The sequence below is a fragment of the Modicisalibacter sp. MOD 31.J genome (assembly GCF_020147985.1).
GTDB lineage: Bacteria > Pseudomonadota > Gammaproteobacteria > Pseudomonadales > Halomonadaceae > Modicisalibacter > Modicisalibacter coralii.
Window position 1 is genome coordinate 1 of sequence record NZ_JAGXFF010000004.1, and the last position, 55,895, is coordinate 55,895.

A 55,895-nucleotide genomic window follows, 5' to 3' on the forward strand; every position below is an offset into this window, starting at 1 on the left:
GGCGTGCTGGGCGATGCAGTCGAGGGTGTAGGCGAACGGCTCGCTGACGCGCTCCTCGCCGACCAGCCGGTGGGGCAGCAGGGCCACGCCGGGGATGTCCAGGCGCAGCAGGCGCTGTGCCGGGGCCAGCTCGATGCCGAAGGTGTCGAGCAATGTATCGCGTAGCATGTCGGTCATGAGCGGCGCGTCTCCCGGGCGGTGACGCGGTCGCGGGCCGCGTCATCGTCGACTGTCACGGATGGGTAAATGGGGAGACTTTACGCAAGCCTCTGCACCGCGCGCTATCGGGGATCTGTGATGGGGCGTGTGGGAAATATCCTACAAATAGCCAAGGTCGATGCGTCAGCGGCCCGACAGATCGCTTGGCAGCGGCTCCCGTGAAGAATACGCTCGTCTCATGACCACCTCCCCGCAAGGCGCCGCGGTGCCCACTTTCGAAGATGATGCCGGTTACGACGACCAGCGCGCGTGTTCGCTGCAGGCGTTCGACGGGCCGCGTGAACTGCCCATCACCCTGGCGCTCAACGACACGCCGATGGCCACGCTGCTGGCTACGCCGGAGGCGCTCGAGGCGCTGGCCTTGGGGCATGCCTTCACCGCCGGCTGGATTCGCCGCGCCGAGCAGGTCGAGGCGATCGCCGTCTCGAATCTGCGCCACGGGCTGCTGGTACGCCTGACGGTCGCCGAGCGACTGGCGCGGCAGGCCGCCCGGCATGCCCCGCGCGAGGCCTCGGTGTCGAGCTGCGGGGCCTGCGGCGCGGCGGAGGAGGCGCAACTGATGGCCGGCCTGGTGCGTCTCGGCGCGCATCCGGCGCTGGCGCCGGATGCGCTGCGGCGCGGCCTGGCGGCGCTGGAACGCCAGCCTCGGCGTGGCCAGCACTGCGCCCTGGGCCTCGACGCGACCGGGGACGTCATCGCATTGGGCATGGATATCGGCCGTCACAATGCCCTCGATCGGGTGATCGGCGTGAGCCTGCGAAGTGGCCGCCGCCCCGAGGCGGTGCTGGTCTCGAGTCGCTGCAGCCTGGAACTGGTGCAGAAGACCGTGCGCGCCGGCATTCCCACCCTGGCGACCCTCTCTCTGCCGTCCGCGCTGGCCGTGGAGATCGCTCGTGCCTGCGATCTCAATCTGGTCTGTTGCCATCGGGGGCGGCGGTTGGCGCTGCTTAGTGGCCAGCCCGCCTGAGAGGGTGCCTACAAAATGCCTGCACTTGACAATACGGCGTTGAAATTACCCTTAAAAATGCTCATTTACACATCGTAAACTGCGCTTTTACGGTTAATTTCGCCTTGTCTTGCCTTCGTTCGGCTATTTTGTAAGCACCCGCTGAGCCCTCAAGAAAAAATCGCAACCCCGCCGCTGAACTGCAAAAAAAACCGTCCTTTCACGATCGGTTAACAGAAACACGTCGCCGCCGCCCTCCCGTAACCTGTGCTGCATACGGGCCGCGTGCCCGTTCGTGTTTTTTCGTTCTTCGCGGAGGTGCCGCATGAAACTCGACGATCCCCGCCTGTTCCGTCAGTACGCCTACATCGACGGCAAGTGGACCCACGGCGACGCCGGTCGCGAGGAAGCCGTGATCGATCCGGCGACCAACGAGGTCCTGGGCCACATCCCGCTGCTCGAGGCCGACCAGATCCGCGCCGCCGTGGATGCCGCCGATGCCGCCTTCGTGCAGTGGCGGGCGTTGCGCGTCGACGAGCGCTGCGAGCGGCTGCTGGCCTGGTACGACCTGCTGCAGGCCCATCGCGAGGACCTGGCTCACCTGATGACCCGCGAGCAGGGCAAGCCGTTGCCCGACGCCCGGGGCGAGGTCGAGTATGGTGCCAGCTTCGTGCGCTGGTTCGCCGAGGAGGGCAAGCGCACCTTCGGCCAGACGATTCCCAGCCACATCCCCAACGCCGCGCTGGGCACCCTCAAGGAGCCGGTGGGCGTGGCGGCGCTGATCACGCCCTGGAACTTCCCGCTGGCGATGATCACCCGCAAGGCCGCCGCGGCCATGGCGGCGGGGTGCACGGTGGTGGTCAAGCCGGCCGGCGAGACGCCGTTCTCGGCACTGGCGCTGGCCGAGCTGGCCGAACGTGCGGGCATTCCCGCCGGGGTGTTCAACGTGGTGCTCGGCGATGCGCCGATGGTCTCCGAGGTGCTGTGCAAGGAGGATCGCGTCAAGGCGTTGTCCTTCACCGGCTCCACGCCGGTCGGTCGGCTGCTGCTCGAGCAGAGTGCCAGCACCGTCAAGCGGGTGTCGCTGGAACTGGGCGGCAATGCGCCGTTCATCGTCGGTCCCGATGTCGACCCCAAGGAGGCGGCGCTGGCCGCGGTGGCGGCGAAGTTCCAGACCGCCGGTCAGGACTGCCTGGCGGCCAATCGTATCCTGGTCCACGAGTCGATCCACGACGAGTTCGTCGCCCACTTCGCCGAGCGCATGCTGGCCTTCAACGTCGGCAACGGCCTGGACAGCGAGATCGACATCGGCCCGCTGATCCATCGTCGCGCGGTGGACAAGGCCGCGGCGATCGTCGACGACGCGCTGTCCAAGGGCGCCACCCTGGTCCAGGGCGACCAGAACCGGGCGCCGGGCGAGAACTTCTTCATGCCCACGCTGCTCACCGAGGTGACCGCGGAGATGAAGGTCTGGCGCGAGGAGAACTTCGCGCCGGTGGCGGGCATCACCCGCTACAGCACCGACGAGGAAGTGATCGAGATGGCCAACGACACCGAATACGGGTTGTCGGCCTATATCTTCACCCACGACATCCGGCGCATCTGGAAGATCATGCGCGCGCTGAAGAACGGTATGGTCGCCGTCAACACGGTGAAGATGACCGGGCCGCCGATTCCCTTCGGCGGGGTCAAGCAGTCCGGGCTGGGCCGCGAGGGCGGTACCGCGGGGATCGAGGAGTACCTCGAGACGAAGTATTACTGCCTCGGCGGGCTGGGCTCGGTGTCCGGGAGCTGAAACCGGCTGCGCTCGGTTGCGTCTTGCCGGCGGGGACGAGCCGGCAAGACGTATCGAGCGATCGAGTATTTCGCGTTTTTTAACGACGCAAGACGTTGTCTTTGATTCTTACAGGAGAGTGCCATGACCACCCATCAGGACCTGATCGATCGCGACCGCAAGGTTACCTTCCATGCATCCACCCATCTGCGCGACTTCGCCCATGGCGACGCGCCGGGTCGCGTGATCACCGGTGGCAAGGGCATTTCCATCGTCGACAAGGACGGCTGCGAGTTCATCGACGGTTTCGCCGGGCTGTACTGCGTGAACATCGGCTACGGCCGCACCGAGATCGCCGAGGCGATCTACAAGCAGGCGCTCGAGCTGTCCTACTATCACACCTACGTGGGTCACTCCAACGAACCGCAGATCGCGCTCTCCGAGAAGATTCTCGAGCTGGCCGGCCCGGGCATGTCCAAGGTCTACTACGGCATGTCGGGGTCCGACGCCAACGAGACCCAGCTCAAGATCGTGCGCTACTACAACAACGTGCTGGGACGGCCGCAGAAGAAGAAGGTGATCTCGCGCCAGCGCGGCTATCACGGCTCCGGCATCGCCTCCGGCTCGCTGACCGGGCTCAAGGCGTTCCACGATCACTTCGACCTGCCGATCGACACCATCCGGCATACCGAGGCCCCGTACTACTACCATCGTGCCGCCGAGCAGGAGGGCATGAGCGAGCGCGAGTTCTCCAAGCATTGCGCACAGAAGCTCGAGGAACTGATTCTGGCCGAAGGGCCGGACACCGTGGCGGCCTTCATCGGCGAGCCGGTGCTGGGTACCGGCGGCATCGTGCCGCCGCCGGAAGGCTACTGGGACGAGATCCAGACCGTGCTGGCCAAGTACGACGTGCTGCTGATCGCCGACGAGGTGGTCTGCGGGTTCGGCCGCATCGGCACCGATTTCGGCAGCCACTTCTACGGCATCAAGCCGGACCTGATCACCGTCGCCAAGGGGCTGACCAGCGCCTACCAGCCGCTTTCCGGGGTGATCGTCGGTGACAAGGTCTGGCAGGTACTCGAGCACGGCACCGGCGAGTTCGGCCCGATCGGCCACGGCTGGACCTATTCCGGCCATGCCCTGGGCTGTGCCGCGGGCCTGGCCAACCTGGAGATCATCCAGCGCGAGGGGCTGACGCAGAATGCCGCCGAGACCGGTGCCTACCTGCAGCGCCAGATGCAGGAAACCTTCGGCGACCATCCGATCGTCGGCAGCGTGCGCGGGGTGGGCATGCTGGCCTCGCTGGAGTTCGCCGCCGATCCGGGCCGCCGCCGCCACTTCGATCCGGCGCTCAAGGTCGGCCCGCGCATTTCCGCCGCGGCCCTCGACGAGAACCTGATCGCCCGGGCCATGCCCCAGGGCGACATCCTCGGCTTCGCGCCGCCGCTGGTCACCACCCGCGAGGAGGTCGACGAGATCGTCGCCCGTGCCAAGCGGGCCGTGGACAAGGTCGCCGACGAGCTGAGCAAATCCGGCGACCTGGGTGACGGTGCCTGATTCACACCAGGATCGTGTAGCGACGAGTTGCTACCCTGAATGCAGGACACCGGCCGAGACGCCGGTGACGACGCCGCAAGCCGCTTGCGGCGTCGTCGTTTGCGGACGAATAAGGAGTCGACGATGTCGCAACCCGCTCACGGCGTCACCCTGGCGTCGATCTATCAGGCCCGGGCGCGAATCGCCGGTCAGGTGACGCGTACCCCGCTGATCCGTTCCCAGGCGCTGTCGCGGCGGTTCGAGGCCGAGGTCTTCCTCAAGCTGGAGAACCACCAGCCGAGCGGCGCCTTCAAGCTGCGTGGCGCGACCAACATGATCCGTGCGCTGCTCGACCAGCACGGTGACGAATCGCTGGCGCGCGGGGTCACCACCGCGTCCACCGGCAATCACGGCCGTGCCGTGGCGCTGGCGGCTTCCCGGCTCGGCGTGCCGGCGGTGATCTGCCTGTCCAACCTGGTGCCCGACAACAAGGCGCGTGCCATCGAGGCGCTGGGCGCCGAGGTCCGGCGTGTCGGCAGGAGCCAGGACGAGGCCTTCGAGGAGGTCGCGCGGCTGGTCGACGAGGAGGGCATGACGCTGATCCCGCCCTTCGACGATCCGCTGATCGCCGCCGGACAGGGCACCATCGGCGTCGAACTCATCGAGGATCAGCCCGATCTGGACCGGGTACTGGTGGGGCTCTCCGGCGGCGGCCTGCTGGGCGGTATCGGCGCGGCCATCAAGGGCCTCCGCCCGGCGACCCGCCTCACCGGCATCAGCCTCGGCCAGGGCGCGGCGATGTGGGAGAGCCTCCAGGCCGGGCATCCGGTCGATGTCGAGGAGGTCGAGAGCCTGGGCGATTCGCTGGGCGGCGGCATCGGCCTGGGCAATCGCTGCACCTTCGCGCTGGTGCGCGAGGTGATGGACGATCACTACCAGGTTTCCGAGGCGGCCATCGCCCGGGCGATGGTCGACCTGCTCGCCGACGAGAAGATGCTGGTGGAGGGCGCGGCCGCGGTCGGTCTCGCCGCGCTCGACGAGCATGGCATCGATATCCGTGGCGAGCGGGTGGCGTTGATCGTCTCCGGCAACGGCGTGGCGCTGGAGACCTTCGACCGCGCCCGAGCGCTTGCCAAATCCCGCTGACGCTGCTGGCCTTGTTCCGGCGAGACGCTACCGCTGTGCAATCGAACACTGGAGGATGACTGCCATGGAGCTTTATCAACGCGACGACATCGAGGCCGCGGTCAGGCTCGATCGCGAGGCGCTGGAGGCCGTCGAGCAGGCCTTCGCCGCCCTGGGGCGCGGCGAGGTGGTGCAGCCGCCGATCCTGTCGATGGCCATCGAGGAATCCAACGGCGAGGTGGACGTCAAGACCGCGCACATTCGCGGTGCCGAACGCTTCGCGATCAAGGTCAGCCCCGGTTTCTTCGACAATCCCAAGAAGGGGCTGCCCAGTCTCAACGGGCTGATGATGGTGTTCTCCGCCGAGACCGGACTGGTCGACGCGGTGCTCTTCGACGAGGGTTACCTGACCGCCATTCGCACCGCGCTGGCCGGCGCGCTGGCCGCCAAGTACCTGTCCCGCGAGGCGAGCCGGCGGGTCGCCGTGCTGGGCGCCGGCGAGCAGGCCGAGCTGCAGATTCGCGCCCTGCAACTGGTGCGCGACATCGACACCGTCGACGTCTGGGCGCGCAACCGCGAGTCGGCCGAGGCCTACGCCGAGCGCGTGCGCGGCCTGGGGCTGACCGTCAACGTCCACGACGACGTCCGCGGCGCCTGCGCGTCGGCCGATATCATCGTCACCGCGACGCCGGCCCGCGAGCCGATCCTCTCCGCACAGGATCTGCCCGAGGGCGTGCACGTCACGGCGATGGGCTCGGACAGCCCCGAGAAGCGCGAGCTCGACGACCAGGTGATGGTCCGCGCCGACGCCTTCGTCTGCGATACCCGGCCCCAGAGCGAGAGCAACGGCGAACTCAAGGCCTTCGTCAAGGCCGACGGGCGTGAGGCCAGCGTGCCGTTCAAGGTCTACGAGCTGGGCAGGGTGATCGCCGATGAGCAGCGTCTGCGGGTCTCGGACGCCAGCATCACCGTCTGCGACCTGACCGGCACCGGCGTGCAGGACACCGCCATCGCCAACTTCGCCCTGCAGCGTCTGGTCAAGTAGGTCGGCTCGACGTCATCGGCTCTGGTCACTGCGCGGGGGGCACTGCCGACGCCCCCTGCGCAGCGAGGCGCATACCCGGAAGTGGCAGATAGGGGGCTGACGACCCGCTTCAGCGTGTGCTCAGCCCGGTGGCCTCGTCGATGCCCAGATGCACGTTCATGCACTGCACCGCGGCCCCGGCCGCGCCCTTGCCCAGGTTGTCGAGCCGCGCGACCAGGGCCAGGCGTTCCTCGCCGCCATAGACGAACAGGTCGACGCGGTTGGTGTCGTTGGCGCCCTGGACGTCGAAGAAGCCGTGATCGAGGCTCGCTTCGTCACTCAGCGGCATGACGTTGACGAAGGGTTCGTCGGCGTAATGGCGCGCGAAGGCCTCGCGAATCGCCTCGCCGCTGGTGCCCGGGGCGAGATGGTCGACGTGCAGCGGCACGGTCACCGCCAGGCCCTTGAGGAAGGGGCCGACCACCGGGCTGAAGACCGGCGCGCTGGTGAGGCCGCCGTGCACGCGCATCTCGGGGAGGTGCTTGTGCGCCAGGGCCATGGCGTAGGGGCGCGGGGCGCTCAGGCGGCCTTCCTCGGCGGCCTGGTATTCGCCGATGAGCTTCTTGCCGCCGCCACTGTAACCGGTCAACGAGAACGCCGAGACCGGGTAACCCGCCGGCAGCAGGCCGGCCTCGACCAGTGGACGTACCAGCAGGATGAAGGCGCTGGCGTGGCAGCCGGGGTTGGCGATGCGCTTGCTGCGCCGGAGCGCCTCGCGCTGGCCGGGGACGAGCTCGGGCAGGCCGTAGGTCCAGTCCGGATCGGTGCGGAAGGCGGTGCTGGCATCGATCAGGCAGGTCTCCGGATTGTCGAGCAGCGCCGCGGCCTCCCGGGACGCGTCGTCGGGCAGACACAGAAAGGCGACGTCGGCGGCGTTGAGCAGTCGGCCGCGCTCGGTGGCGTCCTTGCGCCGCGCGGAATCGATGCGCAGCAGCTCGATATCGTCGCGGGCCTCGAGATAATCGAGCAGGCGCAGGCCGGTCGTGCCCTCCTGCCCGTCAACGTACACTTTGAACGCCATCGGGAACTCTCACTCAACATCGTCGATCGATAGGCCACTATTGTGCGCGGTTTGCCCCGCGCTTGTCATGTCTGCAGGGGGTTACCTTGCCGACGGCGCGCAAAGCGACCAGTCTGGAAGCGACACGAATGGAAGCGACAGGAATGGTCATGAAACGCGTACTCGCCTTCGACGTCTACGGCACCTTGATCGACACGCACGGCGTGGTCGAGGAACTCTCCCGGCGGCTCGGCGACGGCGCCGAGGAATTCTCGCGGCGCTGGCGCGACAAGCAGCTCGAATATGCCTTCCGGCGCGGCCTGATGGGCGCCTTCGCCGACTTCTCGCAGTGTACCCGCGAGGCGCTGGAATTCGTCGATCGCGCGACGGGCTCGCGACTCTCCGAGACCGACAAGGAGCGGTTGATGGCCACCTACGCCCGGTTGCCGGCCTTCGACGACGTGGCGCCGGCGCTGGAGCGCATGGCCGAGGCGCGCCTGACCCGGGTGGCGTTTTCCAACGGCTCGCGCACCGCGGTCGAGGGGCTGCTCCGCCAGGCCGGCATCCTCGAGCGCTTCGACGACCTGGTCAGCGTCGAGGAGATCAAGCGCTTCAAGCCCGATCCCGCGGTCTACGCCTACCTGCACAATCGCCTCGAGAGTTCGCCCCACGAGACCTGGCTGGTCTCCAGCAATCCCTTCGACGTGATCGGCGCCAAGCATGCCGGGCTCCGGGCCGTGTGGGTGCGACGCAGCGCCGAGGCGCCCTTCGACCCCTGGGGCGACGAGCCGGACCTCACCGTCTCGTCGCTCGAGGAGCTGGCGGAGCGACTGTCGTGAGGGCGCGCGGCATCGCCCGTCGGTATCTGGCCGGGGCCTGCGTGCTGCTGGCCGTGGCGCTGCCCGCCTGGGCGGCCGACGTTGACGACGGTATCGAATCCGTGACCAGCGAGCAGTCGGTCAACGGCGTCGAGGCGCGGCTGCGCAAGGCCCTCGAGGAACGCGGCATGACGCTGTTCACGGTGATCGATCACAACCAGGGCGCGCGGCGGGCCGAACGCGAGCTGCCGCCGACCCGCACGGTGATCTTCGGCGACCCCAGGGTGGGCACGCCCTTCATGCAGTGCCGCGGCAGCGCGGCACTCGACCTGCCGCAGAAGATGGTGGTCCGCAAGGACGGCGACGTCACCCGGCTGGAGTGGAACGATCCGCACTACCTGGCCCGCCGCCATCACCTCGAGAACTGCGACCTGCCGCTCGATCAGGTCGCCAAGGCGCTCGCATCGCTCGCTCGCGAAGCCGCGGGCGAACCGTGATCCTGGCATGACGCCTGGGCCGTCGAGTGTCCGATGCACCTGATCGGCATGGCGGCGAACACAGGAGGGTCATGGCGGATCGGAGTCGGGTGATGCGTCATCGGCATTCTTCGGCGCTGTCTTGCGCTTCTTGCGTGGGGGCTTCTCGGTGGAAGCCCCCTCGGGACCATTGGCGGCGAACTTGAACCAGGTCTTGCCGAGATGATTGCGAAGTTCCTGTCCCATCCTCGTGGCGTCCCTTGCCTCCAGAGCCGCCATGATCGACTCATGCTCGGCCATAGCGGTCGTCCACTTCTCGCTCTTCTCGTTGGACAGATAGCGTACCCGATAGAGTTGGCGGCAGAGGTAGCCGTGCATCTCCATCAGGGACGCATTGCCCGATAACGCCACGATGCGATTGTGGACTTCCTGGTTGATGCGAAAGTAATTCTGCCTGTCTCCCCGGATGAACGCCGCCTTCATTTCGTAATGCAGGGCCTGTAGCTCGACGATGTCGCGATCGGTCGCCCGCTTGCAGGCGAGTTCCGCTGCGGCCTGCTCCAGTACGCTCAGGACATAGGCCTTTTCCTTGACGTCACCTGGGCTGATATCGGCGACCACGGCGCCTCGATTCGGCAGGATCTCGACGAGCCCCTCGGCGGCGAGGATTTTCAAGGCCTCGCGCAACGGAGTGCGGGAAACCTGCAGTTCCTCGGCGAGCGTGCGCTCGGGCAAGCGCTGCCCCGGCTGAAAATGATCCATCACGATGTGTTCGCGGAGGTAGCTGGCCACCTTGGCTACCAGGCCCGGCTTCGGAGCTTCCGCGATGTCGTCGAGTGTCGTCATGAATAACCGCCTGCCTGTTTGTCATCAATATGGCATACCACTGGTCCCTGGTTCAAATCATGCAGCCCATGTCTTGGAATTTTTTGTTCAATAAAATCAATTTTTTAAATTCAAAAAATGGCGCATGAATACCAAAGTCTAATGACGTTTCTTTGACGCCTAAAATGGTATACCACTAATCTTCGAAACCCATCCGGCGTGACCGGCACGCCGAGCTAGATAAACAACGCCAGCGGGGGAGATACATCCTCGCTCGCTCAGGAACCAGCGATTCTCGAATGAATTACCTGAACTATTTCGAAACCGACGAAATCGTCGAAGCCTGTGTTGCCGGCGCCGGTGATTTCGGGGCGGGAGTCTTACGACAAGCCATTAATATGAAAGTACTTTCCGCGAGAATCGCGGTCGATGTCGATGCCCGTAGTGCGCGCTTGGCTCTGGAGCGAGCCGGTATCGAGAAGGAGGCTATCATCGAGTGTCACGACGCGGATCAGGCCCTCAAGGCCTGGACAGCGGGGCACTACATCGCCAGTGGCGACCTGGGGGCCGTCGTCGGTCTACCGTTCGACGTTCTAGTCGAGGCAACTGGTATACCAGAGGTGGGGGCGCAGCACGCCGAGGCGGCAATCGAGGCCGGCAAGCATGTCGGTATCGCCACCAAGGAAACCGAATCGGTGGTCGGCCCTTACCTGACCCACAAGGCGCTCGATAGAGGGCTTATCTTCACGCCGCTCGATGGCGATCAACCCAGCCTGCTGATCGGCATGGTGACCTGGGCGCGAACGCTGGGTTTCGAGATCGTCGCCGCCGGCAAGAGCAGTGAATACGATTTCGTCTGGGACGAGGCCTCCCGGGACGTCCAGTGCAACGGTGTCCGCCATTCGCTGCCGGCGATGATGGATCTGTGGACACTGGCGGACGGTCGGGAAGCCGAGATGGCCGGCGCGCGCATCGAGATTGCGAGCGACATGCAACTGATTTCGGTACCCGACCTGTGCGAAATGGCCAATGTTGCCAACGCCACTGGCCTGGTCCCCGATCGGCCCGAGTTTCATGCACCACTCTTGCGGATCCCGGAGGTGCCTTCGGTGCTGGATACTCGGGACCAGGGCGGGATTCTGGCCGATACTGGTCGGCTCGAGGTCTTCAACTGCCTGCGCAAGCCCGATGAGAGCAGTTTCGCCGGTGGCGTTTTCGTCGTTCTGCGCTGCGAGGATCCCGCGTCCTGGGAGTTGCTGCGCGGCAAGGGCCACGTGGTCAGTCGTAGCGGAGCGAGCGCGATGGTATACCTTCCGCGTCATCTCCTGGGGCTCGAGGCGCCGATCTCGCTGCTCGATGCCGTGCTGCATGGACGTACCTCGGGCGGGGGAAGAGCGACTCGACCGCGTATCGACCTGGTGGCGAGGGCCACCCGTGACCTGCCGGCGGGGCATCGCTTCGAGATGGTCGGCCATCATCGTGTGATCGACGGCCTGCGCCCCGAAGCACATCCGGCTCGGCCCATCGACGGAGGTGGTGCGGCGCCGTTCTATCTGTTGCCGGGAACGCGTCTGTTGCGTGATGTCGTCGCGGGTGAACCGATTCCCTTCGACGCACTGGAGAACGTGCCCGATTCCGTGCTGCTGAGGTTGCGTCGCGAGCAGGACAAGACTTTCTTTCGGGAGCCGTCATGAAGCGTGAGACCGCATTGCGTCTGGGTTGTATCGCCGATGATTTTACCGGCGCCACGGACATCGCCAGTCTTTTGGCTCGATCGGGTGTTGCCGTGGGTCTGAGGATCGGTGTTCCCGAGGCATCGGTCGATGATTCGGTGGCGGAGATCGAGGTCATCGCCCTGAAGTGCCGCAACGAGCCGGTCGAACGGGCTGTCGCTCAGGCACGTTCGGCCGCCGACTGGTTGCGTGAGGCGGGTGCCGAGCAATTGTACTGGAAGTATTGCTCCACCTTCGACTCGACGGCCGAGGGTAACATCGGACCGGTCGCCGAGGCCCTCGCCGATGCGCTCGCCGCGCGTCGTGTCGTCTACTGTCCAGCGTTTCCCGAGAACGGCAGGACCAGCTATTTCGGCAATCTGTTCGTCAATGGCGTGCGTCTCGACGAGAGCCCGATGAAGGATCATCCGCTCACTCCCATGCGTGACGCCGACCTGACTCGCCTCCTGGCCCCCCAGGTCAGCGGTGGCGTGGGGCTTCTCGACATTGCCGCCCTGCGCGGTGGCAAGGCTGCCGTGAGCGCGTGTCTCGCCAAACTGGACGAGCGCGGTATACGACACGTGGTGGCTGATGCCATCGCGGAAGAGGATCTGCGCGAGCTTGCCGAAGCGGTCTGGCAGGACGCTTTGCTGACCGGCGGTAGCGCCTTCGCCGCCGAATTGCCTCGTCATCGGTTTCCCGGGCAACGCGAGGACCACGACGAGCGTGAGCAGATGCCGACGGTAGCGGGCGGTACCCTGGTGCTCAGCGGCAGTTGCTCGGCGATGACGCGTCGTCAGGTGGAAACATATCGCCAACGGGGCAGTGCCTATCGACTCGACCCTCTGGCCCTGGCCGAGGGCGACGGTGAGCGTCGGAAGTTGCTTGAGTGGCTGGATGCACAGCCCCGAGACGCCGCACCGATGATCTATGCCTCGGCGGAGCCCGGGGCCGTCAAGCGAGCCCAGCAACACCTCGGTGCTGAGCGAGCCGGGCAACTCGTGGAATCGACGTTGGCCGATATCGCTGCGCATGCCTTCGAAAACGGCGTACGTCGCTTCATCGTTGCCGGTGGCGAGACCGCCGGCGCGGTGACCCAGGCGCTGGGCGTCTCCCGTCTGCGTGTCGGTCGAGAAATCGCCGCCGGTGTGCCCTGGACCTTTGCCAGACGCGATGGCGTGGACATCGCACTGGCACTCAAGTCGGGCAATTTCGGCGATGAAGCCTTTTTCTCGAAAGCCCAGGAGGTGTTGCGATGAGCGAGGAAGCCCGGCTTCGTGAGGATATCGTCCGATTCGCGCGGTCACTGTTCGAACGCGGTCTAACGCCGGGTTCGTCCGGCAACCTTTCGGCCAGGCTGGATAATGGCGAGTTCCTCTGCACGCCCACCAATGCCTCGCTGGGGTTTCTGGAACCGGAACGGCTTTCCCGCCTGGATGCCGAGGGCGATTGGCTCGACGGTGACGAGCCGACCAAGGAAGTTTTCCTGCACATGGCCATGTATCGCGCCAATCCGGGCTTTCGGGCCGTGGCGCACCTGCATTCGACCTACAGCGTCTGCCTGGCCTGCATGCCCGACCGGGACCCGAGCAACATGATCGAGCCCATGACGCCCTACGTGATCATGCGGGTCGGCGCGGTGGCGCGTGCCAATTATCGGCGACCCGGCGATCAAAGTCTGGGCCCCGAGATCGAGATGCTGGCCCGGGATCACGCGGGGATCCTCATCGACAATCACGGTCCGCTGGTCGGCGGCAAGAGCCTGCGCGACGCCGTGTTCTCCATCGAGGAGGTCGAGGAAGCGGCCAAGCTCGAATTCCTGATGCACGACAAGACCCCTAGAAGACTCAGCGACGAGGAGGTGAACGACCTGCAGCAACGTTATCGAAATCTGCGTGGCTGATCTGTCACGCCTCGCCAGACACCAGCTCACGGTTCCAATGAACCGGGCGGAGCGCACGGGGCGTTCCGTCGATCAACGACAAGATTTCCTGTTTTCGAGAGGGAGCCAGTCACATGCTCGATAAGTACAAGCTCGCCGCCATCGGTATCCTGGGCGCCAGTGTCGCCACGATCAGTGGCACGACCCTGGCCAGTTCCGAGGCCTCGGACTATCCGTCCGGCAATATCAAGGCACTGGTTGCCGCCGGCGCAGGCGGAGGTACCGACAACTTCACCAGAACGGTCCAGCCGATGCTGGAGGAGCGCCTGGATACCACGGTGACCGTCATCAACCTGCCCACCGCGTCGGGGGCCATCGCTCACCAGCGCACGGCCAACAGCGATCCCGACGGACGCACCCTGGACTTCTCTTCCTCGACCTACATCACATCGCTGGCCGCCGGGCAGAATCCGACCGGGCTCGACCAATTGACGCCGGTGGCGCGCATGCAGTCGGACGTCATGACGTTAATCGTCAATCCGGACAAGTACGACTCCTTCCAGGAATTCCATGATTACGCCAAGAACAACCCCGGGAAAGTGGTGATCGGCGGGACCGCTGCCGCTAGCCCCGACAAGATGGCGTTTCTTGGCTTCAAGGATGCCAGTGGTCTGGACATGAACTTCATTCCCTACGACCAGGAAGGCAGTGTCTCGTCCAACGTGCTGAGCGGTAATATCGATGGCATGTTCGGTGAGATCAGCTCGATCCTTGGCTACATGGAATCCGGCAAGATGAAGCCCATCCTGGTCTTTGCCGACGAGCGGCTCGAGGACTTCCCCGATATCCCGACCACCGTCGAGAAGGGATGGGATCTGACGGACGGCAATGAGCGCGGCGTGTTCGTTGCCGCCGACACGCCCAAGGAAACGGTAGCGGCGATCGAGAGTGCGCTCAAGGATATCTATACATCCGACAAGTATCAGGATTATGCCAGCAAGGTCCACCTGGACTATCGCGATGGCTGGATGGGTAGCGATGCCTATCGCGAAGAACTCGAGGCGAGTCTCGAGCAGTATAAGCGCCTGCTCGGCAACGAGTGATCGGACGAGGCCGGCAGTCTGAGTGAAATGCCGTCCGTTTCCCCGGAATCGACGTCGAGGCCATTCGGCGTCGGTTCCTCCGTGTCTTCGGTGTCAGTCATGACTAGAAAGCTGTATGCGTTCATCGTTTGTGTCGTCCTCGGGGGAGCCTTCTTCCTGACACTGACCTGGCAATTGCCGAGTTCCGAGGAGGTTTCCACGTTGATCGGGCCGCGCACCTGGCCATTGCTGGTGCTGGGCGCGATGCTCGTTTTCGCGCTGATGCTGGCCATCGAGACCCGTATCGAATCGCGTAAGACGAAAGACACCGATGCCACGATGACGGAAGAGGCCGACGGTGAGGTAGCCGAGGTCGACGAGCCCGTCGCGGGTGGCATTTTCGTACGCAACCGCCACTGGGTGCTTCTCGGGTTGGTGGTGCTGTACACGGTGTCGATGGGTGTCGTGGGGTTCCTGTGGGCGACGATCGCCTTTTCGCTACTTTGCAGTCTTACGCTCGGTGCGACGCGCAAGCTGACGATCGTTATGACGACGCTGGCGGGCGCGATCCTGGTACAGGTCGTCTTCGACACCTTGCTGAATATCCCCCTGCCATGAACACGACACTCAGGCCTGCCGAAACGTCCTGTATGACGCGGGTATCATCGAGGAAGACAGACAATGCTTGACGGTCTCTTGAACGGCTTTTCGGTTGTCCTGCAACCGATGAATTTCCTGATTCTGCTGTCCGCCGTGTTCATCGGGTTCATTGGCGGCGCCCTGCCGGGCATCAGTGGCGTGATCCTGGTCGTCATCCTGTTGCCGGTGACGTATGGCATGGATCCCACGACCGCCTTCATGCTGCTGACGGCGATCTATGCCTCCACGGTTTTCTCCGGACTGATCACCGCCATTCTCTATCGAGCACCCGGCACTCCGGAAGCCGTCATGACCGCCTTCGACGGCTATCCGATGACCCAGCGAGGCGAGGCCGGCAAGGCCCTGGGGATTGGAATCCTGAGCTCGGCGATCGGAGGGCTCGTGGGGACCATAGCACTGATCGTCTTCACGCCGATGCTGGCGTCGGTAGCGCTGCAGTTCTCGTCGCCGGAATTCTTCGCCCTTGCGGTACTTGGTCTGACCGTGGTGGCGTCACTGGGTGGCGGTCTGCTGCTCGGCTTGATCGGTGCCATGATCGGGTTGTTCGTGGCCTCGGTGGGCATCGATCCGATGACCGGCACCCTGCGTTATACCTTCGGCAATCTCAATCTGGCCGGTGGAATCCAACTGATACCGATCATCGTCGGCATGTTCGCCATTTCGGAGGTGCTGAAGCGTGCGCAGGGCAATGTGCCACACACCCCGATCAAGAAGGTGAAGATCCGGATCCTCGATGTCGCCATTCTCCGACGGATTCGGGTGACCCTGGCCCGGTCATCGATTCTCGGTGTGGCCATCGGGATCCTGCCCGGTATCGGGGCGAGCACCGCGGCCATGGTGAGTTACAGCGAGGCGGTGCGCTGGTCCAAGTACCCCAAGGAGTTCGGCAAGGGGGTGCCGGAAGGGGTAGCAGCGCCCGAGTCGGCCAACAATGCCGCCGCCATGGGAGCGCTCGTGCCATTGTTCGCGCTCGGCATCCCGGGGAGTGGTACGACGGCCGTGATCCTGGGCGCCTTCATCATGCACGGCCTGCAACCCGGTCCGTCGTTCATGACCAATAATGGCGACTTGATCTATGCCGTCTTCGTCGGCTTGCTGATCGTCAACCTGCTGATTCTGGCGTTCTCCAAGCCGTTCGTTGCCGTGCTGTCGCGGTTGCTGAACATTCCCTATTCGGCCTTGGGCCCGGTGATCATCATCTGCTGCGTGGTGGGCACCTATTCGGTACAGAACTCGATGTTCGATGTCTGGCTCATGCTGGGATTCGGTGTCATGGGCTTCCTGCTGGAGAAGATCAACTTTCCGCTGGTGGCGATCATTCTCGGCGTCGTGCTGGGACCGATCGCCGAGAGCGAGTTCCGCCGGTCGCTGGGCATGTCGCAGGGTGATCCGTCGATTTTCTTCTCGCGACCGATCAGCGCCACTCTGCTGTGCATTGCCATCGCCGTGGTGACGCTGGCGATCGTCGTGCCGTTAATCAAGCATCTGAGGAAGCGCTACGCGCGACTGGGCGACGCGCCGCAGTGATCTTGACGTCAGACCGCCCGGCCAGTGTGCCGGGTGTCGTCGTCATTCAGTTGGTCAGCTCGATAACCCGCCCGCCCGCGGCCTCGGCATCGGCGATGTCGTGGGTGACCATCAGCGTCGGCAGGCGGCGTTCGCGCACCCGGGCGAAGACCAGCCGGCGCAGGTCGTCGCGCAGCGCGGCGTCGAGCTTGGAGAAGGGCTCGTCGAGCAGCATCGCCCGGGGCTCGGCGAGCAGGACCCTGAGCAGCGCGACCCGCGCCTTCTGACCGCCCGAGAGGGTCGCCGGGTCGCGCTCGGCATAGCCCGCCAGCCCCACCTCGTCCAGTGCCGCCGCGATGCGCCGGCGGCGTTCGCGGCGCCCGCCGCCCGGGACCATGCCGAAGGCCAGATTGCCGCCCACCGAGAGATGCGGGAACAGCAGCGGGTCCTGGAACAGCAGGCCGACGTGGCGGGTCTCCGGCGCCAGGCCGTCGAGCACGGTCTCGCCGAGGCGGACGCGTCCCGACACCGTGAAGGCCGGCGCCAGGAAGCCGGCGATGGTCGCCAGCAGCGTCGACTTGCCGCTCCCCGAGGGGCCCATCACGGTGAGGATCTCGCCGGGGGCGATGGTGGCGTCGAGTGTCACCAGCGGCTCACCCGCCAGCCGGATGGTCAGGCGTTCCAGGTGCAGCGGCGCGGGGGCGGGGTCGGTACGGGAAAGATCGTTCATGACGGACTCACCAGGCCGGTTCGGTGGCGGAATAGCAGGCGTGGCAGGCCCAGGGCCAGGGCAAAGCCCACGGCCGGCAGCAGCAGTTGCAGCAGGGCATGGACGGCGGTCAGTCGCCGGTCGCCGCCGCTGGCCAGGCTCACCGCCTCGGTGGTGACGGTCGCAACCCGGCCCGCGCCGAGCAGCAGCGTGGGCAGGTACTGGCCGATGCTCACCGCGAAGCCCACCGCGGCGGCGGTCAGCAGCGGCGCGGTCAGCAGCGGCAGGCGTACCCGCCAGAAGACCCGCGACGGCGAGGCGCCCAGGCTGCGGGCGAGCTGCGTCCAGCGCGGATCGAGGCGCCGGTGGCTCTCGGCCAGCGAGAGAAACACGTAAGGCAGCACGAACACCACATGGGCGGCGATCACCGCCGTGATCCCCGGCGCCAGGCCGAGCTGGGTCTGGACCAGCACCAGCCCGAACAGGAAGGCCACCGGCGGCACCAGCAGCGGCAGGTAGAGCAGCCACTCGCTCCAGCGCCCGACGGGTCGGGTTCGCCGGCTCTCCGTTTCCAGCGCGCCGAGCACCAGCACCAGCGAGATCAGCGTGGCGGCCAGGCCGATACCGGCGGCATGGCCGAGCGGCGTGGCGAGCCCATCGAACGCGCTGTGCCAGTTGTCGGCGATCCAGGGCCAGGGCAGCGCCGCGGGGAAGGGCCAGTAGCCGGCCAGCGACCACAGCACGAGTCCCGCCAGGCTACCCATGACCAGCGCCAGGGTGCTACCCAGCAGTCCCAGGCCGAGCCAGCGCAGCGCTGTATCGGCGAACGCGCGGCGGCCGTCGCTCAGCCAGTTCCGACACAGCCGGACGGTCAGCCGTTCCAGGCCCCACCAGGCCAGCAGGGCCGCCAGGGTCACACCGAGTTGCAGCAGCGCCCCGGCGGAGGCCATGAAGCGCATCGCCAGATCGGGATCGTTGAGCCAGCGCAGCACCGCCACGGAGAGCGGTGGCGGGGTGGTCGGACCGAGGATCAGCGCCACGTCGACGGTGGCGGTGGCGAAGACGATCACCGCGTAGATCGGCAGGCGCAGCAGCGGGTAAAGCCCCGGCAGCACCGCCTTGAGGAAGGCGGCCATGGGGCGATAGCCGAGCCCGCGGGCGACGTCGAGGCGTGCGTCGGCGCGGCACTGGGGCAGCGCGGCGAGGCTCATCAGCAGCAGGAAGGGGACCTCCTTGATGGTCAGCCCGAGAATCAGCGCCAGGCCGCCGGGGTCGCCGGGGAAAAGGTAGTCCGGCGGGTATTGCCAGCCGCTGGCCCAGGGCGAGACCAGGCGCGGAGCGAGCCCCGAGGGGGCGAACAGGAACGCCAGGCCGATCGCCGCGGCGGCGTGGGGCACGGCGAGCAGCGGCGACAGCAGCCGGCGCACCACGCCGAACAATCGGGTGCGCAGGAAGGCCCCCAGAAACAGCACCACGATGGTCAGTGACAGCCCGGCGCTGGCCAGCCCGGTCACCGCACTCAGGCGCACCATGTCGACGAGCCCGGGGGTCTGCCCCAGGGCCTGCCAGTGGGCGAGCGTCGGCGAGGTGCCGCCCAGCGCCGGCAGCCAGCCGAAGGCCGGGGCGATCACCCCGGCCAGGCCCGCGACGACCGGCAGGCCGAGGACTGCCATGGCGAGCCAGGGCGCGGGGCGGGTCCATAGCGCATGAGGGTCGATCATCGGGCGCCGTAGCGGGCCTGCCAGGCGGCCTCCAGACGCGCCATCCAGCTCGGATGCGGCTCGGCGAGGGTCTTGCCCAGTGCCCCCGCCGGCAGCCGGGCCGGGTTGTCGTCGGCGGTCTCGAAGGCCGCGCGCTGGGTGTCGCTCAGGCGCGCCATGGCCAGCACCGTGGCGTCGCCCCAGCCGTCGATGGCCTGCTTGCGGGCCTGGGCCTCCGGCGAGAGCAGGAAGTTGGCGAGCACCAGCGCGCCGGCCTTGTGCGAGGCGTTGAAGGGGATGGCGACGAAGTGGACGTTGCCCAGGGTGCCGCCGTCGAGCAGGTAGCTGCGGGTGGTCGGCGGCAACTGGTGGTCGGCGACCGCCGCGGCCGGCGCCGATGGCGTGAAGGTGAAGGCCAGGCTCAGTTCGCCGTCGCCCATCAACTGACGCAGGGCCGAGCCGCTGGCCGGAAAGGTGCGCCCCTCGCGCCACAGATAAGGGTGGAGGCGATCCAGATAGGCCCACAGCGGCGCGGTGACGGCCTCGAAGTCGGCCTCGTCGGCGGGGCGATAGAGCGGCTCGCGATCGTCGACCAGACCCAGCAGCGCCTGCTTGAGAAAGCTCGAACCGAGAAAGTCGGGGGGCAGCGGGTAGCTGAAGCGCCCCGGATGGGCCTGGGCCCAGTCGAGCAGCGCGGCCATGTCCCGCGGTGGGGCGTCGACACGGGCGCTGTCGTAGTAGAAGGTCAGCTGCGCCTTGCCCCAGGGTGACTCGAAGCCCTCGGTGGGCAGGGTGAAGTCGTGGCTCACCGCGGGGTGGGACTCGGGAGCGGTCAGCGCGTAGTGGGGCAAGTGCCCGGCGAAGGGCCCGTAGAGCAGCCCGTTCTCCTTCATGGCCGCGAAGTTCTCGCCATTGAGCCACACCAGGTCGATGGCACCGTGATCGTGGTTGCCGGCGGCCTTCTCCGCCAGTACCCGGGACACCGCCTCGGCGGTATCGCCGAGCTTGACGTGAACCATGTCGACGTCATAGCTCCGGTGCATCTGCTCGCCGACCCAGTCGAGATAGCCGTTGACGTCGGCATCACCGCCCCAGGCGGCGAAATAGACCGTCTGGCCGGCGGCCTCGTCGCTGACCGAGGACCAGTCGTCGAGGGCATAGCCCTGAGCGGCGCCGGTGGTGAGCGCCAGCACGGCCAGCGACAGGGCGCGAGCCGCTCGGCGTGGTAAAAGGGGCATCGCGAAGATCTCCAACGGTGGGTGGCTCGGGATCGGTTTCCTTTACGGCAAGCGTGCCCGGAAAGATGCACGCTGACCAGTGACGGAACACCCGGGGATTGGCTGGTCCCGGCCCGAGCTGCCACGCTGAGTGGATCGCATCGCAGGAGTCGTGCATGGCAGAGGACGATGCCGCACAGGCAGGCGCACGGACAGGCAAGCCGCGATCGCCACGGCGTCCGTGGACGATAACCCTGGTATTGCTTGCGGTGGTGGCCGTGCTGCTGGCCGCCGGCTGGTGGGCGTTGCCGCGCCTCATCGAGTCGCGGCTGGTTGCGGCGTTGTCGGCGACCACTGGTCGCGAGGTGACGATCGAGTCCGTCGAGGTCACGCCCTGGCAGGCCCGGGTGCGTCTCGAGGGGCTGCGCATCGCCGGCGATGACGACCAGCCCGTGCTGGCCAGCCGCGCGGTGACGGCCCGGATCGCCTGGGCCTCGCTGTGGCACGACGGCTGGCACATCGAGCGGCTGCACTTCATCGCCCCGCGGCTGCGGCTGATCTGGCGGACCGATGGCGGCTGGAACCTGGCCCGCCTGTTCGGCGGTGGTGGTAATGGCGCCGATGACCGGCAGGGCAGCGGCCTGCGCATCGACCGGGTGAGTGCCGAACGCGGCCATTTCGACTGGATCAACCGCCGTCTCGACCCGCTGGTGACGCTGTCGCTGGATCGCGTATCGCTGACCGCCAGCGGCTTCGATCCGCGCAACAAGACGCCGATGGACCTCGACGCCAAGGCCCGCTGGGCGGGGCAGCCGTTCACCGCCAGGGGCAAGCTGGGCTTCGCGCCGTGGCAGGCCGATCTCGAGCTCGGCGTCGAGGCGTTGCCGCTGTCGGTGCTGCACGGCTACCTGGCGTACCTGACCCGTGCCGACATCCGCCAGGGGACCCTGAGCAGCCAGGTCCAGTTGCAGGCCGGGGCGGCCAGTCGGCACGGCACCACGCTGTCGGCACAGGGCTCGCTGGCCGATCTCGACGCGGCGACACCCGGCGGCCAGCCGCTGGGGCGCGCCGCCAGGGTTCGGCTGAAAGGCCTGCGCTTCACCAGCAGCGATCAACGGCTGGCCATCGCGTCGATCGCGCTCGAGCGTCCCCGGCTCCAGGTGACCGTCGACGAGTCGCTGTCCACCAACCTAAGTAGTTGGCTGCCGCCCGATACCGGGGGTGGCGGCAACGGCGACGGACTGGGTGTCGTCATCGCCCGGTTGAGCGTCTCCCGGGGCGAGGTGGCGCTCGACGATCGCCATCTCGCGCAAGCCGTGACTCTCGATCTCGAGGCCCTCGAGGGCGACTGGAAGGATCTTTCCAATGTCGCGGATGGCGGCGGGGCGCTGGCACTGCAGGGCCGGGTCGACGCGGACTCCCCGCTGCGCATCGACGGGACCTTCGATCCTCTGGTCAAGCGGATGCAGGGCGACATGCACCTGCACGTCGAGAATCTGGCACTGACCACCTTCGCCCCTTACATCCGTCACTTCGGCGGCTATCACATCGAACAGGGGCGGCTGACCCTGGACGTCGACTATCGGCTCGAAAGCGGTCGGCTGCACGCCGAGAACCACGTGGTCCTGCATCGACTCGAACTCGGCCAGCCGGTGCCGGGCGCGACGATCGATCTACCCATGAAGACGATCGTGGGGCTGCTGCAGGGCGGTGGCGGAGTGATCCGCCTCGACGTGCCGTTGACCCTGCCGCTCGACGATCCGTCCCTCGACGTCGGCGGCGTGGTCGGTCAGGCGATTCGCGAGGCACTGGAGAACCTGATCACTTCGCCGGTCGAGACGCTCTCGGAGATGAGCGTGGGCAACGCGGAACCCGGCGGGGAGCCGGCGGGCCACGACGGCCAGGCGTCTCGTCAGGGGCGCGAAAGCGAGGATGCCGACGGCCCGGCACTCTACGAGCGGGCGCGCACCGGGGAATGAGCGTGCGTCGATAGCGACTCGCGGCCGATAGCACTAGCCTTGAGACAGGGTCCTGCAAGCGAGCGATGTCATGTTGCCACGAGGTTCGAACGCCGCCCACGCCCGCCGTCGCTTCTGGCTGATCGCGTTGCTGCTCGGCGCGTTGCTGATCGTGGCGGCGAATGCCCAGCAGGGTGCCCCAGGCCCGCGGCAGGCCCTGGTGATGACCCTGCACGGTAGCGTGGGCCCGGCGACCAGCGACTATTTCCAGCGCGGCCTGGCCCGGGCACAAGACCGCAACATGGCGCTCGTCGTGCTGCGCCTCGATACCCCGGGCGGGCTCGACGTGTCGATGCGCGACATGATTCAGGCGATGCTCACCAGCTCGGTGCCGGTGGCGGTCTACGTTGCCCCGGACGGCGCCCGCGCCGCGAGCGCTGGCACCTACCTGCTCTATGCCAGCCATGTCGCGGCGATGGCGCCGTCCACTCACCTTGGCTCGGCGACGCCGGTGCAGATCGGCGGCGGGGGCCTGTTGCCGGGTGGCTCGCCCGAGTCGGCGCCGGAAAAACCCGGCGACGAAGCGGGTCGGAACGGCCAGACGGGGGAGGGTGACGAGAATGGCCAACGCGGTGACTCGGCCCGGTCCGGCGACGACAGCGAAGCCAAACGCCGTGGCGATACCGCCATGCAGCGCAAGGTAATGGAAGATGCCGTGGCCACCATCCGCAGCCTGGCCGAGCGGCACGGTCGCAACGCCGACTGGGCCGAGCGGGCGGTGCGCGAGGCGGTCAACCTGACGGCCCGGGAGGCGCTCGACGAACACGTCATCGATGTCATCGCCCGCGACGTGCCCGAGCTGCTCGAGGCGATCGACGGTCGTCAGGTGGTGATGACCGACGGCACGCGCACGCTCGACACCGCCGATCTGTCGCTCGTGCGCTTCGATCCCGACTGGCGCACCGAACTGCTGAGCGTGATCTCGGACCCCAACGTCGCCTATTTCCTGATGATCCTCGGCTTCTACGGACTGGTCTTCGAGCTGCTCAGCCCGGGGGCGCTGGTGCCGGGCGTGGTCGGGGGTATCTGCCTGCTGCTGGCACTGTTCGCCTTCCAGGTGCTGCCGATCGACTACGCCGGGCTGGGGCTGGTGGTGCTGGGACTGGCACTGATCGTCGGCGAGGCGATGGTGCCCAGCTTCGGGGTGCTGGGCATCGGCGGGATCGTCGCCTTCGTCGCCGGGTCGGTGATCCTCATGGACGATCGCAATCTGGCCGTGTCGCTGCCGCTGATCGGCGGCGTGGCGCTGGTCGCCTCGGGGTTCATGCTGTGGGTGGCGATGCGCTTCCTGCGCCTGCGGCGACGCCCGCCGAAGGCCGGCCAGGACGAGATGATCGGTGCCCGTGCCACCGCGTTGCACGATTTCCGGGGCGGTGCCGAGGCCGAAGGGCATGTGTGGCTGCACGGCGAACGCTGGCGGGCACGCAGCCGGGGGCCGGTGAAGGCCGGCGAGTCACTCAAGGTGGTGGCGATCGACGGGCTGACCGTCGAGGTGGTGCCCGACGATGCGGCGTCGCCCGACCCGCCACCCTCCGTTTCGGGAGAATCGACATGATGCTGTCCTATCTGGTGCCGCTGGTGCTGGTGCTTTTGTTGATCGGCGCCTCGATCCGCATCCTGCCCGAGTACAAGCGCGGGGTGGTGTTCTTCCTGGGCCGCTACCAGGCGGTGAAGGGCCCGGGGCTGTTCATCATCATCCCGGTGATCCAGAAGATGCAGGTGGTCGATCTGCGCCTGATCACCCTCGACGTGCCCGAGCAGGACGTGATCTCGCAGGACAACGTCACCGTGCGCGTCAATGCGGTGCTCTACTTCCGCGTGGTCGATCCGGAGAAGGCGATCATCCAGGTCGAGAACTTCGGCGTGGCGACCAGCCAGCTGGCGCAGACCACGCTGCGCTCGGTGCTCGGCAAGCACGATCTCGACGAGATGCTCTCCGAGCGCGACCGGCTCAACGACGACATCCAGGAGATCCTCGACGCCCAGACCGAGGGCTGGGGGATCAAGGTCGCCAACGTCGAGATCAAGCACGTCGACCTCGACGAGAGCATGATTCGCGCCATCGCCCGCCAGGCCGAGGCGGAGCGCGAGCGGCGCGCCAAGGTGATCCACGCCGAGGGCGAGCTGCAGGCCTCGCGCAAGCTGGTCGAGGCCGCCGAGGTGATGTCGGCCAACCCCATGGCGCTGCAGTTGCGCTACCTGCAGACGATGAGCGATATGAGCAACAAGAACGCCTCGACCATCGTCTTCCCGATGCCCATGGACCTGCTCGAGGGGCTCGGGACCCTGGCGAAAGGCATGCCGGGTACGGGCAGCACGAGAAGCACGTCGCCGACGTCCGCCGAAGCGCCGGCGGATAAAACGCCCAGGCCGGCCGGCGATTCGGGCGACGGCAACGACGACGCCACCCGCTGAGGGGTGGCGTCGGTCGACTCGGCAGTGGCGATCAGCCGGCGAGTTCGGCGATTGCCGCTTCGATGATCGCCAGCCCTTCCTCGACCACCTCGCCGGGCGCGGTCAGCGGGACCAGCACGCGGATGGTGTTGGCGTAGAAGCCGCAGGAGAGCAGGATCAGGCCCTTTTCGCGGGCCTTGGCGCACACCGCCTGGGTCAGCGCCGGATCCGGCTTGCCGCTGGCCGGGTCGACGAACTCGAAGGCGGCCATCGCCCCCAGGTGACGGGAATGCGCCACCGCCTCGAAGCGTGATTCCCAGGCGGCGAAACGCTCGCCCAGCGCGCGGCCCAGGCGCTCGCTCTTGCCCAGGATGTCCTCTTCCTCGATGGCCTCGATCACCGCCAGTGCCGCCGCACAGGACAGCGGGTTGCCGCCGTAGGTGCCGCCCAGCGAGCCGGGCCCCGAGGCATCCATGACCGCGGCGTTGCCGACCACCGCGGACAGCGGCATGCCGTCGGCCAGGCTCTTGGCCATGGTGACCAGGTCCGGCTCGACGCCGCTGTGCTCGATGGCGAACAGCTTGCCGGTGCGCCCGAAGCCCGACTGCACCTCGTCGGCGATCAGCAGGATGCCGTGTTCGTCGCACAGCGCGCGCAAGGCCTGCAGGAAGGCCGGCGAAGCGGCGTAGAATCCGCCCTCGCCCTGGACCGGCTCGATGACGATCGCCGCCGTGCGGTGCGGGGCGATGTCGGTCTTGAACACCGTCTCGAGTCCGGCCAGGGCGTCCTCGTCGCTGATGCCGTGAATCGGGTTGGGGTAGGGCGCGCGGAACACGTCGCCGGGCATCGGGCCGAAGTCGTTCTTGTAGGGCAGTACCTTGCCGGTCATGGCCAGCGTCATGAAAGTGCGGCCGTGGAAGCCGCCGTCGAAGCAGATCACGCCGCTGCGGCCGGTGGCGGCGCGGGCGATCTTGACGGCGTTCTCCAGCGCCTCGGCGCCGGCATTGACCAGCAGCGCCTTGCGCGCCGTACCCCGGGTCGGGGTCAGCTCGCACAGGCGCTTGGCCAGTTGCACGTAGGGGGCGTAGGGCATCACCGTGGCGCAGGTGTGCATCACCTTGTCCAGTTGCGCCCTGACCGCCTCGACCACCCGTGGATGACGGTGGCCCAGGTTGAGCACGCCGATACCGCCGGCGAAGTCGATCCAGCGCCGGCCGTCGGCGTCCCAGATCTCGGCGTTCTCGGCGCGCTCGGCGAAGGCGGTGGCGGGGGAAGCGGCGCCGCTGGCGACGTATTGGGTCTTCATGGCGTCGAGTTCGGCATTGGTCATGACAATAGGCTCCAGAAAGGGGGGGGTTGCTGTTAGCGGTAAATATCCGTCGCTTTCACAACCCAGCGATTGGGCTTTCCCGGCGACAAGCCTCCGCGAGGGCGCTGTGAACCCTTCCCTGGGCGCTACCTTTGCCATCCATGGCAAAGGACCCTCGCTTCGCCTTGCCCCCCGGCGCCCACTATCGCTGGGGGAAGAGTTCTAGGTGGTGGTTGCAGGCGCGGGCGATACCAAAAGCGCAGCGATTGGCACGCGCAGGCATTTAGGCAGGGCTCCCTTAGAGGCCGCCGAGGCAGGCGTACTTCAGCTCGGTAAACTCCTCGAGCCCGTGATGCGAGCCCTCGCGGCCCAGGCCCGACTCCTTGACCCCGCCGAACGGCGCCAGCTCGGTGGAGATCAGCCCTTCGTTGACGCCGACCATGCCGTACTCCAGGGCCTCCAGGGTGTGGAAGATGCGCCGGTAGTCGCGGCTGTAGAAATACGCCGCCAGGCCGAAGGGGGTGTCGTTGGCCAGGGCGATGGCCTCGTCGTCGCTGTCGAAGCGGAACACCGGCGCCAGCGGGCCGAAGGTCTCCTCGTCGGCGAGGGCCATCTCGCGAGTCGCGTCGACGAGTACCGTGGGCGTGAAGAAATTGCCGCCCAGCGGGTGGGGCTCGCCGCCGCAGACCAGCCGGGCGCCCTTGGCCAGGGCGTCGTCGACGTGACGCTGGACCTTGTCGACGGCGGCGGCGTTGATCAGCGGGCCGATCTGCACGCCGTCCTCGAGACCGCTGCCGACCCGCAGTTCGCGGACCCGCGCCGTGAGCCTGTCGACGAAGGCGTCGTGGATGCCGGACTGCACCAGGAAGCGGTTGGTGCACACGCAGGTCTGTCCGGCGTTGCGGAACTTGGCGGCGATGGCGCCCTCCACCGCGGCATCCAGATCGGCGTCGTCGAAGACGATGAACGGGGCGTTGCCGCCGAGTTCCAGGGCGGTCTTCTTGACCGTGTCCGCGCACTGGGCGAGCAGCCGCTTGCCGACCGGCGTGGAGCCGGTGAACGAGACCTTGCGCACCCGTGGGTCGGTGGTCAGCACCTCGCCGATCGCCGCCGGGCTGGATGCGGTGACGACGTTGATCACGCCCGCCGGGATGCCCGCCTGCTCGGCCAGTCGCGCCAGCGCCAGGGCGGTGAGCGGGGTGGCCTCGGCGGGCTTGATCACCACCGTGCAGCCGGCGGCGAGCGCCGGGGCACACTTGCGGGTGATCATCGCCAGCGGGAAGTTCCAGGGCGTGATGGCGGCGACCACGCCGATCGGTTCGCGGGTGACCAGGATGCGCTTGTCGCCGCTGGGGCTCGGCAGGGTCTCCCCGGCCAGCGACTTGGCCGCCGCGGCATAGAACTCGACGAACGAGGCACCGTAGGCGACCTCGCCGCGGGCTTCGCCGAGCGGTTTGCCCTGTTCGCGGGTCATCAGCTCGGCGAGGGGCTCGGTCGCCTCGACGATCAGCTCGAACCAGCGGCGGATCAGCCGGGCGCGTTCCTTGACCGGGGCGCGGCGCCAGTCGGGCAGGGCCGCATGGGCGGCGGCCACGGCGTCGCGGGCGTCGTCGGCCTCGAGGTCGGCGACCTGGGCCAGGGTCTCGCCGCTGGCCGGATCGGTAACGGCGAACCGACGACGACCGGGGCGCCAGTCGCCGTCGATCAGGCTGGTCACGCGCTCGCCGGTAACGTGCTCGAGTAGGGACATGGTGGGTTTCTCCGCGCTGGATACTGGGAATCGGCTCCGCCGCCGGGCGTTACCGTCGATGGCCAGCACGCTACCAGCGCGCTTCACGTTCGCGGATAGACCACTTCGCCGTTCGACTGGACCACTTTGCGCGTGACGGCGGATAATCGTTTCGGGGCGCGCGAGACACGAGGAGAGCGAAATGGCCAAGGCGAGCGACGAGGCCTTGCTGGCACCGCTGCTGGCGAGCTACCGCCAGCAGCCCGAGAGCCTGGGCAAGCAGGTGCGTCTCGAGCAGGCCTTGCGGGGGGTGATCGGCCAGGGGTGGGCGAGCGGCGGCAAGGTGCCCTCGCAGCGGCGGCTCTGCGAGCATCTGGGCGTGGCCCGCGACACCCTGGCCCGGGCGGTGAAGACCCTGATCGACGAGGGCTGGCTGGTCACCGGCCACGGCCAGGGCACCTGGGCACAACGGCCGAGTTCGTCCGTCGAGGCGCCGGGCGACGCGCCCGCGCTGTCGCGGCGGGCGAGCGCGGTACTCGAGAAGGCGGGGGCCGGGCAGGTACAGAGCGGTGCCTTCGTGCCGGGCATTCCCGACATCGCCCATTTTCCGCTGCGCAAGTGGCGCTCGCTCTACGACAGCGTGACGGTGCCGCACAATACCCTGCTGCTCTCCTATTCGACCGGCGGCTACGGTCCCCTCAAGCGGGCGATCCGTGACTTCCTCCAGCGCTGGCGGGGCATTCGCTGCGACACCGACCAGATCGTCGTCACCGAAGGCGCGCACCAGGCCATCGAGCTCTGCGCCCTGGGGCTGGCCGATGGCGGCGATCGGGTACTGCTCGATTCACCCTGCTACTGGGGCGCCCGCAACGTCTTCACCGCCTGCGGGCTCGACATCGATCAGATTCCCTGGCACCCCGCCAGCGGCTATGCCGACGCTGTGCCCGCGGGCGACGTACGGCTGGCCTATTTCACCGGGGCGCATCAGTACCCGTTGAGCGCACCGACCCGGCTCGCCGACAAGCAGCGTCTGTGCGCCCGGGCGAGGCCGGACTACGTGATCGAGGATGACTACGAGTACGGCAGCGACGACCATGACAACCTGATCTTCGATCCGCGCCGCGCCGACCGGCTGCTGGTGGGCTCGTTCTCCAAGCTGATGTTCCCGGGGCTGCGGCTCGGCTATCTGGTGGCATCGAAGTCGCTGGCCGCCGCGCTGGGCCGTTTGCGCAGCGAGGTCGCCCGCGAGGGGCGCATGCTCGATCAGGCGGTGCTGGCGCAGTTCATCGCCGACGGCGACCTCGACGCCTGGTACCGGCGCATCCGCCGCGAGTACCTGGCCCGCCAGCAGGTGCTCCATGACCGGCTGTGCGACCTGCCGGGGGTGGTGGGCGTGTCGCCGCCGTCGAGTGCGATCAGCCTGTGTCTCGAGCTTGCGCCGGACATCGACGATGTCGCCCTGGCGCGGCGCCTGCTCGACGAGCAACTGGTGGTGCGCCCGCTGAGCCCGGCCTGCGGACCGGGCGATCCGCGCCGCGGGCTGGTGATGGGCATCGGCATGGTCTCGGGGCAGACATTGAGTCGCGAGGCGGAGCGCCTGCGCGTGGCGCTCAAGCGCCTGCTGCGCGGGACCTCGAGGGCCGGTCGGGGTGAACTCGCCGGCCCCGGCTGCTAGAATGCGCCGCTTCGCCGCGAACTTCTCCGACGACAGGATGAATCCGCCATGAGGCCGCGCATCGCCACCGGCAGTCCGCCCTAGATCACCGCCCTCCGCGTGCCCATGGCACGCCCCGACGCCGGGAGGCCATCGCGCCTGGCCCGATCGTCACCACGCCCGTCCACCCGCGGACGGGCCGATGCATTCCGTTCGAGCGTCACCGGCCGCCAGTTTCCCGCTGGTCGCGGTCGTGACGCGCGACGCCCCCGACGCTATCTGGACACGAGCATGATCCGATCCCTGAAACAGACCTGGTTGTTCAACACCAAGAATGACGTTCTCGCCGGCCTGGTGGTCGCCATGGCCCTGATCCCCGAGGCCATCGCCTTCTCGATCATCGCCGGCGTCGACCCCAAGGTGGGCCTCTACGCCTCGTTTTCCATGGCGGTGGTGATCGCCTTCGCCGGCGGCCGGCCGGGCATGATCTCGGCGGCGACCGGGGCGATGGCGCTGCTGATGGTCACCCTGGTCAAGGAGCACGGCCTGCAGTACCTGCTGGCCGCCACGCTGCTGACCGGTATTCTGCAGATCCTGGCCGGTTACCTGCGCCTCGGCGAACTGATGCGCTTCGTCTCGCGCTCGGTGGTTACCGGCTTCGTCAACGCCCTGGCGATCCTGATCTTCATGGCGCAACTGCCCGAGCTGACCAACGTGACCTGGCACGTCTATGCGATGACCGCCGCCGGGCTGGGCATCATCTATCTGTTTCCGCTGCTGCCGAAGATCGGCAAGACCCTGCCGTCGCCGCTGGTGTGCATCGTCACCCTGACCATCGTCTACGTGTTCTCCGGCATGGATATCCGTACCGTGGGCGACATGGGCGAGCTGCCCGACAGCCTGCCGGTGTTCCTGTGGCCCGACGTGCCGCTCAACCTGGAGACGTTGCTGATCATCCTGCCCTATTCCGCGGCCCTGGCGGTGGTGGGGCTGCTCGAGTCGCTGATGACCGCGACCATCGTCGACGAGCTCACCGATACCGGCAGCGACAAGAATCGCGAATGCCGCGGCCAGGGCATCGCCAACATCGCCACCGGCTTGATCGGGGGCATGGCCGGCTGCGCGATGATCGGGCAATCTGTGATCAACGTGAAGTCCGGGGGCCGCGGGCGGCTCTCGACCCTGGTCGCCGGGGTGTTCCTGCTGATCCTGGTGGTGTTCCTGGGCCCCTGGGTCTCGCAGATTCCCATGGCGGCGCTGGTGGCGGTGATGATCATGGTGTCGATCGGCACGTTCAGCTGGGAGTCGCTGCGCGACCTGCGCAAGCATCCGCTGTCGACCAACATCGTCATGCTGTCGACGGTCGCCGTGGTGGTGGCCACCCACAACCTGGCGATCGGCGTGTTCGTCGGCGTCCTGCTGGCCTCGCTGTTCTTCGCCAACAAGGTCGGCCGGGTGCTCTACATCGGTAGCGAGGCCAGCGACGATGGCCGTACCCGCGAATACCGGGTGATCGGCCAGGTGTTCTTCACCTCGGCGGACCGCTTCACCGGCGCCTTCGATTTCCGCGAGACCCTGGAGCGGGTACGTATCGACCTGTCGCGGGCACACTTCTGGGACATCACCGCGGTGGACGCCCTCGACAAGGTGGTCATCAAGTTCCGCCGCGAAGGCACCGATGTCGAGGTGGTGGGGCTCAACGAGGCCAGCGCGACCCTGGTCGACCGCTTCGCGGTCCACGACAAGCCCGAGGCGGTGGAAAAGCTGATGAGCGGCCACTGAGAGGGTGTTCGCCGCCGCGCAGATGGAGTAGAAACGCAACATGTCACCACGAGGATTGCCGCTATGAACGAACACGTCATGGCCTGCATCGACGGCTCGGGCTATGCCACGGCGGTGTGCGATTACGCCGCCTGGGCCAGCGCGCGCCTCGAGGCGCCACTGACCTTCCTGCACGTGATCGACAATCATCCGCCGCCGGAGGCCGGCAACCTGTCGGGCAACATCGGCCTGGGCAGCCGTGAGCATCTGCTCGAGGAACTGGCCTCGCTGGACGAGCGCCGCGCCAAGCTGGCCCAGGAACAGGGTCGCGTGATGCTCGACGCCGCCCGCCAGCGCGCCAAGGAGGCTGGCATCGACGAGGCCCAGGCCCGCCAGCGCAATGGCGAGCTGGTCGAGACGCTGCACGAGCTGGAGGGCGAGGCGCGCCTGCTGGTGCTGGGCAAGCGCGGCGAGTCCGCTCACGTGGCCGCCGAGCACCTGGGCTCGAATCTCGAGCGGGTGGTACGCGCCGTGCATCGGCCGATCCTGATGGTGCCGGACACCTTCAGTGCGCCACAGCGGGTCATGATCGCCTTCGACGGCAGCCGGACCACCCGCAAGGGAGTCGAGATGATCGCCGCCAGCCCGCTGTTCGCCGGCCTGACCTGCCATGTGGTGACGGTCGGCGCGGACATCGCCGACATCCAGGCGCAGCTCGACTGGGCGATCGACACCCTCAACGATGCCGGCATCCAGGCGCACAAGGCGATCCGTGCCGGCGAGGTGGAGGCAACGCTGCGCGAGTATCAGCGCGAGCATGCCATCGACCTGCTGGTGATGGGCGCCTATGGCCACTCGCGGATCCGCCAGCTGCTGGTCGGCAGCACCACCACGGCGATGCTGCGCAACGCCGACGTCCCGCTGTTGTTGTTACGCTGAGTCCAATTCCAGGGAGAACCTTCGATGATCCAACGCCATGACACCCAGGCCCGCATGAGTCGCGCGGTCGTCTACAACGGCGTCGCCTATCTGTGCGGTCAGGTGGCCGGCCCCGAGGCGCGCCGCGGCGACATCACCGCGCAGACCGAGAGCATGCTGGCGCGTCTCGACGCGCTGCTCGCCGAGATCGGTTCCGATCGCGAGCATCTGCTCTCGGCGACGATCTACCTCAAGGAGGGGGACGACTTCGCGGCGATGAACGCCGTGTGGGATGCCTGGGTGCCCGAGGGCCATGCGCCGGCGCGTACCTGCATCACCGCGCCGATGCCGGCCGACGAACTGCGGGTGGAGATCACCGTCACCGCGGCGCTGAAGGCCGGCGGTACCGGCGGACGTCTCTACTGAGTCAGACCTCGGCGTCGGCCGTCACGGCCGGCGGCTGGAAGCGCAGGAAGGCTTCCAGCCGCGCCGAATCCGCCTCGCCGACGCGGCACAACTGATCGGCGATCTCGGCGTACTGACGCAGCACCGGTTCGATCAGCCGCCGCCCGGCGGCGTCCTCGTGGGCCGCCTCGAATTCCCCCGCCAGCCATTCGAACAGCCGCGCCAGGCGATGATAGTTGGGATCGCCGCGGCCGGTGTTGCCGCGCAGCGCATCGATCGCCAGACAGCGCTGCACGCTGCGCTTGTTGGGATCCAGGCTGTCCTTCTCCAGCAAGGCTTCCGCCTGATGCACGAAGCGATCCATCAACTGGGCGGTCTGCACGCCGCGCTGGTTCGCCTGCTGGTCGCTGAGACTCTGGAGCAGGGCGCGTTGCTGGCCGCGCAACTGGCTGACCAGTAGGATCAGCAGAACGACCAACCCCAGGGCGCCGACCAGTGCCAGCGCATAGATGCCGTAGGCGGCCAGTGCCTGGGCCGACAGGGGCCAGTGTGGCTGGCTGGCCACGATTCCCAGGATGCCGACGGCCAGCGTCGCCAGCACGGCGATGACGATGAGTGGTATCACTCGCAGGACTCCAATCTGAGAGGGCGTTTACAAAATGCCTGCGCTCGACAATGCGGCGTTAAAATCGGTCTCGGACGCGAGCCCGGTCAAAATACTCATTTACCACCCTGTAAACTGGTACGCCAGCCCGGTCCGTTTTTCGCCCGATTTTGCCTTGTCTTGTCTTCGCTCGCCGACTTTGTAAACGCCCTCTGAAACGCCCGGACGACGAATTCCGGCTTGTCCTGACGTTATCGGCCGTGGAGCCGCACAACTTGAGTGCAATCCAAGACATCCCCCGCACGGCGTTCGGTCAACACAGCCCGCCATTGACCGACAGCACCTGACGTGTCACGTAGCCGGCGTCCGGCCCGCACAGGAAGCTCACCGCGCCGGCGACCTCCTCGGCGGTGCCCAGGCGCTGCATGGGAATCCCGCGGCGTGCCGCCTCGGTCTCCTCGCCGGCGGTCATGTCGGTGTCGATCAGCCCGGGGGCGACGGCGTTGACGGTGATGCGGCGCTTGGCGAGTTCCACCGCCAGCGCCTTGACCGCGCCGATCAGCCCGGCCTTGGCGGCGCTATAGTTGACCTGGCCCCGATTGCCCATCATTCCCGAGACCGAGGCCATCACCACGATGCGCCCCGGGGCGCGGCGGCGGATCATCGGCATCACCAGCGGTTTCACCACGTTGTGGAAGCCGTCCAGGCTGGTCGACAGGACCCGGTCCCAGGCGTCGTCGCTGAGCGCCGGAAAGGCACCGTCGGCGGTGACGCCGGCATTGCAGATCACGCCGTAGTAGGCGCCGTGTTCCGCGATGTCGGCCTCGAGCGTCTCGCGGGCGGTGGCCCGCTCGGTGACGTCGAAGCAGAGCACCCGCGCCTCGCGTCCGAGCGCGCGAATCTGCGTGGCGGCGGCCTCGGCATCGTCCCGGTTATGGCGGCAATGCAGCACGATGTCGAAGCCGTCGCGGGCCAGGCGCAGCGCCACGGCGCGGCCGATGCCGCGGCTCGAACCGGTGACCAGGATGGTTCCGGCGGGGGGGCGGGTCGTGTGTCAGGCATGGCGCGGGGCGTCCTCGGCGGCGGGTTGGTAGATGGTCAGGTTGCCCTCGGCGAGGAGGTCGTCGCCGTCGCGAATCTCGCCACGGAAGCGGGCCAGGCCATTGTCGGCGACGAAGTCGCGGGTGACGTGCACCGCGAGCGACCCATCGGCGGCGAACGCCGTCGCCCGGCAGCGGTAGTGGCGCGTGCCGACCAGAAAGCCCACCGCCGGTGCGTCGCCATGTGCCGCCGCGTGCCACCCGGCCCAGGCGGCGACCGCCTGGGCCAGCCACTCGACGCCCACCCAGCCGGGCACGCCGGCCTCATTGACGAACAGCGTGTTGTCGCCGGGGCGCACGCTGGCGACGAGGCTCGCCTCGTCGACGGTGAGCAGCTTATCGAGCAGGCACAGGGGGCCGCGCTGGGGCACGTAGCCGGCGATCGGGCAGGGCAGCTCGGGTCGTTCGGTCATGGCCGCTCTCCATCGTCGCGGGCCAGCAGCAGGCTGGCGTTGTTGCCGCCGAAGGCGAAGGAATTGGACAGCGCCACCCGCGGCCCGGCGGCGACGGACTCGCCGGTCGTCAGCGGCAGGCGTGGCAGCTCGGGGTCGTCGACCCCGTCGTGGACGTGGCGGGGCAGGAAACCATCGTGAAGCGCCAGCCAGCAGAAGGCGGCCTCCAGCGCGCCGGCGGCGCCCAGGGTGTGCCCGGTCAGCGCCTTGGTCGAGCTGGAGGGCGGCGGGGTGGCGAACAGCGCGCTCACCGCGCGGGCCTCCATGCTGTCGTTGTGGCCGGTGCCGGTGCCGTGCAGGTTGAGGTAATCGATCGTCTCGGGGGCGCGTCCCGCCCGGGCAAGGGCGGCGCGCATCGCCTCGAGCGCGCCGCTGCCGTCGGGACGTGGCGCCGAGACGTGGTAGGCGTCGCTGCTCTCGCCATAGCCCTCGAGCTGGATGCCGCCAGGCTCGCGGGTGACCACGAACAGCGCCGCCGCCTCGCCCAGGTTGATGCCGTCGCGATGGGCGGAGAACGGCAGGCAGGGGCGATCGCTGACCGCCTCGAGGCTGGCGAAGCCGTTGACGGTCAGCCGGCACAGGCTGTCGGCGCCCCCGGCGATCACCGCGTCGCACTCGCCGGCCAGCAGCAGCCGGCGCGCGCTGGTCAGGGCCCGGGCGCTGGAGCTGCAGGCGGTGGAGAGCACGTGAACCGGCCCGGCGAGGCCCAGCCGTTCGGCGACGAAACGCGCCGGCGCGCCCAGTTCCTGGCGCGCGTAATGAAAATCCGCGGGCAGCGGCCCTTCACGGCCGGCCTGGGCCAGGGCCCGTTCGGTCTCGCCGATCCCCGAGGTACTGGTGCCCAGCACCACGCCGATGCGCTCGGGGGCGAAACGTGACAGTACCGCCTCGATTGCGTCGCTCAGGCGTTCCAGGGCCAGCGCCAGCAACTGGTTGTTGCGGCTGCGATGGGCGGCCGGCCAGTCGGCGGTGGCGGGCAGCGGCTCGCTGACGGCGCCCAGCGGCAGCGGGCGGCCGGGGGTGAAGGCATCGCTGGTCGTCAGGCCGCGGTGCCCCTCGCGCAGCGCCCGGGACAGCGTCGCCGGGTCGCTGCCCAGGCTGCAGACCACGCCGGGCGCGGAGAGACGGCACGGGAATCGCGAGTCGTGGGCGCTCATTGGGCGGTCTCCGTCAGTGGGGCGATGCGCAGACGATAGCCACCCTGACGATCGTCGAGCAAGACCGTGTCGTCGCGTCCGGCCCGGGTGTCGGCGGGGGTGATGCGGGCGATGGTGCGCTGGCGATGACGGATGATCCGTGCCCCGTCGGCGACCGTCACCGACCAGTCGCTGCCGGCGAGCGCCTCGCGCAGCGCGTCGGTCGGCCACAGGCACCAGACGAGTCGGGCGGCCAGCCAGTCGGCGGGCGGCAGGCGCTCGGTCACCGTGTCGAGGGGCAGGTCGCCGGCCTGGTAGCGATCGCCGTCGGCGTCGTGGACCAGGGTCACCAGGCGCTGGCCATAAGGGGTGAGCAGCACCGCGCGCAGGGTCGCGCCGTCCAGACGCAGCAGGGCGATCAGCATCTGCGGATCACGGGTCGGATCGTCGGGCTGGAAGGTGAGCCGGCGCTTCATGGTGGCCGGGTCGGCGAGTGCCGGCTGCTCGGGAGCGGGTGGCACCGGTGGGGCCAGCGAGCAGCCCGTCAGCCACAGCGCCAGCAGCAGGAGGATCGCCGGTCGGCAGGGTTTGGGTCGGCTCACGAGGCGCCCCCCATGGGATGACCGCACAGCTCGGCGAGTACGTCGAGACGCCGACGGCTGGCGGTGACGAAGGGGTTGTCCCGGTCCCAGGCGTAGCCGGCGAGCACCGCGCTGATCATCCGGCGCAGCTCGGCCGGCGGATCGCGCTGGAAGATGATCGTCTGCAGGCGGCCGTCGTACCAGGCATCGACGAAGGCACGAAAGGTCGCGACGCCGGCGCGCAGCGGATCCTCGAACTCGGTGTCCCAGTCGACGCGCTCGCCGGCGAGCTGGCGCTCGAGCAGTGTCGTGGCCATGTCCGCCGAGCGCAGGGCGATGGTCACCCCGGAGGAGAACACCGGGTCGAGGAATTCCCCGGCGTTGCCCAGCAGGGCGTAACCCGGCCCGTGCAGGCGCTCGACGTCGGCGGAATAGCCGGCGAGTGCCTGGATCGTGCGTACCGGACGGGCGTCGGCGAGCAGCTCGGCGAAGCGCGGTTCGGCGTCGATCAGCGCCCGCCAGCGGCTCTCGGCATCGTTGCCGGCGGCCTCGAGGGTCGCCGTGTCGCCGACCACGCCCACCGAGGCGCGGCCCTCGCGGAACGGGATCAGCCAGTACCACAGTTGCGGGTCGTCGGGATGCACGCCGATCAGGATCTTCTCGCGGTCGAAGTCATCGTCGAGATGGATCTCGACATGGGTGAACAGCGCCGTGCGCGGTTCCAGGCGCGGGTCGCGGGCCAGCCCCAGTTGCCGGGCCAGGACCCGGCCGTAGCCACTGGCATCGAGGATGAAGCGCGTCTCGAGGCGCTGGGTGTGGCCGGTCTCGTCGCGGATCGTCAGCGCGGGGCGATGGGCGTCGGGCTCGACCGATTCCACCGTGGTAGCGAAGTCGACCCATGCGCCGCGCGCTTGGGCGGCCTCGATCAGGCGCTGGTCGAAGTCGGCGCGCTCGACCTGGAAGGTGTCGCTCCAGCCGGGCGTGGTCTTGTCGTGGAAGTCGATGACGGTGCCGAGCCCGTGGCGCGTGAAGGCGGCGCCGTTCTTGGGCTGGTAATGACCGGCGCGCACGGCGTCGAGCAGCCCGGCGCGCTCGAGAGGTTCCATGCACTGGGGCAACAGGCTCTCGCCGATCGAGAAACGCGGGAAACGCTCGCGCTCGATGACCCGCACGCGGTGGCCGGCGGTGGCCAGCCTGGCCGCCGCCAGGGCACCGGCGGGGCCGGCGCCGATCACCACCACGTCGCTTGCCACGTCGCTCGCCGAAGTCGGGGTTTCGGCATCAGGGGTGGTCGTTGCCATGTGCACTCTCCTTGGCGGGGGGCGGATCGAGGCGTACCCAGGGGACCAGCAGCCAGACCAGCGTCAGGCCGATCAGGCAGGTCAGGCCCAGATAATGCAGTGCCGGCGTGGCGCTGAAGGCCAGCAGGCCGAAGGCCAGCACGCTGGTCAGCGTCGACAGGCTGATCGCCAGCCAGGTGGCCGGGCGGCGGCCATGCTCGGCGCTGAAGATGCCGGCGTCGAGGCCGATGCCCAGGACCAGCAAGAGCCCCAGTTGGCTGAACACGTTGAGCGGGATGCCCAGGGCGGCGAAGACCGCGAGCACGCCGAGCAGCGCGCCCAGTGGCGGCGCGACGACCCGCCAGGCGCGCCACCGGTAGCGCCAGACGAGCAGCAGCGTCAGCGCCGCCAGTGCCACACCCACCCAGACGGCGATGTGCCGGCGCAGTTCGCCGAGCAGCCCCGACAGTCGCGCGACCCGGTCGACGTAGATCGTCCCCTCCCGAGCATGGGCGATCGCCTCGATGCGTGCCACCTCGGCGGGGGTATCGAGGCCGGTGAGCACCAGCGTCGCCGCCAGCGTGTCGCTGCCGTGCTGCGCGACGCGGCCCAGCCACAGCCGCCGGTCACCCTGGCCGGCGGGCATCGCCAGCCAGCTCGCCACGTCGAGCCTGGGCACGCCATCGAGCCGGGCCCGGGCATCGCGGATGACCCGTTCGGGCAGGCCGGCACGTTCGACCAGCGTCGCCAGCGGCTCGCCGTAGAGCGTGGTCACGGCGGCCAGGTTGGCGTCCTGAACGGCGGGGGGCGGGACCCGGTCGGCCAGATCGTCGTAGCCGATCGACAGGCCGTCGGCGATGGCCGCGTCGAGAGCGTCGCCGAGCGCGGCGAGGCGCGACAGCAAGGCGGGTTCGTCCGGGGCGGTGACCAGCAGGAAGTGACTGCCGGTGTCGCTGCCCAACAGGTGCTGGACCTGGCGCTCCTCGGCCAGCCGTGCGGCCGACGAGGGGTTGAGCAGGCGCAGGCTGTCGTCGACCGTGAGCCGGGCGGCGATCAGCCCGAGCAGCGCCAGGGATAGGCCGACGGCGATGACGGCGACACCGCGTGGACGGCGTATCCGGGGCGTGGTCAGCCGCCACAGCCGCTCGGCGATGCGTGCCGTGGCCGGATGGGCCGGCAGGCGCAGGCGGGGCAGCCACAGCACCACGGTGAGCCAGGCGCCGGCGAGCCCCGCGGCGGCGAAGACCGCCATCTGTCGCAGCCCCGGCAGCGGCGTCAGCGCCTGGGCGAGATAGGCGGCGAGACTCGACACCAGGCCCAGCGTCAGCCCCGGCAGCAGGGCGCGCAGGCGAAAGGCCCGGCCCTGGATGGCGCGGTCGCACTGCAGGTGCAGGGCGTAGTCGATGGCCACGCCGATCAGGCTGGCGCCGAAGGCCAGTGTCATCAGGTGCAGGCGGCCGAACAGCGCCAGTGTCAGCGGCAGGGCGACGAGCAGCCCGCAGCCCAGCGGCAGCAGCAGCGAGACCAGGGTGCGCGGCGAGCGGAACACCGCGAGCAGGATGGCGATCAGCCCGACGAAGGCACCGAGGCCGATGGTGGTGATCTCGTGACGGGCCTGTCGCGCCCCGGCGGCGGCGTGGAAGATCAGCCCCGAGTGCAGCAGGCTCGCCTCGGGGTGCGCCGATTCGAAGGCCGCGAGGGTCTCGGTCAGCGCCTGCTGGGCGGGCAGCGAATAGGGATTGGCGGCCAACTGGCCGATCAGCAGGGCATGCCGCGTGCCATCGTCGCCCCGCACCGTGAGCAGGCCGTGCCAGGGCGTGACCGGGCTGTTGTCCCTTGCCGCCAGCCAGCGGTCGAGCAGATCGAAGGGGTCGGCCACCGGCTGCGGCGAGGCGGTCGGCGAGAACAGCCGTTCGAGGGCCGGCTGGACCAGCGAGGTACCGCCGTCGGTGTGGATCGTCTCGCGCAGCGCCGGGGGCAGCAGGCGATAGCGGTAGCGGTCCAGCGACTCGCGGGGATCGGCGTCGGCCAGATCGACGTCGCGCCAGTCGAGGCGTGCGACCAGCCGGCCGTCGTCGGCCGCGCCCAGGGCCTCGGCGAGCGCGCCTGCCGCGTCGCCCAGGTCGGGCGCGCTGACCAGCAGCACGAAGCGGTCCGCGAAGGGCTGGCCCAACTGCTCGCCGGCGCGCTCGATCAGCGGCGACTGGCGATCCGGGGGCAGCAGCGCGGTGAGTCGGGTGTCGGTGGGCAGGCCGTCGCGCACCTGCCAGACGAACACGCCCAGGGCGATCAGCAGCACCACGCCCCAGAGCCGCGCCAGGCGTCGATCCGTGGAATCAGCGGGCGTCATCGAGCGGGCGCTGGTCGCTGAAGCGTACCGTCAGCACGTCGCCGTTGGCGGCGTGCATGGCCAGACGCTCGACGTAGCGACCCCCGGCGAGACGAATCCGGCTCAGGTAACGGCGCAGTGCGTCCTGACGCGGCTCGAGGGTCGCCTGCCAGGCTTCGGCGTCGCCGTCGAGAGTAATCGCGAAACGTGTCTCGAGGGCCTGCCAGTCGCCGTCGAGCAGGTTCATCAGCAGGGTGGCGGCCTGCTGGCGGCGGCGGTCGTCGTTGCCGCGCTCGCCGTCGGCCTCGCTGAGCCGTCCGGCATCCTCCGGGGTGAAGACCATCCGATCCTCGACCGGCTGCTCGAGGATCCACACCACCCGGGTGTCGCGCTGGTAGCGGAAGCGTCCGCGGCTGGTCAGGTCGGTGTCGAGATCGGCGAGGTGGCGCTGTTGCACGAAGCGTCCCTGGAGATCGGGGGTGGCGGCGAGCCTGTGCTGCAGGTCGTCGAGGTCGAAGGCCAGGGCGTGGCCCGAGCCGAGCAACAGCAGGAGGAGTGCTAACAATCGCGTGCGCATGGCGTTCTCCCTAGGCGGTCGACGCGTCGGCGTAGAGTGGCGCGGCGAGCAGCGTCATGGCCCGGCACAGGCGGCGCAGGTCGGCCTCCAGGGCGCGGTCCTCGCCGACGCCGGCGACCTGCTCGCGGCAGGTGGCGAGGAACTCGCCGAGCGCCGGCGGTGGCTCGCCGTTCAGCGCCTGACGCAATTCGACCGCCTGACAGGCGGCGTGCAGGGTACCGGCGACGACCTGCTCGGTGAGCGTGAGCACGCGCAGGGCATCGCGGGCGGCGATGGTGCCCATGCTCACCTTGTCCTGGTTGTGGCACTCGGTGGAGCGCGAGAACACGCTGGCCGGCATCGTCTGCTTGAGCGCTTCGGCGGCCCACGCCGAGACGCCGATCTGCACGGCCTTGTAGCCGTGATTGAGCGGCGCGCGCTCGGTCTCGGCGCCGCTCAGGTTGGCCGGCAGGCCATGGTTGTAGCGTCCATCGACGAGCAGCGCGAGCTGGCGATCGAGCAGGTCCGCGAGGTTGGCCACCAGGGTTTTCAGCGAGTCCATGGCGAAGGCGATGTGGCCGCCGTAGAAGTGCCCGCCGTGCATCACCGTCTCGCCGTCGGGATCGATCAGCGGGTTGTCGTTGGCGCTGTTGAGCTCGCCCTCGATGAAGCCGCGCAGCCAGCCCAGGCTGTCCTCGAGCACACCGATCACGTGCGGGGCGCAGCGTGTCGAGTAGCGGTCCTGCAGACGCGGCGAGTTGCGCGGCGCGCGCGGCTCGCCGTCGGCGGCGGCAAGGTCGCGACGCAGGCGGGCGGCGACGCGCTGCTGGCCGGGATGCGGCTTGGCGGCGAACAGTGCAGCGTCGAAATGATAGGGGTTGCCGTCGAGCGCCCAGACGTTCATCGCCGTCACCCGGGTGGCGAGTCGCGAGAGGCGTTCGGCGCGGCCCCAGGCCTGGCAGGCCAGCGCGGTCATCACCGCGGTACCGTTCATCAGCGCCAGACCCTCCTTGGGGCGCAACCGGTAGGCGGCAAGGCCGCGCTCGGCCATGGCCTCGGCGGTGTCGCGACGTCGGCCGCGATCGAACACCTCGCGTTCGCCGCACAGCACCGCGGCGAGATAGGACAATGGTGTGAGGTCGCCGCTGGCGCCCACCGACCCCTCGCTGGGGACTATCGGCACCACGTCCTCCTCGAGCAACCAGACCAGCCGTTCGAGCAGCGCCCAGGAGACCCCGGATACCCCGCGACACAGCGAGACCAGCCGGGTGAACACCACGGCACGGGCGGCCTCGATGTCGAGTACCTCGCCCAGCCCGCAACCGTGGAAGGTATACAAGTGATGGGGCAGGGCCTCGAGCTGGTCGGCGGGCACCGGCCGGGTACAGGCGTCGCCGTAGCCGGTGGTCACGCCATAGACCACGCCGTCCTCGTCGAGCAGGCGGTCGAGGAAGGCCGGGCCGGCCTCGATGCGACGCCGGAAGTCCGGGCCGTCGGTGAGACGCACGCGGCATTCGCGGCGGGCGACACGTTCGACGGCCTCGAGCGGGACCGGGAAGCCGTCGAGCGTCAACCAGGGCAGGGAGTAGTCGTCAGCGTTCATCGGTGTGCCAGAAGGGAAAGAAGTTGAACCATTGCAGCGGGTAGTGCCGACACTGCTCGGTGAGCCAGGCGGCGTAGCGTTGCATGGCGGTCTCGCGCCAGCGTTCGCGGTCGCGGCGCCTGAGGGCGGCGGTGTCGTCGAAGGCCTCGAAGGTCACCCGGTGGTGATCGCCCTCGCGCACGCAGCCCAGGGTGTAGATCGGGCAGCGCAGCAGCGCGGCCAGCCAGAAGGGCCCTTCCGGGAAGGGCGCTGGCTCGCCCAGGAAGTCGATGTCGCGGGTACGACCGGTATCGGCGAGCGGCACGCGGTCGGCGGCGATCACCACGAAGCCGCCGGCATTGATCCGCTCGGCCAGGCGCATGGCGGTGGCCGGGGTGATCTCGCTGACCTCGACGATCTCGGGGCCGCGGCGTTGGGTGGAGCGATCAAGCAGGGTGTTGAACTTCTCGGCATTGCGGGTGTGCATCAACTGGGTGACGTGGAAGTCGTCGCGGGTCTCGCTCATGGCGCTGCATATCTCGAGATTGCCGTGATGCGAGACCAGCATCAGCCCGCCGCGGCCGCTGCGGATGGCGGTGTCGAGGCGGGCGCGGTGGTCGGCCTCGAGGCGCACGTCCAGCGGCATGCCGCTCCAGGCGGCGACCTTGTCCATCAACGACTGGCCGAAGGCCCAGAAGTGGCGCAGCACCAGCCGCTTCAGGCCCCGTGGCGGGTGGCCGGCGTGCAGCGGCCAGATGCGGCGTAGATAGCGCTGCGAGGCGCGCCGTGCCAGCGGGCGGCGCAGGTAGTAGTAGAGGATCACCCAGGCGAGCATGAAGCGAAACGGCAGCGGCCCCAGCCGGCGGCGGATCCAGACCATGATCCGCATGCCGGCGACGCTGCCCGATTCCTGGATACGCGCCCAGTGGCGCGGTGCCTCGTCCGTGGCACTCACGTCGATCGTCCCCCTGGCGACTGGCCGGCGAAGCGCCGGCGCAGCAGACGCGGCAGGCGCCACAGCAGCCCGGCGAAGAGCTTGAGGTGCATCAGCACGAGCAGGGCGTTGTCGCGGCCCATGGCGAAATGCGAGACCCCGTCGAGCGGGTAGTGTACCCGAACCGGCAGGTTGATCACCTCCCGTCCGGCCCATACCCAGCGCACCGGCAGTTCGGTGTCGAACTGCATGCGCTCGCCACAGGGGTGACGCGCGATGAGCCGGCGCGTGGCGGCGACGGGGAACAGCTTGACGCCGCACATGGTGTCGCGCAGCGCGAACGACAGGGTGTCGAGCCAGACCAGGCCGTGGGTGAGGTACCGGGCATAGTAGCGATGGCGCGGCACGCTGTCGTCGAAGCGCGGATAGCCGATGCGCAGGCGCGCGTCGTCGGCGGCGAGATCGGCGACAAAGGCGGGCAGGTCGGCGGGGTCGTGCTGGCCGTCGGCGTCCACCTGCAGGGCATGGGTGAAACCCTGGCGCTCGGCCTCGGCGAGGCCGGCCTTGACCGCCGCGCCCTTGCCACGATTGACCGGCAGGTGAACCAGGGTGATGTCGTCGGCCTCGGCGAGGGACTCGAGCACCGCACGACAGTCGGCATCGCTGCCGTCGTCGACCAGCAACAGCGGTACGCCCAGTTCGCGGCGAATCCCTTCGCAGGTGGCGGCGATGGCCCCGGCGTGGTTGTAGACCGGGATCAGCACACAGCAGCGCGCCGGCGTCATGGGACCTCCTCGAGGGCGAAGCGCGCCCGACCGCTGGCATGGCAGCCGCGCGCGCCGTCGAAGGCAAACATCAGTCGCTGGTGATCGTCGTGCGCCGCCAGCGCCAGCGACAGGGTAACGCGCTCGCCGGGGAGCAGCAGCAGGGGGAACTTGACGCGCTCCATGCCGGTGAACGGAGCTGACAGCCCCAGGTGCTCGCGGGCCAGGTCGCAGGCCCACTGCACCAGGACCACGCCCGGCACCACCGGATGGTCGGGGAAGTGCCCGTCGAGATAGGCCAGCCGCTCGGGAACCTCGAGGGCGATGCGGCACTCGCCGGGGGCGGGCGTCTCGACGCCCAGCCAGCGCGGCTGACGACGATCGTGGAGATCGCGGAACAAGCGTTCGATACGCTCGGCGGACAGCTTGCCCTGGGCATTGGTCGGCCAGGCGGCGACGAAGCGCCAGTAGCGCGGGATCACCGTCGTCTCGAAGGCCGCCGTCAGTTGTCGGCGCAACGAGGCGACCAGGGCGCGCCGCGTGGCATGATCGCGGGGCAGGTCGGCGGCGTCGAGCTGGACGATCGCCCCCAGGCGGGTGGCGTGCCGGGGCAGTGTCAGGGTGCTCGCCCGGCGCACCCGTGGATCGGCGGCCAGCGCCCGGTCCATGGCGGTCAGCGAGACACGCTTGCCGCCCACCTTGGCGATGCGGTCGCTGCGCCCCAGCAGGCGGAAGCGGCCGTCGGCCAGCGGCTCGATGCGATCGGCCTGGCGCTGCCAGTCGGCGGTCTCGAGAAACGGCGAGCGCAGCCACAGTCGCTGCTCGTCATCGTCGCGGACAGCGATGCCGGGCAAGGGGTGCCAGGCATCGCCGTCGTGCTGGTCGCGCCAGGCGATGCCGCCGGTTTCCGAGCTGCCGTAGATCTCGCGCACCGGGGTGTCGAGCAGGCGTCGGCAATGGGCGCTGGCCTCGGCTGGCAGCGGCGCGCCGGAGGAGTAGACCGCCTCGAGGCGTGCGTTGACGGCCGGCCAGTCCAGGCTCTCGGGCAGGCGTTCGAGCGGTGGCGGCGCGCTGATCAGCCGGGCTCGCTCGGCCGGGGCGAGGGCGCCGAGCCAGGCATGCAGCGTCTCCGGGTAGCGGCAGGTGGCCTCGGCGAGCGGCGCCGCCTCGCACAGCGGGCGCAGGATGGCGAACAGCAGACCGTAGATGTGCTGATGGCTGACCTGACTGATCGTCACCGCACCGTCGAGCGGCCATAGCGAACGGTGCGTGGCCAGCTCGGCGTCGAGCTGGCGAAAGCGCTTGTCGAGCCGCTGCGGGGTGCCGGTCGAGCCCGAGGTGTACAGCGACAGCGCGTGACGCTCGGGATCGAAGTGCCCCCAGCGCGGGGCCTCGTCCGTCTTGTCTCGAGAGGCGCCGGGCCGGTGGCCGCCGGGCACGTCGCCGAGCCGCGCATGGGTCAGCCGGTCCACCCCGGCGAGCGTCTCGGGGCGGTCGTCGGCGGGCAGTAGCGCGCTGTCGCCGCGCTCCCAGAGGGCGATCAACGCCGCGGCGAAGGTCAGTGGATCGCGCTCGTGGAGCAGCCAGTGCGCGCCGGGCGCGGCGAGGTCGTCGAGCAACGCCTGCCAGGCGACGATGCGGCGCAGGAACTCGCCCAGGGTGGTGCCCGGGCCCGCCGGTGACCAGCCGATGCGGCGTGCGGGGTCGTCGTCGCGCCAGGGCGCCGATTGCAAGGGTGTCTGGGTCATGACGAACTCTTCTGCTTGACGCGTTGGCGCACGCACCACTCGCCGGCGAACAGCAGGGCCATGGCGGCATAGGCGATGCCGCCGTTGTACAGCGTCCACAGCGCCGGGTCGGCGTGGATGACCGTGGCCAGCGCCAGGGTGCCGTTGACGGCGAAGAAACCACACCACAGCCAGGTCACGAGGCGCGTGTAGCGCACGCCGCTGGCCGGCAGGTCCGGCGTCTGGCGCCGGGCCAGACGTTCGATCAGCGTCGGCGGCCGGTAGAGCGAGGTGGCGAACAACGCCAGCAGGGCGGCATTGACCGCCACCGGCCACAGCCGAATCGCGGTGTCGGCGTTGCCGCTCGCCGCCATCAGCCCCGCGGGCAAGGCCGCGAGCCAGGCCCAGTGCTTGCGGCCGCGCGGTAGCCGCCAGGCGGCCAGCAGGATCAGCCCCGCCAGCCACGGCCAGCCCCGCTCGCCGAGCGGGGCGTGGCCGACCAGCCAGGGCCAGCCCAGCGTCAGGCCTCCCAGCAGCAGATCGAGCCAGCGGCCCGGGCGCGGGAGAGCAGCGTTCGTGGGGCGGGATCGTGCCATAGTGACGAGCGGGAGACGGTTACTTGACGCGGCGTTCCTCGACCAGGGCGGCGAGTGTCCTGAGGTTGGCGAAGTGGCGGCGCGTGTCGTCGCTGTCGGCTTGCAACTGGATGCCGTAGGTCTTCTGCAGCGCCAGGCCCAGTTCCAGGGCGTCGATGGAATCCAGGCCGAGCCCCTCGACGAACAGCGGCTCGTCGGGGTCGATATCCTCGGGGGTGACGTCCTCGAGTTCCAGGGTGTCAATGATCAGCTGCTTGAGCTCGCGTTCCAGCTCGGTCGTCATGCAGGGCTTCCTCGTCCCGGTCGATGTCGTTGAAATAGGCTTCCAGCCGTCGTGTCAGCTCGCGGATCGCCTCGGCGGTCTCGCCGGCCCGGGTGTCCCGCGGTGACAGGACATCGCCGACCTCGAGGTGAAAGCCGGGGCGTTGCGACGGTACACGATACCACGCCTCGCCCTTGGTCAGGGTGCTGGGTCGGCAGCGGATGCGCACCGGGAGGATCGGTGTGCGCCCGCCCAGGGCGATGGTCGCCGCGCCGCGCCGCAGCCGGATCGGCGCGCCCGGCGTCGAGCGTGTCCCTTCGGGAAACACGATCAGTGTCTGGCCATTGTCCAGCGCCCGGCGGGCCGCCGCAATCGTCGCTCGGGGGTCGCTGGCGATGACGTAGCCGGCGGCGCGAATCACGCCGCGTGTCACCGGATGGGCGGCGAGACGGCCCTTGACGATGCAGTTGGCGTCGGGCGTGTGGGCCAGCAGGAACAGGGCGTCGATCAGGGTGGGATGGTTGGCGAGCAGCAGCCGGCCGGGCTGACTCAGGCGCTGTGCCTGGTCGATGCGGTAGGCGATCAGTCCCAGGCCGCGCAGTGTGGCGAGAAAGCCGCGACAGGTCATCTGCACGAGCCGCCGGACACGGCGCCGGGCGGTGGCGGCGTCGCGGCTCGCCAGGCGCAGTGGCGGCGCGACGATCTCGCCGATCAGCAGGGTGCAGAGCGCGAAGACCGCGAAGGCCAGGGCGGTGGCGAGAGTCCGCCAACCGCGATCGATGGCGGCCAGCCAGCCCGGCGGCCACGCAGCGGCTGCCATCAGGCGTCGAGCCGCCAGGTCCGGCCTCGCAGCGGGCTGGTCAGACTGCCGCCGTGGCGTAGCCAGTCGATGACATCGACGGGCTGGAGGGCATCCAGCGCCGAGAGAGCCTCGCCCGACGCGGGGGCGGAGACGATCTCCCTGCCCTCGGCCGGGGACAGGACCGCGGCCACGGCGGCGGCGCCGCGGTCCGGCGGGGCATGAGCGGCGAAGCGGGCCGGGACCGGGGCATCGCTGAACACGGCGATCACCCGCGGCGCCCCTTCGGCCAGATAGCCGCGGGCCTCATCGAGCAGGGCGGCCCATTCGTCGCCGCTGGCCGAGATCGCCTGCAGCGAACGGCGATTGCCGCTGGCGATGGAATGCACGCCGAGTACGGCGTTGTGGACCGACAGCCCGAAGCGCGCCGGCGAAAGCGGCGCATTTTCGGCCAGCGAATAGAGCATTTCCAGGGTGCGCTCGCCGTCGCCGTGTCGCGAGGCATGCAGCAGGATCGTCGTGCCTTCGGGGTCGAGGTCGGCGAGCATGTCGCACACCGCGCGCCCCGGGTTGCTGAGGCGTCGGCGCAGCATCGCCGGTACCGAGCGTCCGGCGGGGCGGGCCTCGATGGAAATGTGCGTGTCGCCGGCGGCATCGCCATCGGGCAGCCAGGCACGCCAGTCCTGAACAAAGAGCGAGGCGGGAGTCATCGTGCGGTCTCTCGTCGTTTCCTGGTGGGGGCAATCGGGCCGTCGGGTGACCGTGCAGTCCCGGTCGATGCTGACTGGCGTCGGGTCGATCAGGTCTTACCCTACGCGAGTCGGCGCCACCCGGCCACTTCCGGTGCCGTCCGACGGTCCCGCGCGGGTCGACCCCTCAACCGACCAGACCCAGGTGCTGGACCAGGATCAGGCAGCCGATGCCGATCAGTATCACGCCGCCGATGCACTCGGCCCGCTGGCCCACCACGCGCCCCAGGACACGGCCCAGCAGGACGCCCAGGGTGACCATGATCAGCGTGGCGAGGCCGATGAACAGCGCCGTGGAGACGATGTTGGCGTCGACGAAGGCCAGACCGATGCCCACGGCCATGGCATCGATGCTGGTGGCGAAACCGGTCATGGCGAGTCGCAGGAAGGAGTGCTGGTGGGGGCGCTGCGCGGTTTCCCGGTCGACGGGGGAAAGGCCCTCCTTGATCATGTGGCCGCCGAGCAGCAGCAGCAGGGTGAAGGCGATCCAGTGGTCCCACTGGGCGACATAGCGCGAGGCAGCCAACCCCACGCTCCAGCCGATCACCGGCGTGGTGGCTTCGATGGTGCCGAAGATCAGGCCGGTGCGCAGGGCTTCTCGAAAATGCGGGCGCTCGAGGGCGGCACCCTTGCCGACGGCGGCGGCGAAGGCATCCGTGGACATGGCGAAGGCGAGAAACAGGGTGGAAGCCAGGGTCATGACGCGTCTCCGTACCGGGCAGACAGAAAGGCATGCCTCGCGTGCCCGGTCTGGAACGCGTGACATACCTTCGGTCTCGCCAACCGGTGACGGTCGCCTGCACCACGACGCAGCGCGTCGAGCTTGTTGATGCAGGCACTTCCGAGGCTGTCGGAAGTCGGCTACTCCCCAAAGGAAGCGCAATGGTAAAACATCATTAACCCGAATGATAGGAAGGGTTAAATCGTGTAATAGCCTCGGATAAACTAGTTAACTGCGGTTAGTTTAGTGAAATACTCTTGATTGATGCTGACGCCCGGAAATTGTCGGTTCATTACGGATCAGCGTGAAACGTTGAGCCAACGCTATGGACATGAACTCCCTTCCACAAAACCCGTCTGGATGGCCCACGGGCGCATGGAGATTTCGGTGGGAAGGAACTTTTTCCCGATTGGCGCCGCAGGCGCCCGGCGAACGAAAAGAACCCGGCCGAGGCCGGGTTCTGATGGGCGGTGCGTCACTGCTGCCCGTGAGCTTCCTTGAACAACCCTCCGTGGTCCATCGGCCCGTCCCTGGGGCGAATGTCTGGTGCCGGGTTGATACCTCCTTGCTCAGCGACACACGGTCTCACGTTTAATTTGCTTGGCTACATAACATAGATTAAATACTAATCATAATTAATAGAGGGGCGTTCCAGCGTGGCGGTGAATGACATGGGCCACTCTGAAAGCGTGTCAGCGACGATTCGGGGATGTGAGTGCCCCTTTTCCAGGGCTGGGGCGCGGGTCGCGATTCAGGGGGCGTCGGAAAGCGCCGGTGCCGTCACATGGGCCCAGAGCATGCCCGCTCGCACCGGTGCATATCGGTCGTCGCCTTCCACGGTGATGTCCACCCACAGGTGGCCGTGCTTGTTCTGCTTGATGTAACCGGGAAACACCGAATGGCCGAATTCATTGCGGGTCAGGATCAGCACCCAGGTGCCTTCTTCGGGAAGGCGTTCATCGACATCGAACCACTCGAGCGTACTTTGCATGGCGGGCTCCGGCTTCCTTTCCCATCGGGCGGCAATCATTGCCACCGATTTCAGCCTACCACGCGGCGAGGTGATCGCCAGGAATAATGCTTGTTCATTCCGGCAGCTTGGCCGCTCGGCCCTCGTTCCGGGCGCTCTGTCGCGCGAGGTGCCTCAAGTCGATTCCGACAATGCCGATAGGTGAGGTAAAGAACCAAGCGCGGAGGGTAGTGGGGTGCTTCACGACGTGACCATAGCAATATCGCCAGGGGCAAGGGAGGTTCACGAGAGCCGCATTCGCAAAACGGTCGAGATCATCCGCAGCCAGTCGCTGTCGTGTGCCAAATGCGGCACGTTGGCGGTGCCCGTCTTCGGGACACGCAATCTCTATCGATGTCTCAACTGTGCCCGACAGGCGACGAATGCCGCTCATGATATCCGTGCCAGCCTGACGGCGGTTGCCGTGAACAGCGCGACGAAAAGCACCTATTACCAGAAAGCGCTCGTGTTGCTGGAGTCGCAGGCAAATCGCGAGAGGCTATGCCAGGCAACCGGCAGCGCGTCGCCCACGACCGATGGGCCGGTAACGCGTACCGTTTCTCCCCGCTGACGCCTCGGGGCGTCGCTGCCTGATCTCGGCGCCATGGTGGCGCATGGGGTGGCCTTTTGCGTCTCGCCACGTGCGGCCCGATGTTTCTCGGCGCGTGCCTTGAGTTGGATCAAGACGGCCCTGGCGTGTCTCGACTAGTCTGGTGCTGGCATGACCTCCAGGGAGGGGCATCCAGGGAGCGTTGACCAGGGAAGCACCGGCAGGGGCGCCGGTGGAAGTTGTCCAGGAACGCAAGACCATTGACCCGGTCATCGAGCCGGGTCTTGTTTTGACCCGTGTTCGGTCAGGTCGGCGCCGAGGGAAAGAGTGCCGCCGTCAGGGTGGGGTTGAGCTGATCGGTCAGCTTCACGGGGTCGAAGGCGGAGATCTCCAGCAACCGCTCGAGATCCAGGATCTGAATGTCCTTGCGGGTCTTGCGCAGCAGGCCCTGATTTTCCATTTCGCCCAGGGTGCGACTGACATGCACCTTGGTCATGCCAAGCAGCTTGCCGAAGTCGCTCTGCAGTAGCGGCACCGAGAAGTCTCGGTGAACCGATTCGTCCACGCGCTTGAGACGGTAGTAAAGCTCGAGCACGAAGTGGGCGATGCGTGCCCGGGCATCATGACGCAGAATATTGACCAGGCGCTTGCTGATGATGACCTGCTGCCGGGCGGCGGCGGCATGGATGGCCAGGGTCAGCGACGGGGAATGCTGGAAGATGTCGAGCAGCCGCTCGGCGGGAAAGGGACACACGACGCCGGATGTCAGCATGACGACGTCGGTCGAGTGTGCCGGCAGGGTGAGCTCGCGAATCCCCATCAGGTCACCGGGCAGGAAGATATCCAGCACCTGCCCTTCGCCGCTCTCGGAGCGGTGCATGCTGTAGGCCCAGCCACGGCGCAGGGTGTACAGGGTCCGGGGGACGTCCTCGGCCTTCCAGAGCGTTTGGCCTCGAGAAACCGGCTGGGGCGTCTGCTCCAGTTCGGCCAGCAGATGCATGTCGGTGTCGGACAGTGCCATGAAATGCATCAGATTGTCTGTCAGGCAGACTTCTTGAGGTGCTGTCGCCATGTGGGGCCTATGTGCCGTGGGGCCACGGTTTGCGGGAGGCGAAGGAGGCAGAGGCCTTGAGTCGCGATGCCGAGCGGTGAACGTCCCCTTCACCCTGAACCTCAATCACGGCGATGGCAAACCCGATAATCCAGATTGATTATTTTTTACCTTGCATAACCCAGGTTATCTCTCGGTGGCGGCCAGGGGCGCGTATCGTGGTTCCAGGCAAGGACGCCTGCCAGGGAAGAGCGGGAACAGGAAGCCCGAACGACCAAGGAGGCACGAGCAGGAAGCTCGTGGTGAGCTGGCAAGGAAACGCAGCGATTGAAGGCCCGTGCCTCGACGAGGACGGGCCTTCTCTTTGTTGAAATGGCGCGGCATGGGGCGCCGAGAGGCTGCCTACGTCGGCCGTGTCGGTATCTTCACCGACCCTGATGCCTTGGCGGTGGCAATATTGGTGCGCCGACGCTTGCCGCCCGTCTCAAGGGTGAGGCTGTACCCGACCCAAGCCTTCGTCAATGAGTGGTACGGCTTGACTCCCAAAATGGGAGGATTTATGTTCTCCCAAAAAGGGAGGAGGTTGTGAGAGTCATCGCGAAACGCGCGTTGCGGGAGTTCTGGGAGAAAGGCTATGCCGATGCCGAGCGACCGCTGACGGAGTGGCATCACATGATGACGAAGGCCAGTTGGCCGACGCCGCAGGCGCTGAAAGCGGAGATTCGCACGGCAAGTATCCTTAAGGGGAGCCGCGTGGTGTTCAACATCGGCGGCAACAAGTACCGGGTCATCGTGTCGATCCGCTACTCGCAGCAGATCGCATGGGTACGCTTTGTGGGCACGCACGAGCAGTATGATCAGGTAGATGCGGAGACCATATAGATGAACATTCAGCCGATTCGCAGTGACGCTGACCTGGATCGCACCTTCGCACGGATGGAGGTGCTGTGGGACGCAGAGGAGGGCAGTGAAGAGGCCGACGAGTTGGAAGTGTTGTCGATCCTCGTCGAGCGCTATGAGGATGAGCATTATCCTGTCGGACCTTCCGATCCCATCGAGGCTATCAAGTTTCGCATGGAGCAGCAGGGCCTGACACCGCGCGACCTGGAGCGTTTCATCGGCTCCAGTGGCCGGGTTTCGGAGGTCCTCAATCGCCGGCGCGGGTTGAGCTTGCGCATGGTGCGGAACCTGCACAAGGGGCTGCATATTCCCTATGAAACCTTGCTGGACGAGGAGCCGGCCTAAAAACGCCTTTCACAACCGGTAGACGAAGTGCGCTTCTCCGGTGGCAGGACGCCGCGAGGGCGCTGTGAATCCCTCCCTGGGCGCTACCTTTGCTATCTGACCGCCATGGATGGCGGGAATGCCGGAATGGAAAGGAGCATTTTCCGGCCATGGCAAAGGCCCCTCGCTTTGCCCTGCTACCGGCGCCCATCACCAGAGGGTTTGGAAATGCACTCTAAAGCCTCGGCGCTGCGATCGGAATGCTCAGCCCCGAGGCCTTGAGGATCGCTTGGATCTGTTTCCACTAATGCTGGGTAAGATCCAGGGGAATGTACATGAAGTGTACGCATGAGACCTAAACCCGCCTTCTCACCGACTGCACGGGTCGTCCATCACCACCTCTCGAGGCCGGTAACGACGGGCCACGGTGTCGACGACGATGTTCAACCCGGCGGTGACCAGCAGCAGGAAGAACGCCTGATCGAACATCAGGTACTGGAAGCTCGAGTCGATGTGAAAGCCCAGGGTGGCGACGCCCAGCATGCCCAGCAGGGCGGTCTCGCGAATGATCACTTCGGCGCGGTAGAAGAGCAGGGCGAGCAGGCCGGGGTAGATGCGCGGCAGCAACTCGTAGGCGTAGCGACCGCTGGCGGTCAGGTCGGGCATGCCGGGTTCGACGCCGTCGGCATGGCGCGCGGCGAGAAAGGCGATCAGCGCACCGTTGTGCAGCGCCAGGGCGAGCCAGGCGGGCAGCATCGAGGGCCCGAGCAGCAGCAGGAAGATGAACGCCAGCATCAGTTCCGGCGTCGAGCGCAGCCCGATCAGCAACGCGCTGCCCCCCAGCCGGGAGGCACGGTTGCCGAAGTGGCGGCTGGCCAGCGGCCACAGCAGCAGGGCGATGACCAGCGCGCCCACGGTGCCCATCAGGCCCAGCAGCAGAGTATTGCCGATCGCCGGGCCCAGATCGGGAATAGCCCCCAGCCAGGCCACCAGCCCCGCTGGATCGCCGTTCAGCAGCGGCGCCGGCCACAGGTCGTGGCTGACGAAGCGCCACAGCAGGCCGGCGTCGACGTCGGGCCAGGGGCCCAGCAGGAACAGGCAGCCCAGGGCCAGCAGCGGCAGCAGGCGGCGATGTGCCCAGAGGCCGATCGAGCCGATCAGCAGGTAGAACAACCACAGCAGTGCGCCCGCCTCGTGATAGTGGCCTTCGCGAAAGGCGCTCTCGAGATGGAAACCCAGGGTGGGCAGGCCGACGAAACCCAGCAGCACGCTGGCCCGCAGCGAGCATTCGAAACGGTAGCGGGTGTAGGCGGCCAGGCGCTCCCAGACCAGCGGCAGTTCCGCATAGACGAAGCGCGACAGCCGGCCGACGCCGGGTGGCAGGCTGTCGGCCGCCGCCGCCGGGGTCTGCTCGAGGATCTCGGCATAGACCTTGGCGAAGATCCCGGCGTAGGGCACGGCCAGCGCCGCCAGGGCGGTCACCGCCGAAAGCCCGAAGACCTGCAGGAACAGCAGGGCCCAGAACAGTTCGTGGATGGCGCGCACGAAGGCGCAGCCGGCCCGCACCAGGCGCGAGCGGAAGAACACCAGTGCCAGGGGAAAGCCCAGCAGCACGCCGAGCAGGGTGCCCCACAGGGCCACGCTCACCGTCAGGCCGATGGCGTGCAGCGGCGAGCTCAGTTCGCGCCAGTGCGGCAGCGCCAGGCCCGCGGCCATGCGGCCCAGTTCCACCCAGGGGTCGTGGGCGACCACCGCCAGGTCGGCGAAGGGCAGCAGCACGGCACACAGCGCGATCAGCGCCAGCGACCGCCGCGCCAGGCGCAGGCCGGGGGAGTCGCCGCGCAGGATGCCCGGGGCGGCCGATTCAGCCATGCGCGTCCTCGCCGGCCGGCTTGTCGGGGGTGACGTCGGCATCGGGGTAGAGTCGATCGAGGTCGGCCAGCGTCAGCGTGTCAGTCGCGGCGTCGAGCACCAGCCGGCCCTCGCGCAGCCCCCACACGCGATCGAAGTGCGAGAGCGCCAGCTCGCGCTGATGCAGGGCGACGACGCTGGTGGCGTGGCGGGCGTCGATCAACGCCAGCAGGCGCAACGCCTGGTGGGGGTCGACGCTGGCCACCGGCTCGTCGCCGAGGAAGACGCGGCGCTGCTGATAGAGCGCCCGGGCGATCGCCACGCGCTGGCGCTGGCCGCCCGAAAGACGGGCGACCGGGCGCTTGAGCAGGCCGTCGAGGCCGAGTTCCGCGCACAGTTGGCCGATCTCGGTCCAGGCCCGGCGTTCGGGACGGACCAGGTTCCACAGATTGGCCAGCGCCGAGTGGCGCTCGAGCCGGCCCATGTAGACGTTGTGATAGACCGCCAGCTGCGGGACCAGCCCGTGGCTCTGCGGGCACCAGGCGACCTCGCCGGCCAGGCGCCGGCGCAGCGCGGCCAGCAGCGTCGACTTGCCGGCCCCGCTCTGGCCGAGCAGGGCGACACGCTCGCCGGCGTGCAGGGTCAGCGATAGTCGCGGCAGGATGACCCGGTTGCCGTGGCCGACGTCCTCGCCGGCCAGCGACAGCAGCGCGGGCGCCATGTCAGCGCAGCAGGCCGAGGTCTTCGCCGACGGCTTCGATCGGCGCATAGGCGTCGTTGTCGACCGGGATGAAGCCCTGACGCGGGAAGCTCTCGAGCAGTTCCGGGGCCTCCATGTCGAGCAGCGCCTGGCGCACGCGGTCGGTGAAGCCGTCGCCGAAGCGCGCGTCGGCGTCGCCGCGGATCGTCCACTGATAGTCGGGGTAGGCCGGGGTTTCCCAGATCACCTTGACCTTGTCGGTGTCGACGCGGCCATCGGCCACGGCGGCGTCCCAGACCGTGTAGTTGACCGCGCCGACGTCATAGGTGCCGGACTCGACCAGGGCGATGGTGCGGGTATGATCGCCGGAGAAGCCGACCCGCGAGAACAGCGCCTCGGGCGCTTCGTCGAAACGCTCGCGCAGGTAGTACTCGGGCATCAGCCGGCCGGAGGTGGACGTCTTGGCGCCGAAGGTGAACGACTTGCCCGCGAAGGCATCCGGCATCCGCTCCTGGTGGGGGTCGATGCCGGTGTCGGTGTTGGCGATGAAATAGCTGTGAAAGGCGGCGTCCTCGACGCCCTGGGCCAGTGCCCGGGATCCCGGCACCAGACGCCGTGCCTGGACGCCCGAGAGTCCGCCGAACCAGGCCAGTTGCACCTGATCGTTGCGGAACGCGCTCACCGCCGCGCTGTAGGATTTCACCGGCACATACTCGACCTCGACGTCCAGCGTGTCGCTCAGGTAGTCGGCGACCTTCTGGAAGCGCTCGACCAGTCGCGACTGGTCCTCGTCGGGAATTGCGGTGAAGCGGAAGGTTTCCTGCGCCTGGGCGGCGGGGGCCAGGCCAAGCAGCATCAGGGCGGTGGCGAACAGGCGTC

At 68.1% G+C, this 55,895-nt stretch carries 52 protein-coding genes and 1 riboswitch (1 of these 53 running past the window's edge); of the genes, 23 read left to right on the forward strand and 29 right to left on the reverse strand.

All coding sequences use genetic code 11. The features are described 5' to 3' along the window. Positions 1-424: 424 nt before the first annotated feature. From KGR00_RS13955 to KGR00_RS13975, 5 genes are all read left to right on the forward strand, one after another. The gene (locus KGR00_RS13955; RefSeq protein ID WP_224419347.1) at positions 425-1,186 is read left to right on the forward strand and encodes a formate dehydrogenase accessory sulfurtransferase FdhD; all 762 of its coding nucleotides are present in this window, start codon (positions 425-427) and stop codon (positions 1,184-1,186) included. 304 nt (positions 1,187-1,490) lie between these two features. Then, positions 1,491-2,960, forward strand: a complete 1,470-nt coding sequence (locus tag KGR00_RS13960) for an NAD-dependent succinate-semialdehyde dehydrogenase (protein ID WP_129141833.1) — start codon at positions 1,491-1,493, stop codon at positions 2,958-2,960. A gap of 123 nt (positions 2,961-3,083) precedes the next feature. After that, a complete protein-coding gene (locus KGR00_RS13965; RefSeq protein ID WP_224419348.1) occupies positions 3,084-4,496 on the forward strand; it encodes an aspartate aminotransferase family protein in 1,413 nt (470 codons plus the stop codon). A gap of 123 nt (positions 4,497-4,619) precedes the next feature. Beyond that, a complete protein-coding gene (eutB, locus tag KGR00_RS13970; RefSeq protein ID WP_129141835.1) occupies positions 4,620-5,621 on the forward strand; it encodes a hydroxyectoine utilization dehydratase EutB in 1,002 nt (333 codons plus the stop codon). 64 nt (positions 5,622-5,685) lie between these two features. Next, the gene (locus KGR00_RS13975; RefSeq protein ID WP_224419349.1) at positions 5,686-6,645 is read left to right on the forward strand and encodes a cyclodeaminase; all 960 of its coding nucleotides are present in this window, start codon (positions 5,686-5,688) and stop codon (positions 6,643-6,645) included. 109 nt (positions 6,646-6,754) lie between these two features. Here the strand turns inward: KGR00_RS13975 and argC are convergent, their stop codons facing one another. Beyond that, entirely contained in the window at positions 6,755-7,705 is a 951-nt protein-coding gene (gene argC / locus KGR00_RS13980; RefSeq protein WP_224419350.1) for an N-acetyl-gamma-glutamyl-phosphate reductase, read from the reverse strand. A 149-nt stretch (positions 7,706-7,854) separates the two neighbouring features. Here argC and KGR00_RS13985 point away from each other — a divergent pair, with 149 nt between their 5' ends. Then, positions 7,855-8,523, forward strand: coding sequence for a haloacid dehalogenase type II (locus KGR00_RS13985; RefSeq protein ID WP_224419351.1), 669 nt, complete (start codon positions 7,855-7,857; stop codon positions 8,521-8,523). After that, positions 8,520-8,999: a DUF302 domain-containing protein gene (locus tag KGR00_RS13990; RefSeq protein WP_224419352.1), complete on the forward strand. Its 480-nt coding sequence runs from the start codon at positions 8,520-8,522 to the stop codon at positions 8,997-8,999. Before KGR00_RS13985 ends, KGR00_RS13990 begins: the two co-directional genes overlap by 4 nt. 69 nt (positions 9,000-9,068) lie before the next feature. On the opposite strand, the gene KGR00_RS13995 is transcribed toward KGR00_RS13990, so the two are convergent. After that, a complete protein-coding gene (locus KGR00_RS13995) occupies positions 9,069-9,824 on the reverse strand; it encodes a GntR family transcriptional regulator (protein ID WP_224419353.1) in 756 nt (251 codons plus the stop codon). 278 nt (positions 9,825-10,102) lie between these two features. On the opposite strand from KGR00_RS13995, the gene KGR00_RS14000 reads away from it, so the two are divergent. From KGR00_RS14000 to KGR00_RS14025, 6 genes are all read left to right on the forward strand, one after another. Continuing rightward, positions 10,103-11,497, forward strand: coding sequence for a flagellar biosynthesis protein FlgA (locus KGR00_RS14000; protein ID WP_224419354.1), 1,395 nt, complete (start codon positions 10,103-10,105; stop codon positions 11,495-11,497). Further along, positions 11,494-12,774, forward strand: a complete 1,281-nt coding sequence (otnK, locus tag KGR00_RS14005) for a 3-oxo-tetronate kinase (RefSeq protein ID WP_224419355.1) — start codon at positions 11,494-11,496, stop codon at positions 12,772-12,774. The genes KGR00_RS14000 and otnK overlap by 4 nt, the downstream gene beginning before the upstream one ends. After that, positions 12,771-13,418 carry an aldolase gene (locus KGR00_RS14010; protein ID WP_224419356.1) on the forward strand — a complete coding sequence of 216 codons (648 nt, stop codon included), beginning with the start codon at positions 12,771-12,773 and terminating at the stop codon, positions 13,416-13,418. The genes otnK and KGR00_RS14010 overlap by 4 nt, the downstream gene beginning before the upstream one ends. Positions 13,419-13,531: 113 nt before the next feature. Further along, complete coding sequence (locus KGR00_RS14015; protein WP_224419357.1) at positions 13,532-14,500, forward strand: tripartite tricarboxylate transporter substrate binding protein; 969 nt, start codon at positions 13,532-13,534, stop codon at positions 14,498-14,500. Positions 14,501-14,599: 99 nt separating this feature from the next. Beyond that, complete coding sequence (locus KGR00_RS14020) at positions 14,600-15,097, forward strand: tripartite tricarboxylate transporter TctB family protein (RefSeq protein WP_224419358.1); 498 nt, start codon at positions 14,600-14,602, stop codon at positions 15,095-15,097. A 63-nt stretch (positions 15,098-15,160) separates the two neighbouring features. Beyond that, positions 15,161-16,666, forward strand: coding sequence for a tripartite tricarboxylate transporter permease (locus tag KGR00_RS14025; RefSeq protein WP_224419359.1), 1,506 nt, complete (start codon positions 15,161-15,163; stop codon positions 16,664-16,666). A 46-nt stretch (positions 16,667-16,712) separates the two neighbouring features. Here KGR00_RS14025 and KGR00_RS14030 read toward each other — a convergent pair whose 3' ends face one another. The 3 genes from KGR00_RS14030 to KGR00_RS14040 are packed head-to-tail and all read right to left on the reverse strand — an operon-like array spanning position 16,713 to position 20,292. After that, positions 16,713-17,375: an ATP-binding cassette domain-containing protein gene (locus tag KGR00_RS14030; RefSeq protein ID WP_224419360.1), complete on the reverse strand. Its 663-nt coding sequence runs from the start codon at positions 17,373-17,375 to the stop codon at positions 16,713-16,715. Beyond that, complete coding sequence (locus tag KGR00_RS14035) at positions 17,372-19,075, reverse strand: ABC transporter permease subunit (protein WP_224419361.1); 1,704 nt, start codon at positions 19,073-19,075, stop codon at positions 17,372-17,374. The genes KGR00_RS14030 and KGR00_RS14035 overlap by 4 nt, the downstream gene beginning before the upstream one ends. After that, complete coding sequence (locus KGR00_RS14040) at positions 19,072-20,292, reverse strand: ABC transporter substrate-binding protein (protein WP_129141191.1); 1,221 nt, start codon at positions 20,290-20,292, stop codon at positions 19,072-19,074. Before KGR00_RS14040 ends, KGR00_RS14035 begins: the two co-directional genes overlap by 4 nt. Positions 20,293-20,447: 155 nt before the next feature. Here KGR00_RS14040 and KGR00_RS14045 point away from each other — a divergent pair, with 155 nt between their 5' ends. From KGR00_RS14045 to KGR00_RS14055, 3 genes are all read left to right on the forward strand, one after another. After that, positions 20,448-22,250 carry a DUF748 domain-containing protein gene (locus KGR00_RS14045; protein WP_129141190.1) on the forward strand — a complete coding sequence of 601 codons (1,803 nt, stop codon included), beginning with the start codon at positions 20,448-20,450 and terminating at the stop codon, positions 22,248-22,250. 70 nt (positions 22,251-22,320) lie between these two features. Further along, positions 22,321-23,844: a nodulation protein NfeD gene (locus KGR00_RS14050; protein ID WP_129141189.1), complete on the forward strand. Its 1,524-nt coding sequence runs from the start codon at positions 22,321-22,323 to the stop codon at positions 23,842-23,844. After that, positions 23,841-24,704 carry a slipin family protein gene (locus KGR00_RS14055; RefSeq protein WP_224419362.1) on the forward strand — a complete coding sequence of 288 codons (864 nt, stop codon included), beginning with the start codon at positions 23,841-23,843 and terminating at the stop codon, positions 24,702-24,704. The genes KGR00_RS14050 and KGR00_RS14055 overlap by 4 nt, the downstream gene beginning before the upstream one ends. 31 nt (positions 24,705-24,735) lie before the next feature. Here the strand turns inward: KGR00_RS14055 and gabT are convergent, their stop codons facing one another. Both gabT and KGR00_RS14065 read right to left on the reverse strand, forming a co-directional pair. After that, on the reverse strand, positions 24,736-26,013 hold the full coding sequence (gene gabT / locus KGR00_RS14060; RefSeq protein WP_224419363.1) for a 4-aminobutyrate--2-oxoglutarate transaminase: 1,278 nt from the start codon (positions 26,011-26,013) through the stop codon (positions 24,736-24,738). Between the two features lie 277 nt (positions 26,014-26,290). Then, positions 26,291-27,742 carry an NAD-dependent succinate-semialdehyde dehydrogenase gene (locus KGR00_RS14065; RefSeq protein WP_129141186.1) on the reverse strand — a complete coding sequence of 484 codons (1,452 nt, stop codon included), beginning with the start codon at positions 27,740-27,742 and terminating at the stop codon, positions 26,291-26,293. A 181-nt stretch (positions 27,743-27,923) separates the two neighbouring features. Here KGR00_RS14065 and KGR00_RS14070 point away from each other — a divergent pair, with 181 nt between their 5' ends. From KGR00_RS14070 to KGR00_RS14085, 4 genes are all read left to right on the forward strand, one after another. Continuing rightward, complete coding sequence (locus KGR00_RS14070; RefSeq protein WP_224419364.1) at positions 27,924-29,396, forward strand: PLP-dependent aminotransferase family protein; 1,473 nt, start codon at positions 27,924-27,926, stop codon at positions 29,394-29,396. 270 nt (positions 29,397-29,666) lie between these two features. Next, the gene (locus KGR00_RS14075; RefSeq protein WP_224419365.1) at positions 29,667-31,157 is read left to right on the forward strand and encodes a SulP family inorganic anion transporter; all 1,491 of its coding nucleotides are present in this window, start codon (positions 29,667-29,669) and stop codon (positions 31,155-31,157) included. Positions 31,158-31,220: 63 nt separating this feature from the next. After that, positions 31,221-32,075, forward strand: coding sequence for a universal stress protein (locus KGR00_RS14080; protein ID WP_129141183.1), 855 nt, complete (start codon positions 31,221-31,223; stop codon positions 32,073-32,075). 24 nt (positions 32,076-32,099) lie between these two features. Next, positions 32,100-32,480 carry a RidA family protein gene (locus tag KGR00_RS14085; protein ID WP_224419366.1) on the forward strand — a complete coding sequence of 127 codons (381 nt, stop codon included), beginning with the start codon at positions 32,100-32,102 and terminating at the stop codon, positions 32,478-32,480. 1 nt (position 32,481) lies between these two features. Here the strand turns inward: KGR00_RS14085 and KGR00_RS14090 are convergent, their stop codons facing one another. The 18 genes from KGR00_RS14090 to KGR00_RS14175 all read right to left on the reverse strand — a co-directional run bounded on the left by KGR00_RS14090 (position 32,482) and on the right by KGR00_RS14175 (position 49,622). Beyond that, positions 32,482-33,084, reverse strand: coding sequence for a hypothetical protein (locus KGR00_RS14090; RefSeq protein ID WP_224419367.1), 603 nt, complete (start codon positions 33,082-33,084; stop codon positions 32,482-32,484). Between the two features lie 292 nt (positions 33,085-33,376). Continuing rightward, positions 33,377-34,090, reverse strand: coding sequence for a 3-oxoacyl-ACP reductase FabG (fabG, locus tag KGR00_RS14095; protein WP_224419883.1), 714 nt, complete (start codon positions 34,088-34,090; stop codon positions 33,377-33,379). Between the two features lie 27 nt (positions 34,091-34,117). Beyond that, positions 34,118-34,576 (reverse strand): hypothetical protein, encoded by a 459-nt coding sequence (locus KGR00_RS14100; RefSeq protein WP_224419368.1) that lies wholly within the window; start codon positions 34,574-34,576, stop codon positions 34,118-34,120. After that, entirely contained in the window at positions 34,573-35,772 is a 1,200-nt protein-coding gene (locus tag KGR00_RS14105; RefSeq protein WP_224419369.1) for a beta-ketoacyl-ACP synthase, read from the reverse strand. Before KGR00_RS14105 ends, KGR00_RS14100 begins: the two co-directional genes overlap by 4 nt. Then, a complete protein-coding gene (locus KGR00_RS14110) occupies positions 35,769-36,353 on the reverse strand; it encodes a DUF3261 domain-containing protein (protein WP_224419370.1) in 585 nt (194 codons plus the stop codon). Before KGR00_RS14110 ends, KGR00_RS14105 begins: the two co-directional genes overlap by 4 nt. Then, positions 36,350-37,633, reverse strand: a complete 1,284-nt coding sequence (locus KGR00_RS14115) for an NAD(P)/FAD-dependent oxidoreductase (RefSeq protein ID WP_224419371.1) — start codon at positions 37,631-37,633, stop codon at positions 36,350-36,352. The genes KGR00_RS14110 and KGR00_RS14115 overlap by 4 nt, the downstream gene beginning before the upstream one ends. Next, positions 37,614-39,962 (reverse strand): MMPL family transporter, encoded by a 2,349-nt coding sequence (locus KGR00_RS14120; protein ID WP_224419372.1) that lies wholly within the window; start codon positions 39,960-39,962, stop codon positions 37,614-37,616. The genes KGR00_RS14115 and KGR00_RS14120 overlap by 20 nt, the downstream gene beginning before the upstream one ends. Then, positions 39,949-40,518 (reverse strand): outer membrane lipoprotein carrier protein LolA, encoded by a 570-nt coding sequence (locus tag KGR00_RS14125; RefSeq protein WP_224419373.1) that lies wholly within the window; start codon positions 40,516-40,518, stop codon positions 39,949-39,951. The genes KGR00_RS14120 and KGR00_RS14125 overlap by 14 nt, the downstream gene beginning before the upstream one ends. Positions 40,519-40,528: 10 nt before the next feature. Beyond that, positions 40,529-42,100, reverse strand: coding sequence for an aromatic amino acid ammonia-lyase (locus tag KGR00_RS14130; protein WP_224419374.1), 1,572 nt, complete (start codon positions 42,098-42,100; stop codon positions 40,529-40,531). After that, positions 42,090-43,034 carry a glycosyl transferase gene (locus KGR00_RS14135; RefSeq protein WP_224419375.1) on the reverse strand — a complete coding sequence of 315 codons (945 nt, stop codon included), beginning with the start codon at positions 43,032-43,034 and terminating at the stop codon, positions 42,090-42,092. The genes KGR00_RS14130 and KGR00_RS14135 overlap by 11 nt, the downstream gene beginning before the upstream one ends. Further along, positions 43,031-43,798 carry a glycosyltransferase family 2 protein gene (locus KGR00_RS14140; RefSeq protein WP_224419376.1) on the reverse strand — a complete coding sequence of 256 codons (768 nt, stop codon included), beginning with the start codon at positions 43,796-43,798 and terminating at the stop codon, positions 43,031-43,033. The genes KGR00_RS14135 and KGR00_RS14140 overlap by 4 nt, the downstream gene beginning before the upstream one ends. Beyond that, positions 43,795-45,525 carry an AMP-binding protein gene (locus KGR00_RS14145; RefSeq protein WP_224419377.1) on the reverse strand — a complete coding sequence of 577 codons (1,731 nt, stop codon included), beginning with the start codon at positions 45,523-45,525 and terminating at the stop codon, positions 43,795-43,797. The genes KGR00_RS14140 and KGR00_RS14145 overlap by 4 nt, the downstream gene beginning before the upstream one ends. After that, on the reverse strand, positions 45,522-46,100 hold the full coding sequence (locus tag KGR00_RS14150) for a hypothetical protein (protein WP_224419378.1): 579 nt from the start codon (positions 46,098-46,100) through the stop codon (positions 45,522-45,524). The genes KGR00_RS14145 and KGR00_RS14150 overlap by 4 nt, the downstream gene beginning before the upstream one ends. 19 nt (positions 46,101-46,119) lie before the next feature. Beyond that, positions 46,120-46,383, reverse strand: coding sequence for a phosphopantetheine-binding protein (locus KGR00_RS14155; protein WP_224419379.1), 264 nt, complete (start codon positions 46,381-46,383; stop codon positions 46,120-46,122). Then, the gene (locus KGR00_RS14160; protein WP_129141168.1) at positions 46,340-47,182 is read right to left on the reverse strand and encodes a lysophospholipid acyltransferase family protein; all 843 of its coding nucleotides are present in this window, start codon (positions 47,180-47,182) and stop codon (positions 46,340-46,342) included. The genes KGR00_RS14155 and KGR00_RS14160 overlap by 44 nt, the downstream gene beginning before the upstream one ends. Beyond that, positions 47,182-47,871 carry a beta-ketoacyl synthase chain length factor gene (locus tag KGR00_RS14165; RefSeq protein WP_224419380.1) on the reverse strand — a complete coding sequence of 230 codons (690 nt, stop codon included), beginning with the start codon at positions 47,869-47,871 and terminating at the stop codon, positions 47,182-47,184. Before KGR00_RS14165 ends, KGR00_RS14160 begins: the two co-directional genes overlap by 1 nt. Positions 47,872-48,037: 166 nt before the next feature. Next, positions 48,038-48,610 (reverse strand): manganese efflux pump MntP, encoded by a 573-nt coding sequence (gene mntP / locus KGR00_RS14170; protein ID WP_224419381.1) that lies wholly within the window; start codon positions 48,608-48,610, stop codon positions 48,038-48,040. Beyond that, a riboswitch (yybP-ykoY riboswitch) is annotated at positions 48,611-48,785 on the reverse strand. It abuts the gene before it with no gap. Positions 48,786-49,382: 597 nt separating this feature from the next. After that, positions 49,383-49,622, reverse strand: a complete 240-nt coding sequence (locus KGR00_RS14175) for a DUF551 domain-containing protein (RefSeq protein WP_224419382.1) — start codon at positions 49,620-49,622, stop codon at positions 49,383-49,385. Positions 49,623-49,836: 214 nt separating this feature from the next. Here KGR00_RS14175 and KGR00_RS14180 point away from each other — a divergent pair, with 214 nt between their 5' ends. Next, positions 49,837-50,211, forward strand: coding sequence for a hypothetical protein (locus KGR00_RS14180; protein ID WP_224419383.1), 375 nt, complete (start codon positions 49,837-49,839; stop codon positions 50,209-50,211). A gap of 283 nt (positions 50,212-50,494) precedes the next feature. Here the strand turns inward: KGR00_RS14180 and KGR00_RS14185 are convergent, their stop codons facing one another. After that, entirely contained in the window at positions 50,495-51,211 is a 717-nt protein-coding gene (locus tag KGR00_RS14185) for a Crp/Fnr family transcriptional regulator (RefSeq protein ID WP_224419384.1), read from the reverse strand. Between the two features lie 615 nt (positions 51,212-51,826). Here KGR00_RS14185 and KGR00_RS14190 point away from each other — a divergent pair. Then, a complete protein-coding gene (locus KGR00_RS14190) occupies positions 51,827-52,123 on the forward strand; it encodes a type II toxin-antitoxin system HigB family toxin (protein WP_224419385.1) in 297 nt (98 codons plus the stop codon). After that, positions 52,124-52,486 carry a transcriptional regulator gene (locus KGR00_RS14195; RefSeq protein ID WP_129141162.1) on the forward strand — a complete coding sequence of 121 codons (363 nt, stop codon included), beginning with the start codon at positions 52,124-52,126 and terminating at the stop codon, positions 52,484-52,486. A 348-nt stretch (positions 52,487-52,834) separates the two neighbouring features. On the opposite strand, the gene KGR00_RS14200 is transcribed toward KGR00_RS14195, so the two are convergent. The 3 genes in view from KGR00_RS14200 to KGR00_RS14210 are tightly spaced (at most 1 nt apart) and all read right to left on the reverse strand, a layout consistent with a single transcriptional unit that may run on beyond the window. Continuing rightward, positions 52,835-54,337, reverse strand: coding sequence for an ABC transporter permease (locus KGR00_RS14200; RefSeq protein ID WP_224419386.1), 1,503 nt, complete (start codon positions 54,335-54,337; stop codon positions 52,835-52,837). Further along, complete coding sequence (locus KGR00_RS14205; RefSeq protein WP_224419387.1) at positions 54,330-55,037, reverse strand: ATP-binding cassette domain-containing protein; 708 nt, start codon at positions 55,035-55,037, stop codon at positions 54,330-54,332. The genes KGR00_RS14200 and KGR00_RS14205 overlap by 8 nt, the downstream gene beginning before the upstream one ends. A 1-nt stretch (position 55,038) precedes the next feature. Then, a protein-coding gene (locus KGR00_RS14210; protein WP_129141159.1) for a putative selenate ABC transporter substrate-binding protein crosses the window boundary here: on the reverse strand, positions 55,039-55,895 show its 3' portion. It continues 4 nt past the right edge of the window; 857 of the gene's 861 nt are visible here — the last part of the coding sequence; the start codon falls outside the window, past its right edge; the stop codon is at positions 55,039-55,041.

Excerpts from the sequence above, each read along its gene's own strand:
- KGR00_RS13960 (WP_129141833.1), top strand. The coding sequence starts at position 1,491 with ATGAAACTCGACGATCCCCGCCTGTTCCGTCAGTACGCCTACATCGAC.
- KGR00_RS13965 (WP_224419348.1), top strand. The coding sequence starts at position 3,084 with ATGACCACCCATCAGGACCTGATCGATCGCGACCGCAAGGTTACCTTC.
- eutB (WP_129141835.1), top strand. The coding sequence starts at position 4,620 with ATGTCGCAACCCGCTCACGGCGTCACCCTGGCGTCGATCTATCAGGCC.
- KGR00_RS13975 (WP_224419349.1), top strand. The coding sequence starts at position 5,686 with ATGGAGCTTTATCAACGCGACGACATCGAGGCCGCGGTCAGGCTCGAT.
- argC (WP_224419350.1), bottom strand. The coding sequence starts at position 7,705 with ATGGCGTTCAAAGTGTACGTTGACGGGCAGGAGGGCACGACCGGCCTG.
- KGR00_RS13985 (WP_224419351.1), top strand. The coding sequence starts at position 7,855 with ATGAAACGCGTACTCGCCTTCGACGTCTACGGCACCTTGATCGACACG.
- KGR00_RS13995 (WP_224419353.1), bottom strand. The coding sequence starts at position 9,824 with ATGACGACACTCGACGACATCGCGGAAGCTCCGAAGCCGGGCCTGGTA.
- KGR00_RS14000 (WP_224419354.1), top strand. The coding sequence starts at position 10,103 with ATGAATTACCTGAACTATTTCGAAACCGACGAAATCGTCGAAGCCTGT.
- otnK (WP_224419355.1), top strand. The coding sequence starts at position 11,494 with ATGAAGCGTGAGACCGCATTGCGTCTGGGTTGTATCGCCGATGATTTT.
- KGR00_RS14010 (WP_224419356.1), top strand. The coding sequence starts at position 12,771 with ATGAGCGAGGAAGCCCGGCTTCGTGAGGATATCGTCCGATTCGCGCGG.
- KGR00_RS14015 (WP_224419357.1), top strand. The coding sequence starts at position 13,532 with ATGCTCGATAAGTACAAGCTCGCCGCCATCGGTATCCTGGGCGCCAGT.
- KGR00_RS14020 (WP_224419358.1), top strand. The coding sequence starts at position 14,600 with ATGACTAGAAAGCTGTATGCGTTCATCGTTTGTGTCGTCCTCGGGGGA.
- KGR00_RS14025 (WP_224419359.1), top strand. The coding sequence starts at position 15,161 with ATGCTTGACGGTCTCTTGAACGGCTTTTCGGTTGTCCTGCAACCGATG.
- KGR00_RS14030 (WP_224419360.1), bottom strand. The coding sequence starts at position 17,375 with ATGAACGATCTTTCCCGTACCGACCCCGCCCCCGCGCCGCTGCACCTG.
- KGR00_RS14035 (WP_224419361.1), bottom strand. The coding sequence starts at position 19,075 with ATGATCGACCCTCATGCGCTATGGACCCGCCCCGCGCCCTGGCTCGCC.
- KGR00_RS14040 (WP_129141191.1), bottom strand. The coding sequence starts at position 20,292 with ATGCCCCTTTTACCACGCCGAGCGGCTCGCGCCCTGTCGCTGGCCGTG.
- KGR00_RS14045 (WP_129141190.1), top strand. The coding sequence starts at position 20,448 with ATGGCAGAGGACGATGCCGCACAGGCAGGCGCACGGACAGGCAAGCCG.
- KGR00_RS14050 (WP_129141189.1), top strand. The coding sequence starts at position 22,321 with ATGTTGCCACGAGGTTCGAACGCCGCCCACGCCCGCCGTCGCTTCTGG.
- KGR00_RS14055 (WP_224419362.1), top strand. The coding sequence starts at position 23,841 with ATGATGCTGTCCTATCTGGTGCCGCTGGTGCTGGTGCTTTTGTTGATC.
- gabT (WP_224419363.1), bottom strand. The coding sequence starts at position 26,013 with ATGACCAATGCCGAACTCGACGCCATGAAGACCCAATACGTCGCCAGC.
- KGR00_RS14065 (WP_129141186.1), bottom strand. The coding sequence starts at position 27,742 with ATGTCCCTACTCGAGCACGTTACCGGCGAGCGCGTGACCAGCCTGATC.
- KGR00_RS14070 (WP_224419364.1), top strand. The coding sequence starts at position 27,924 with ATGGCCAAGGCGAGCGACGAGGCCTTGCTGGCACCGCTGCTGGCGAGC.
- KGR00_RS14075 (WP_224419365.1), top strand. The coding sequence starts at position 29,667 with ATGATCCGATCCCTGAAACAGACCTGGTTGTTCAACACCAAGAATGAC.
- KGR00_RS14080 (WP_129141183.1), top strand. The coding sequence starts at position 31,221 with ATGAACGAACACGTCATGGCCTGCATCGACGGCTCGGGCTATGCCACG.
- KGR00_RS14085 (WP_224419366.1), top strand. The coding sequence starts at position 32,100 with ATGATCCAACGCCATGACACCCAGGCCCGCATGAGTCGCGCGGTCGTC.
- KGR00_RS14100 (WP_224419368.1), bottom strand. The coding sequence starts at position 34,576 with ATGACCGAACGACCCGAGCTGCCCTGCCCGATCGCCGGCTACGTGCCC.
- KGR00_RS14105 (WP_224419369.1), bottom strand. The coding sequence starts at position 35,772 with ATGAGCGCCCACGACTCGCGATTCCCGTGCCGTCTCTCCGCGCCCGGC.
- KGR00_RS14115 (WP_224419371.1), bottom strand. The coding sequence starts at position 37,633 with ATGGCAACGACCACCCCTGATGCCGAAACCCCGACTTCGGCGAGCGAC.
- KGR00_RS14120 (WP_224419372.1), bottom strand. The coding sequence starts at position 39,962 with ATGACGCCCGCTGATTCCACGGATCGACGCCTGGCGCGGCTCTGGGGC.
- KGR00_RS14125 (WP_224419373.1), bottom strand. The coding sequence starts at position 40,518 with ATGCGCACGCGATTGTTAGCACTCCTCCTGCTGTTGCTCGGCTCGGGC.
- KGR00_RS14130 (WP_224419374.1), bottom strand. The coding sequence starts at position 42,100 with ATGAACGCTGACGACTACTCCCTGCCCTGGTTGACGCTCGACGGCTTC.
- KGR00_RS14140 (WP_224419376.1), bottom strand. The coding sequence starts at position 43,798 with ATGACGCCGGCGCGCTGCTGTGTGCTGATCCCGGTCTACAACCACGCC.
- KGR00_RS14145 (WP_224419377.1), bottom strand. The coding sequence starts at position 45,525 with ATGACCCAGACACCCTTGCAATCGGCGCCCTGGCGCGACGACGACCCC.
- KGR00_RS14150 (WP_224419378.1), bottom strand. The coding sequence starts at position 46,100 with ATGGCACGATCCCGCCCCACGAACGCTGCTCTCCCGCGCCCGGGCCGC.
- KGR00_RS14155 (WP_224419379.1), bottom strand. The coding sequence starts at position 46,383 with ATGACGACCGAGCTGGAACGCGAGCTCAAGCAGCTGATCATTGACACC.
- KGR00_RS14160 (WP_129141168.1), bottom strand. The coding sequence starts at position 47,182 with ATGGCAGCCGCTGCGTGGCCGCCGGGCTGGCTGGCCGCCATCGATCGC.
- KGR00_RS14165 (WP_224419380.1), bottom strand. The coding sequence starts at position 47,871 with ATGACTCCCGCCTCGCTCTTTGTTCAGGACTGGCGTGCCTGGCTGCCC.
- mntP (WP_224419381.1), bottom strand. The coding sequence starts at position 48,610 with ATGACCCTGGCTTCCACCCTGTTTCTCGCCTTCGCCATGTCCACGGAT.
- KGR00_RS14175 (WP_224419382.1), bottom strand. The coding sequence starts at position 49,622 with ATGCAAAGTACGCTCGAGTGGTTCGATGTCGATGAACGCCTTCCCGAA.
- KGR00_RS14185 (WP_224419384.1), bottom strand. The coding sequence starts at position 51,211 with ATGGCACTGTCCGACACCGACATGCATCTGCTGGCCGAACTGGAGCAG.
- KGR00_RS14195 (WP_129141162.1), top strand. The coding sequence starts at position 52,124 with ATGAACATTCAGCCGATTCGCAGTGACGCTGACCTGGATCGCACCTTC.
- KGR00_RS14200 (WP_224419386.1), bottom strand. The coding sequence starts at position 54,337 with ATGGCTGAATCGGCCGCCCCGGGCATCCTGCGCGGCGACTCCCCCGGC.
- KGR00_RS14205 (WP_224419387.1), bottom strand. The coding sequence starts at position 55,037 with ATGGCGCCCGCGCTGCTGTCGCTGGCCGGCGAGGACGTCGGCCACGGC.